The 57151-nt window shown below is 46.5% G+C and carries 58 protein-coding genes, 2 tRNA genes and 1 riboswitch (1 of these 61 cut by a window edge); of the genes, 26 read left to right on the top strand and 34 right to left on the bottom strand.

The genetic code is table 11. The annotated features are described in order from the left end of the window. Nucleotides 1–406: the 5' portion of a 2-C-methyl-D-erythritol 4-phosphate cytidylyltransferase gene (ispD, locus tag A2X74_RS07260; protein WP_293625251.1), read on the bottom strand. Its footprint begins 353 nt before the window's first position; the window shows 406 of its 759 coding nt (coding positions 1–406); its start codon is at nucleotides 404–406; its stop codon lies off the left edge, out of view. A 23-nt stretch (nucleotides 407–429) separates the two neighbouring features. Here ispD and mfd point away from each other — a divergent pair, with 23 nt between their 5' ends. Beyond that, nucleotides 430–3984, top strand: coding sequence for a transcription-repair coupling factor (mfd, locus tag A2X74_RS07255; protein ID WP_293625253.1), 3555 nt, complete (start codon nucleotides 430–432; stop codon nucleotides 3982–3984). Nucleotides 3985–4004: 20 nt separating this feature from the next. Continuing rightward, nucleotides 4005–4895 carry a phosphoserine phosphatase SerB gene (gene serB, locus A2X74_RS07250; protein ID WP_293625255.1) on the top strand — a complete coding sequence of 297 codons (891 nt, stop codon included), beginning with the start codon at nucleotides 4005–4007 and terminating at the stop codon, nucleotides 4893–4895. A gap of 39 nt (nucleotides 4896–4934) precedes the next feature. Here the strand turns inward: serB and A2X74_RS07245 are convergent, their stop codons facing one another. The 7 genes from A2X74_RS07245 to A2X74_RS07215 all read right to left on the bottom strand — a co-directional run bounded on the left by A2X74_RS07245 (nucleotide 4935) and on the right by A2X74_RS07215 (nucleotide 12533). Continuing rightward, entirely contained in the window at nucleotides 4935–6119 is a 1185-nt protein-coding gene (locus tag A2X74_RS07245; RefSeq protein ID WP_293625257.1) for an acetyl-CoA C-acyltransferase family protein, read from the bottom strand. Between the two features lie 79 nt (nucleotides 6120–6198). After that, entirely contained in the window at nucleotides 6199–7557 is a 1359-nt protein-coding gene (rimO, locus tag A2X74_RS07240) for a 30S ribosomal protein S12 methylthiotransferase RimO (RefSeq protein WP_293625259.1), read from the bottom strand. Nucleotides 7558–7559: 2 nt separating this feature from the next. Continuing rightward, nucleotides 7560–8120, bottom strand: a complete 561-nt coding sequence (gene phaR / locus A2X74_RS07235) for a polyhydroxyalkanoate synthesis repressor PhaR (protein WP_293625261.1) — start codon at nucleotides 8118–8120, stop codon at nucleotides 7560–7562. A gap of 114 nt (nucleotides 8121–8234) precedes the next feature. Next, nucleotides 8235–8975, bottom strand: coding sequence for a 3-ketoacyl-ACP reductase (locus tag A2X74_RS07230; RefSeq protein WP_015421093.1), 741 nt, complete (start codon nucleotides 8973–8975; stop codon nucleotides 8235–8237). A 21-nt stretch (nucleotides 8976–8996) separates the two neighbouring features. Next, the gene (gene phaC / locus A2X74_RS07225; RefSeq protein WP_293625265.1) at nucleotides 8997–10628 is read right to left on the bottom strand and encodes a class I poly(R)-hydroxyalkanoic acid synthase; all 1632 of its coding nucleotides are present in this window, start codon (nucleotides 10626–10628) and stop codon (nucleotides 8997–8999) included. Between the two features lie 101 nt (nucleotides 10629–10729). Next, complete coding sequence (pgeF, locus tag A2X74_RS07220; RefSeq protein WP_293625267.1) at nucleotides 10730–11509, bottom strand: peptidoglycan editing factor PgeF; 780 nt, start codon at nucleotides 11507–11509, stop codon at nucleotides 10730–10732. After that, nucleotides 11484–12533, bottom strand: a complete 1050-nt coding sequence (locus A2X74_RS07215; protein WP_293625269.1) for an RluA family pseudouridine synthase — start codon at nucleotides 12531–12533, stop codon at nucleotides 11484–11486. Before A2X74_RS07215 ends, pgeF begins: the two co-directional genes overlap by 26 nt. Before the next feature lie 20 nt (nucleotides 12534–12553). On the opposite strand from A2X74_RS07215, the gene A2X74_RS07210 reads away from it, so the two are divergent. Continuing rightward, nucleotides 12554–13426 (top strand): outer membrane protein assembly factor BamD, encoded by an 873-nt coding sequence (locus A2X74_RS07210; RefSeq protein ID WP_293625356.1) that lies wholly within the window; start codon nucleotides 12554–12556, stop codon nucleotides 13424–13426. 34 nt (nucleotides 13427–13460) lie between these two features. On the opposite strand, the gene alr is transcribed toward A2X74_RS07210, so the two are convergent. Then, entirely contained in the window at nucleotides 13461–14561 is a 1101-nt protein-coding gene (alr, locus tag A2X74_RS07205) for an alanine racemase (RefSeq protein WP_293625358.1), read from the bottom strand. Between the two features lie 74 nt (nucleotides 14562–14635). Here alr and lplT point away from each other — a divergent pair, with 74 nt between their 5' ends. Then, nucleotides 14636–15955 carry a lysophospholipid transporter LplT gene (gene lplT / locus A2X74_RS07200; protein ID WP_293625271.1) on the top strand — a complete coding sequence of 440 codons (1320 nt, stop codon included), beginning with the start codon at nucleotides 14636–14638 and terminating at the stop codon, nucleotides 15953–15955. Nucleotides 15956–15978: 23 nt separating this feature from the next. Here the strand turns inward: lplT and A2X74_RS07195 are convergent, their stop codons facing one another. From A2X74_RS07195 to scpA, 8 genes are read right to left on the bottom strand one after another with little or no spacing between them, the layout of a single operon-like run. Further along, nucleotides 15979–16500 carry a hypothetical protein gene (locus tag A2X74_RS07195; protein WP_293625273.1) on the bottom strand — a complete coding sequence of 174 codons (522 nt, stop codon included), beginning with the start codon at nucleotides 16498–16500 and terminating at the stop codon, nucleotides 15979–15981. Next, nucleotides 16497–17042 carry a ribosomal protein S18-alanine N-acetyltransferase gene (rimI, locus tag A2X74_RS07190; RefSeq protein WP_293625275.1) on the bottom strand — a complete coding sequence of 182 codons (546 nt, stop codon included), beginning with the start codon at nucleotides 17040–17042 and terminating at the stop codon, nucleotides 16497–16499. Before rimI ends, A2X74_RS07195 begins: the two co-directional genes overlap by 4 nt. After that, complete coding sequence (gene tsaB, locus A2X74_RS07185; RefSeq protein WP_293625277.1) at nucleotides 17035–17757, bottom strand: tRNA (adenosine(37)-N6)-threonylcarbamoyltransferase complex dimerization subunit type 1 TsaB; 723 nt, start codon at nucleotides 17755–17757, stop codon at nucleotides 17035–17037. Before tsaB ends, rimI begins: the two co-directional genes overlap by 8 nt. Before the next feature lie 19 nt (nucleotides 17758–17776). Beyond that, entirely contained in the window at nucleotides 17777–18241 is a 465-nt protein-coding gene (locus tag A2X74_RS07180) for a VOC family protein (RefSeq protein WP_293625279.1), read from the bottom strand. 7 nt (nucleotides 18242–18248) lie between these two features. Further along, entirely contained in the window at nucleotides 18249–20285 is a 2037-nt protein-coding gene (accC, locus tag A2X74_RS07175) for an acetyl-CoA carboxylase biotin carboxylase subunit (RefSeq protein ID WP_293625281.1), read from the bottom strand. 14 nt (nucleotides 20286–20299) lie between these two features. Further along, nucleotides 20300–21832 (bottom strand): acyl-CoA carboxylase subunit beta, encoded by a 1533-nt coding sequence (locus A2X74_RS07170; protein ID WP_293625283.1) that lies wholly within the window; start codon nucleotides 21830–21832, stop codon nucleotides 20300–20302. 10 nt (nucleotides 21833–21842) lie between these two features. Continuing rightward, a complete protein-coding gene (meaB, locus tag A2X74_RS07165; RefSeq protein WP_293625284.1) occupies nucleotides 21843–22868 on the bottom strand; it encodes a methylmalonyl Co-A mutase-associated GTPase MeaB in 1026 nt (341 codons plus the stop codon). 22 nt (nucleotides 22869–22890) lie between these two features. Continuing rightward, nucleotides 22891–25086, bottom strand: coding sequence for a methylmalonyl-CoA mutase (scpA, locus tag A2X74_RS07160; RefSeq protein ID WP_293625285.1), 2196 nt, complete (start codon nucleotides 25084–25086; stop codon nucleotides 22891–22893). 96 nt (nucleotides 25087–25182) lie between these two features. Between scpA and A2X74_RS07155 the strand changes: the two genes are divergently transcribed. Next, nucleotides 25183–25821, top strand: a complete 639-nt coding sequence (locus A2X74_RS07155) for a GntR family transcriptional regulator (protein WP_293625286.1) — start codon at nucleotides 25183–25185, stop codon at nucleotides 25819–25821. An 85-nt stretch (nucleotides 25822–25906) separates the two neighbouring features. Here A2X74_RS07155 and A2X74_RS07150 read toward each other — a convergent pair whose 3' ends face one another. Both A2X74_RS07150 and A2X74_RS07145 read right to left on the bottom strand, forming a co-directional pair. After that, nucleotides 25907–26251: a cytochrome c gene (locus tag A2X74_RS07150; RefSeq protein ID WP_293625287.1), complete on the bottom strand. Its 345-nt coding sequence runs from the start codon at nucleotides 26249–26251 to the stop codon at nucleotides 25907–25909. Nucleotides 26252–26268: 17 nt separating this feature from the next. Continuing rightward, entirely contained in the window at nucleotides 26269–26634 is a 366-nt protein-coding gene (locus tag A2X74_RS07145) for a cytochrome c (protein WP_293625289.1), read from the bottom strand. Between the two features lie 164 nt (nucleotides 26635–26798). On the opposite strand from A2X74_RS07145, the gene A2X74_RS07140 reads away from it, so the two are divergent. The 3 genes from A2X74_RS07140 to A2X74_RS07130 all read left to right on the top strand — a co-directional run bounded on the left by A2X74_RS07140 (nucleotide 26799) and on the right by A2X74_RS07130 (nucleotide 29397). Continuing rightward, nucleotides 26799–27656 (top strand): MoxR family ATPase, encoded by an 858-nt coding sequence (locus A2X74_RS07140; protein WP_293625291.1) that lies wholly within the window; start codon nucleotides 26799–26801, stop codon nucleotides 27654–27656. A gap of 33 nt (nucleotides 27657–27689) precedes the next feature. After that, entirely contained in the window at nucleotides 27690–28865 is a 1176-nt protein-coding gene (locus A2X74_RS07135) for a VWA domain-containing protein (protein WP_293625293.1), read from the top strand. A 73-nt stretch (nucleotides 28866–28938) separates the two neighbouring features. Beyond that, the gene (locus A2X74_RS07130; RefSeq protein WP_293625295.1) at nucleotides 28939–29397 is read left to right on the top strand and encodes a RidA family protein; all 459 of its coding nucleotides are present in this window, start codon (nucleotides 28939–28941) and stop codon (nucleotides 29395–29397) included. On the opposite strand, the gene A2X74_RS07125 is transcribed toward A2X74_RS07130, so the two are convergent. Next, a complete protein-coding gene (locus A2X74_RS07125; protein ID WP_293625297.1) occupies nucleotides 29394–30050 on the bottom strand; it encodes a nucleotidyltransferase family protein in 657 nt (218 codons plus the stop codon). The two genes, A2X74_RS07130 and A2X74_RS07125, sit on opposite strands and share 4 nt — an antisense overlap. A 77-nt stretch (nucleotides 30051–30127) precedes the next feature. Between A2X74_RS07125 and A2X74_RS07120 the strand changes: the two genes are divergently transcribed. Then, a complete protein-coding gene (locus tag A2X74_RS07120) occupies nucleotides 30128–31087 on the top strand; it encodes an XdhC family protein (protein WP_293625299.1) in 960 nt (319 codons plus the stop codon). A 66-nt stretch (nucleotides 31088–31153) separates the two neighbouring features. On the opposite strand, the gene parC is transcribed toward A2X74_RS07120, so the two are convergent. After that, entirely contained in the window at nucleotides 31154–33526 is a 2373-nt protein-coding gene (parC, locus tag A2X74_RS07115; RefSeq protein WP_293625360.1) for a DNA topoisomerase IV subunit A, read from the bottom strand. A 74-nt stretch (nucleotides 33527–33600) separates the two neighbouring features. After that, nucleotides 33601–35589, bottom strand: a complete 1989-nt coding sequence (locus A2X74_RS07110; RefSeq protein ID WP_293625301.1) for a DNA topoisomerase IV subunit B — start codon at nucleotides 35587–35589, stop codon at nucleotides 33601–33603. A 78-nt stretch (nucleotides 35590–35667) separates the two neighbouring features. Here A2X74_RS07110 and A2X74_RS07105 point away from each other — a divergent pair, with 78 nt between their 5' ends. The 10 genes from A2X74_RS07105 to A2X74_RS07060 all read left to right on the top strand — a co-directional run bounded on the left by A2X74_RS07105 (nucleotide 35668) and on the right by A2X74_RS07060 (nucleotide 44763). Then, the gene (locus A2X74_RS07105; protein WP_293625303.1) at nucleotides 35668–36888 is read left to right on the top strand and encodes a CaiB/BaiF CoA-transferase family protein; all 1221 of its coding nucleotides are present in this window, start codon (nucleotides 35668–35670) and stop codon (nucleotides 36886–36888) included. 5 nt (nucleotides 36889–36893) lie between these two features. Continuing rightward, nucleotides 36894–38126, top strand: coding sequence for an MFS transporter (locus A2X74_RS07100; protein WP_293625305.1), 1233 nt, complete (start codon nucleotides 36894–36896; stop codon nucleotides 38124–38126). 6 nt (nucleotides 38127–38132) lie between these two features. Next, a complete protein-coding gene (locus A2X74_RS07095; RefSeq protein WP_293625307.1) occupies nucleotides 38133–38273 on the top strand; it encodes a hypothetical protein in 141 nt (46 codons plus the stop codon). 59 nt (nucleotides 38274–38332) lie between these two features. Then, nucleotides 38333–38407: transfer RNA gene (locus tag A2X74_RS07090), tRNA-Arg, on the top strand. A gap of 213 nt (nucleotides 38408–38620) precedes the next feature. Continuing rightward, nucleotides 38621–39472 (top strand): NUDIX domain-containing protein, encoded by an 852-nt coding sequence (locus A2X74_RS07085; protein ID WP_299765068.1) that lies wholly within the window; start codon nucleotides 38621–38623, stop codon nucleotides 39470–39472. A gap of 84 nt (nucleotides 39473–39556) precedes the next feature. After that, a riboswitch (TPP riboswitch) is annotated at nucleotides 39557–39664 on the top strand. 40 nt (nucleotides 39665–39704) lie between these two features. Then, the gene (gene thiC / locus A2X74_RS07080; protein WP_363925340.1) at nucleotides 39705–41642 is read left to right on the top strand and encodes a phosphomethylpyrimidine synthase ThiC; all 1938 of its coding nucleotides are present in this window, start codon (nucleotides 39705–39707) and stop codon (nucleotides 41640–41642) included. Further along, nucleotides 41643–42773 carry an FAD-dependent oxidoreductase gene (locus A2X74_RS07075; protein WP_293625313.1) on the top strand — a complete coding sequence of 377 codons (1131 nt, stop codon included), beginning with the start codon at nucleotides 41643–41645 and terminating at the stop codon, nucleotides 42771–42773. Next, entirely contained in the window at nucleotides 42764–42961 is a 198-nt protein-coding gene (gene thiS, locus A2X74_RS07070; RefSeq protein ID WP_293625315.1) for a sulfur carrier protein ThiS, read from the top strand. The genes A2X74_RS07075 and thiS overlap by 10 nt, the downstream gene beginning before the upstream one ends. A gap of 44 nt (nucleotides 42962–43005) precedes the next feature. After that, entirely contained in the window at nucleotides 43006–43824 is an 819-nt protein-coding gene (locus tag A2X74_RS07065; RefSeq protein WP_293625362.1) for a thiazole synthase, read from the top strand. A gap of 12 nt (nucleotides 43825–43836) precedes the next feature. Further along, entirely contained in the window at nucleotides 43837–44763 is a 927-nt protein-coding gene (locus A2X74_RS07060) for a thiamine phosphate synthase (RefSeq protein WP_293625317.1), read from the top strand. Nucleotides 44764–44783: 20 nt separating this feature from the next. Here A2X74_RS07060 and thiD read toward each other — a convergent pair whose 3' ends face one another. Then, complete coding sequence (gene thiD, locus A2X74_RS07055) at nucleotides 44784–45668, bottom strand: bifunctional hydroxymethylpyrimidine kinase/phosphomethylpyrimidine kinase (RefSeq protein WP_293625319.1); 885 nt, start codon at nucleotides 45666–45668, stop codon at nucleotides 44784–44786. Nucleotides 45669–45689: 21 nt separating this feature from the next. On the opposite strand from thiD, the gene A2X74_RS07050 reads away from it, so the two are divergent. Beyond that, a tRNA-Asn gene (locus tag A2X74_RS07050) sits at nucleotides 45690–45765 on the top strand. 63 nt (nucleotides 45766–45828) lie between these two features. Here A2X74_RS07050 and A2X74_RS07045 read toward each other — a convergent pair. Continuing rightward, nucleotides 45829–46413 (bottom strand): hypothetical protein, encoded by a 585-nt coding sequence (locus A2X74_RS07045; RefSeq protein WP_293625321.1) that lies wholly within the window; start codon nucleotides 46411–46413, stop codon nucleotides 45829–45831. Nucleotides 46414–46637: 224 nt separating this feature from the next. Here A2X74_RS07045 and A2X74_RS07040 point away from each other — a divergent pair, with 224 nt between their 5' ends. From A2X74_RS07040 to A2X74_RS07030, 3 genes are read left to right on the top strand one after another with little or no spacing between them, the layout of a single operon-like run. Beyond that, nucleotides 46638–47939, top strand: a complete 1302-nt coding sequence (locus tag A2X74_RS07040) for a U32 family peptidase (RefSeq protein WP_293625323.1) — start codon at nucleotides 46638–46640, stop codon at nucleotides 47937–47939. Between the two features lie 22 nt (nucleotides 47940–47961). Next, nucleotides 47962–48489: a hypothetical protein gene (locus tag A2X74_RS07035; protein ID WP_293625325.1), complete on the top strand. Its 528-nt coding sequence runs from the start codon at nucleotides 47962–47964 to the stop codon at nucleotides 48487–48489. 20 nt (nucleotides 48490–48509) lie between these two features. Continuing rightward, nucleotides 48510–49418, top strand: a complete 909-nt coding sequence (locus A2X74_RS07030) for a transporter (protein ID WP_293625327.1) — start codon at nucleotides 48510–48512, stop codon at nucleotides 49416–49418. A 2-nt stretch (nucleotides 49419–49420) separates the two neighbouring features. Here A2X74_RS07030 and A2X74_RS07025 read toward each other — a convergent pair whose 3' ends face one another. Beyond that, complete coding sequence (locus A2X74_RS07025) at nucleotides 49421–51088, bottom strand: AMP-binding protein (RefSeq protein WP_293625329.1); 1668 nt, start codon at nucleotides 51086–51088, stop codon at nucleotides 49421–49423. A 27-nt stretch (nucleotides 51089–51115) separates the two neighbouring features. Then, complete coding sequence (locus A2X74_RS07020; protein WP_293625331.1) at nucleotides 51116–51679, bottom strand: 5'-methylthioadenosine nucleosidase; 564 nt, start codon at nucleotides 51677–51679, stop codon at nucleotides 51116–51118. Between the two features lie 11 nt (nucleotides 51680–51690). Between A2X74_RS07020 and A2X74_RS07015 the strand changes: the two genes are divergently transcribed. Beyond that, nucleotides 51691–52209, top strand: coding sequence for an adenine phosphoribosyltransferase (locus A2X74_RS07015; protein WP_293625333.1), 519 nt, complete (start codon nucleotides 51691–51693; stop codon nucleotides 52207–52209). A 5-nt stretch (nucleotides 52210–52214) separates the two neighbouring features. Here the strand turns inward: A2X74_RS07015 and A2X74_RS07010 are convergent, their stop codons facing one another. From A2X74_RS07010 to A2X74_RS06985, 6 genes are all read right to left on the bottom strand, one after another. After that, the gene (locus A2X74_RS07010) at nucleotides 52215–52496 is read right to left on the bottom strand and encodes a YqjK-like family protein (protein WP_293625335.1); all 282 of its coding nucleotides are present in this window, start codon (nucleotides 52494–52496) and stop codon (nucleotides 52215–52217) included. After that, complete coding sequence (locus tag A2X74_RS07005) at nucleotides 52493–52864, bottom strand: phage holin family protein (RefSeq protein WP_293625337.1); 372 nt, start codon at nucleotides 52862–52864, stop codon at nucleotides 52493–52495. The genes A2X74_RS07010 and A2X74_RS07005 overlap by 4 nt, the downstream gene beginning before the upstream one ends. A gap of 6 nt (nucleotides 52865–52870) precedes the next feature. Next, nucleotides 52871–53206: a DUF883 family protein gene (locus A2X74_RS07000; RefSeq protein ID WP_293625339.1), complete on the bottom strand. Its 336-nt coding sequence runs from the start codon at nucleotides 53204–53206 to the stop codon at nucleotides 52871–52873. Nucleotides 53207–53271: 65 nt separating this feature from the next. Beyond that, a complete protein-coding gene (locus A2X74_RS06995) occupies nucleotides 53272–53712 on the bottom strand; it encodes a Smr/MutS family protein (protein WP_293625341.1) in 441 nt (146 codons plus the stop codon). A 43-nt stretch (nucleotides 53713–53755) separates the two neighbouring features. Then, a complete protein-coding gene (locus A2X74_RS06990; RefSeq protein ID WP_293625343.1) occupies nucleotides 53756–54052 on the bottom strand; it encodes a hypothetical protein in 297 nt (98 codons plus the stop codon). Between the two features lies 1 nt (nucleotide 54053). After that, nucleotides 54054–54233 (bottom strand): hypothetical protein, encoded by a 180-nt coding sequence (locus A2X74_RS06985; RefSeq protein ID WP_046330120.1) that lies wholly within the window; start codon nucleotides 54231–54233, stop codon nucleotides 54054–54056. A 165-nt stretch (nucleotides 54234–54398) separates the two neighbouring features. Here A2X74_RS06985 and A2X74_RS06980 point away from each other — a divergent pair, with 165 nt between their 5' ends. Both A2X74_RS06980 and A2X74_RS06975 read left to right on the top strand, forming a co-directional pair. Next, a complete protein-coding gene (locus A2X74_RS06980) occupies nucleotides 54399–55706 on the top strand; it encodes an amidase (protein ID WP_293625348.1) in 1308 nt (435 codons plus the stop codon). Nucleotides 55707–55746: 40 nt separating this feature from the next. Beyond that, a complete protein-coding gene (locus A2X74_RS06975) occupies nucleotides 55747–56286 on the top strand; it encodes a hypothetical protein (RefSeq protein ID WP_293625350.1) in 540 nt (179 codons plus the stop codon). Nucleotides 56287–56657: 371 nt separating this feature from the next. On the opposite strand, the gene A2X74_RS06970 is transcribed toward A2X74_RS06975, so the two are convergent. Beyond that, a complete protein-coding gene (locus A2X74_RS06970; RefSeq protein ID WP_293625352.1) occupies nucleotides 56658–56837 on the bottom strand; it encodes a hypothetical protein in 180 nt (59 codons plus the stop codon). Between the two features lie 18 nt (nucleotides 56838–56855). Continuing rightward, a partial coding sequence (locus A2X74_RS06965) for a CoA transferase (protein ID WP_299765049.1) occupies nucleotides 56856–57151 on the bottom strand: 296 nt, incomplete at its 5' end.

Here is a 57151-nt window from a genome sequence, read left to right as displayed (position 1 = left end):
GAATCAACTTCTGAATGAGTTCAGGAGAAATTCCAGGTCTTGCAGCATCATGGACTAAGACCCAGTCATTTTCGGGAACGCCTGCCTTGAGCATAGCTGCTAGAGTATTTCTGACGGTTTCTTGACGAGTTGGGCCACCGCTTGGAAGAAATTGAATAGATGCAGATTTGCTGGAAAGTGAACTCAGGATGGGATTATCAATAAAGCCTGGGCTGACCCCCACCCAAATAGAGGCAATCTCTGGGGTAGCAGCAAAGGCATTTAAGGCATAGGCCAGCATAGGTTGACCTGCCAACTCCTGAAACTGTTTTGGTAGAGCCCCACCAAGCCTTGATCCAGTGCCAGCCGTTGGTAATACAGCGTGGCATTGCGGTAAAGATTGAGGGGATGGGTTTCCAGCGTGCATACCTGATTCTATAATGAGCTTCGATGTCTGATGCATTAAAACTAGCACCCCCCATACCTGCACCGCGGGCTGGGCAGCGCTTTACCTTTTCAGGCCTAGTAGGCTCTTCAGATGCAGCCTTAATTGCCCAATCAGCCCTACGTTATCGATCTGAATTCTCAGTCATGGTGATCTTCTGTGCACAGGCACAGGAAGCGCAGCGTCTCTTGGAAGAAATCCCGGCTTTTGCGCCGCAACTCAAAACACGCCTTCTCCCCGACTGGGAAATCCTGCCTTATGACCACTTCTCACCACATCAGGATTTGGTCTCAGAACGTTTAGCCACGCTTTATGAATTACTCAACGGCAGTTGCGACATTGTCTTAGTACCCATCACCACTGCGCTACAAAGATTAGGACCACCGAATTTCTTATCGGGCCACACCTTCTTTTTTAGGCAAGGTGACAAGCTCAATGAGGCTGCCCTGAAACTTCAGTTACAACAAGCTGGTTATGACCCCGTTAGCTCAGTCATGCGTCCCGGTGAATACAGCATTCGCGGTGGCTTGATTGATTTATTTCCGATGGGCTCAAGCCTGCCTTATCGCCTAGATCTCTTTGGTGATGAGATCGAGCAAATTCGAGCTTTTGATCCCGACACCCAGCGCAGCCTCTATCCCGTCAAAGGGGTTCGGCTATTACCGGGGCATGAGTTTCCATTTGATGATGCTTCACGTACCGCCTTCCGTGGTAGATGGCGCGAAGTGTTTGAGGGCGATCCAACACGTTGTTCAATTTATAAAGATGCCAACCTCGGAATCCCTAGCGCTGGCATCGAATCCTACCTACCCCTCTTCTTCGAAGAGTCTTCTACCGTCTTTGATTACTTCCCTCGCTCTGGGGATCCAGTCTGGCTAGTCAGTATTGGCGACGTTGAAGAATCCATCAAGAGCTTTTGGAAAGACACACTTTCTAGATATGAGTTCTTAAAACATGATCTTGATCGCCCCATTCTTCCGCCGGCAGACTTATTCCTAGATGTCGATCAATTCTTTACGGCGCTCAAGCCTAATGCGCGTTTGGCATTAGAGAAAGAGGTGGATAAAGAAGCAAAAGAATCACCACAATTTTTAGCCGTACCGGATTTAGCGGTACATCGCCGTGATGCTGACCCAATTAATCGACTACGCGCTTTAGTTGCTCAAGAAAAAGTTCGCGTACTTATTTGTAGTGATAGCAATGGCCGCAAAGAATCGATTCGCCAACTCTTTGAAGAAAGTAATTCAGTTGCTGGGCAGAATGGCAAACCACTCTACCCATTAAAGCCAGAAGGCTTTGAAGGTATTGCTGATTTCATTAAGAGCGATTCACTTTTTGGATTGGTCACGGCCCAACTCTTTAATGGATTTACTTGGCCAGCTGAAAACCTCATCGTTGTTACTGAAGCAGAGCTCTTTACCACCACGGCCCGTCAACGACGCAAAGGCAAAGAAAGTGAGAGCGCCGATCCGGATATGCTCTTTAAGGATTTATCCGAGCTCAAGATTGGTGATCCTGTAGTGCATTCTGATCATGGTATTGGTCGCTACCAAGGTTTAGTTCTCCTCAATTTAGCGCCACCAAAAGAAGAGCCTATTTTTGAAGAGTTCTTGCATTTGGTTTACGCCAAAGATGCGACTCTATATGTACCAGTACAACAGCTACAAATGGTCACCCGTTATGCAGGCTCCGATCCTGACTCAGCACCATTACATCAACTGGGTTCTGGTCAGTGGGACAAAGCAAGGCGTAAAGCTGCGCAACAAATTCGAGATACCGCCGCAGAACTATTGAGCCTTTATGCAGCAAGAGCGATTCGCAAAGGTCATGCCTTTGAATTCTCAGCCCATGATTACGCTGCTTTTGCCGAAAGCTTTGGTTTCGAAGAAACACCGGATCAGGCCAACGCCATTGCTGCAGTCATTGGCGATATGACTAGCGGCACACCGATGGATAGACTGGTATGTGGTGATGTGGGCTTTGGCAAGACCGAGGTTGCTCTACGCGCCAGCTTTGTTGCAGTGATGGGTGGCAAGCAAGTAGCCATCTTGGCTCCAACCACTCTTCTTGCTGAGCAGCACGTCGCCACCTGGAAAGATCGCTTTGCCGATTGGCCGGTGCGCATTGTTGAGCTCTCGCGCTTTAAAACCACTAAAGAAATTAATGCTGCATTAGAAGCAATTGCTAAGGGTGAAGCCGACATCATCATTGGTACACATAAGCTGCTATCAAAAGAAACCCAGTTTGCTAATTTAGGTTTAGTAATCGCGGATGAAGAGCATCGCTTTGGTGTACGTCAGAAGGATGCGCTAAAGGCATTGCGCGCTGAAGTGGATATCCTGACTCTGACTGCCACACCTATTCCAAGAACTCTAGGCATGGCGATGGAAGGTTTGCGAGAGTTTTCTATTATCGCTACCGCACCTCAGAAGCGCTTAGCTATCAAAACCTTTGTGCGTCGTGAGGGTGATGGCGTTATTCGTGAGGCTGTGCTTCGTGAGATTAAGCGTGGTGGACAGGTCTATTTCTTGCATAACGAAGTTGAAACTATTCAGAACCGTAAGCATGCTTTACAAGAACTCATTCCGGAAGCACGCATTAGCGTAGCGCACGGCCAAATGCATGAGCGTGAATTGGAATCCGTCATGCGTGAGTTTGTGACTCAGCGAACCAACATCCTATTATGCACCACCATTATTGAAACCGGTATTGACGTTCCCACTGCCAATACCATCATCATGCATCGCGCGGATAAGTTTGGCTTGGCGCAATTACACCAATTACGTGGTCGCGTTGGACGATCTCATCACCAGGCATATGCATACCTCCTAGTGCCAGATCCTGAGGCACTGAGCAAGCAAGCCCAATTGCGTTTAAATGCAATTCAGGCAATGGAAGAATTGGGCTCAGGCTTCTATTTAGCAATGCATGATTTAGAGATTCGGGGAGCTGGCGAAGTATTAGGCGATAAGCAGTCTGGTGAAATTCATGAAATTGGATTCCAGTTGTATACCGAAATGCTTAATCGAGCTGTTAAGTCTCTACGTAGCGGCAAAGAACCCGATCTCCTCTCGCCGCTTCAAGCAACAACTGATGTCAACCTTGGTGTGCCCGCCCTATTCCCAAATGACTACTGCCCCGATGTCCATGAGCGCCTCTCCATGTACAAGCGTTTCGCTGGCACCCATGATTTCTCCGAACTCATGGGATTGCGTGAAGAGCTGGTAGATCGCTATGGCGATTTGCCTGACCAAGCTAAATCCCTCTATGAAACCCATCGCTTGCGTTTAGAGATGGCAGGATTTGGCATTAAAAAGATTGATGCCAGCCCAAGCTCAATTCAGATTCAATTTATTCCCAATCCCCCAATTGACCCGATGAAGATCATTCATCTGATTCAGTCATCTAAGTACATACAACTCAACGGGCAAGATAAGCTAAAAATTCTCCCCCAAAAAGAGAAGGATTTTGAGAAACTAGAGCAACGTCTAGACCAAATCCGGAAAATTCTCAGAAGTCTCAATGAATCCGCTGTGCTCAATACTGCTCAAGTTAACTAATTGCCGATTACTTATCACCCATGTCTAGCCACCTCACTCTTGTAGCACTTGCTAATACTCCAATCCCACTAGATTTGAATGCTGCATTAAGTGCGCATGCAAAAGTTCTGGGGCTAGAGCTTTCTCAGCTCGCATTACACTCATCACCATCGAAATATTTCACTGCCCGTTGGACTTGCTCTCAAAACTTATTGCCTGAGGCAAGAGTTGCAATGCGCGATATCGCTGCTAAGTACGACACGGATTTAGCTTTTCTTTCCCCGGGATTTAAAGCTGATGCGGTAAAAGTGCTGGCCATGGATATGGACTCAACACTCATTAATATTGAGTGCATTGATGAGATTGCGGATTTCACCGGTAAAAAAGCTGCGGTCTCAGAAATCACTGAAGCCACTATGCGCGGAGAAATTAAGGACTTTCAAGAAAGTTTGCGCAGACGCGTAGCCCTTCTAGAGGGTGTATCTGCTGATGTACTGGAGTCGGTCTACCGGGAACGTTTGCGTCCTAACCCTGGAGCCGCTGAATTACTAGCCGGAGCTAACGCTAGAGGTTTGTATACCCTACTAGTTTCTGGAGGTTTCACTTTTTTTACCCAAAAGCTCCAACAGGAATTGGGCTTTAAACAAACTCAAGCCAACACTTTGGAAATTGTTGACGGCAAGCTCACCGGTAAAGTGATTGGCGATATTGTTGATGGTGCAGCAAAGAATACTTATCTTGAGCAAGCCTGCGCAATGATGAATTGTCATAAGCAGAACTCCATCACCATGGGTGATGGATCAAACGATCTACCCATGATGCATGGCTCAGGCATCAGTATTGCCTATCGAGCAAAACCCATTGTCAAAGAAAAAGCCGACGCGGCTTTTGACCGAGTCGGCTTGGATGCTGCTTTACTGCTGATCGCCTAAGTCACTTGAATTTAGGCTTGAGCAGTGAATGAACGTTGATTAGAGACGCTCAAAAATAGTTGCGATGCCTTGACCACCACCAATACACATTGTGACCAAAGCATATTTGCCTTGAACACGATGTAATTCATGGATAGCTTTAGTAGCAATTGCTGCACCAGAACAACCGATTGGGTGGCCTAATGCAATTGCTCCACCATTGACGTTGGTCTTAGCTGGGTCTAGGCCCAAACCTTTAGTAACAGCCAAAGCTTGTGCAGCAAAAGCCTCATTAGATTCGATCACATCGATTTGATCTAATTTCAGGCCGGCGCGCTCAAGAGCAATCTTGGTTGCTGGAATAGGACCTTCGCCCATGATGTGGTTCGGCACGCCAGCAACAGCATAAGAAACTAAACGAGCGATTGGCTTATGACCAGCCTTCTTAGCCGTTTCAGCGTCAGCCAATACAAAGAATGCAGCGCCATCATTAATGCCTGATGCATTACCTGCAGTAACGCTACCGCCCTCTTTTTTGAAGACTGCTTTCATCTTCGCCAAAGTTTCCATAGTGGTATCTGGCTTCACATGCTCATCGGTATCAAATACCACATCACCCTTACGGGTCTTGATGGTAATAGGGACGATTTGAGATTTAAAGCGACCTTCTTTAATTGCATTAGCTGCGCGACGATGTGACTCAACAGCAAGCGCATCCTGCTCTTCACGAGTTAGCTTCCATTTCTCAACGAGGTTCTCTGCAGTAACACCCATATGTCCAACACCAAATGGATCGGTCAAAACAGAAACCATCAAGTCAATCATTTTGGTATCGCCCATGCGAGCACCGCTGCGCATTGCTGGTGAACCGTACATACCGCGTGACATTACCTCAACACCACCACCGATACCGTAATCGCAGTCACCCAACATAATTTGTTGAGCAGTTGTCACAATCGCTTGTAAACCTGAACTGCATAAACGATTCAAGGCCATCGCAACAGATTCCATTGGCAAGCCAGCCTGAATGGAAGCAACGCGTGCAACATAGGCATAACGGTTGTCCGTAGGGATGGTATTACCAACAGTAACGTAATTAATTAGGGATGGATCTACTCCAGATCGCGCTACCGCCTCTTTCATCACCATACCGCCGAGCTCTGATGGCTCAAGGCTACTCAGTGATCCATTAAAAGTACCAATTGCTGAACGTACAGCACTCAAAACGACGACATCACGACTCATATCAATCCCCTTTACGGTGCCTAAAAAGGCAAAATATTGACCCTAACAATAGGCCAAAACACTATTTTTATTCTAATAGTCAAGTTTCTGCTATTAGGTCATGCCCTTGGGGGCTAATAACCGTGACTTTGATGATTTCACCGGCACGATAGCGCTTAGAGGGCTTATTAGGAGGCAAAACCCTCACCAAACCATCAATTTCAGGGGCATCACCGATGGTTCGGCCAATTCCACCGGATTCATCTACGCGGTCAATAATGACTTGAATACGCTTGCCTACTTTTTTAGCAAGTCGTTTAGTGGAGATTTCTTCAGCTTTTGCCATAAAACGAGCGCGGCGATCTTCGCGCATAGCATCTGGAACTGGGTTATCCAAAGCATTGGCTGTTGCACCATCGACTGGTGAATAGGCAAAGCACCCGGCACGATCAATTTGAGCCTCATCCAAGAAATTCAGGAGATATTCAAACTCTTCTTCAGTCTCGCCCGGGAAGCCTGCAATAAAAGTACTGCGAATGACTAAATCTGGGCATGCAGCTCGCCATGCTTGTATACGCTCTAAATTCTTTTCTCCACTTGCAGGACGCTTCATGCGTTTGAGAACATCTGGGTGCGCGTGCTGCAAGGGAATATCTAGATAAGGCAGCACACCAAAGCCATGATCAGAAAACTCTGCCATTAAGGGCAGAACATCATCTACATGCGGATAGGGATAGACATAATGTAGGCGAACCCAAGCTTGATGCTCTCTGGCAATTTGATTTAAAGCATTTACTAAATCAAACATACGAGTCTTAACAGGTTTCCCATCCCAAAAACCAGTGCGATATTGAATATCAACACCATAGGCGCTTGTGTCCTGTGAAACAACTAATAGCTCTTTTACGCCGGATTCAAATAATTTTTTGGCCTCAAGCAGCACTTCACCAATGGGGCGTGACACAAGGTCACCACGCAAACTAGGAATGATGCAGAAGGTACAACGGTGATTGCATCCCTCAGAAATCTTCAGATACGCATAATGCTTTGGCGTGAGCTTCACACCAATCGGTGGCAGTAAATCAGTAAAGGGATCATGTGGTTTTGGCAGGTGCAAATGAATAGCCTGCATCACCTCTTGGGTGGCGTGAGGCCCGGTTACTGCAAGGACTTTAGGATGAATGCTCTGAATGAGGTCGCTACCATCTGCATTTTTACGAGCACCCAAGCAACCAGTAACAATAACTTTGCCATTTTCTGATAAAGCTTCGCCAATCGCGGCAAGGCTCTCCTCAACAGCAGAATCAATAAAGCCACAGGTATTCACGACAACGAGATCGGCGCCCGAATAATCCTTGGCAGTCTCGTAACCCTCAGCGCTTAATTGAGTGAGGATGAGTTCAGAATCAACCAATGCCTTGGGGCATCCCAAGGAAACAAAACCAACTTTACCCGCCACAACTATTCTTTTTCTGTCTTATTAGGCTGACCTGGAAATGGGAAGCCACTAAATATCGTTGGGGAGTTTTGCATTTGCTCTTGCATCTTCACAAATAGATCCTTGCTCTGCTCCATATAGTTACCCATTAAGCCTTGCATCATTGGGTTTTGCAAATTCATCATCTTGGCCCATGCTTCAGGTGTGCTACCTGCGCCTAAGCCCTGGGTTTGATCACCAAGCTTATTGTGAATGTCCACAAAAGACTGCATGGTTTTTTCAAGATAGCTACCCATCAAACCTTGCATGGAATTTCCATAGAAACGAATGATTTGAGAAAGCATTTGAGTAGAAAATACCGGCGCGCCGCCAGCCTCTTCTTCCAAAATAATTTGCAGCAAGATATTGCGTGTTAAATCATCTTCAGTTTTTGCATCAACAACGCTAAACGCATCGCCTGCCATGACTAAATTTTTGATATCTGCCAGCGTGACATAAGTGCTGGTTTGGGTGTCATATAAACGACGATTGGGGTACTTCTTGATCAAGCGGCTATCGCCGGGTTTTTTGGAACGTGTGGCCATGTATTTTTCCTAACTCTCATTACTGCAATGCAACATCGACATAGTTTATCCCTAGTTTGACCTAAAGGTAAATATGCCGATGAGCAGACCACTAAAACTGCATTTTTGACGGGTTTAACCTGTATGCAGGCCACCATTTAAGGAGAAGTCAGCGCCAGTTGCGTAGCCGCCATCATCAGAGGCAATCCAGCAGCAAATTGACGCAATCTCTTCTGGGGTACCCAAGCGCTTCACTGGAACGCCAGCAACAATCTTCTCTAGGACATCCTCACGAATAGCCTTCACCATGTCTGTGCCGATATAACCAGGAGAAACTGTATTTACAGTCACCCCTTTAGAGGCTAACTCTTGTGACAAGGCCATCGTAAATCCATGCAAGCCCGCTTTTGCAGTGGAGTAGTTTGATTGACCAAACTGACCCTTTTGACCATTAACAGAAGAAATATTAATGATGCGACCCCAGCCGTTATCAGCCATACCATCAACCACTTGCTTAGTTACATTGAACAAAGAATTGAGGTTGGTATCAATCACCGCTTTCCACTGCTCAGGAGTCATTTTGCGGAATACGCTGTCCTTAGTAATACCGGCGTTATTCACTAGAACGTCAACACGACCTACTTCAGCTTTAACCTTATCAAAGGCAGCAACAGTGCTATCCCAGTCTGAAACGTTACCTTCAGAAGCGATGAAGTCGTAACCCAAAGCCTTCTGTTCGCCAAGCCAGCGATCCTTACGTGGGGAATTAGGTCCGCAACCAGCGATGACCTTAAAGCCATCCTTAGCGAGTCGCTGACAAATAGCTGTACCAATGCCACCCATACCACCAGTGACGTATGCAATTTTTTGAGACATGATTACCCCCTTATGAAAATATTAATTAGCAGCGGATACTTTTTCTTTCACGTACTTACCAGGCGCCGCTTCTAGTTTTTTGTACTGTGCATTACCAAACGTTTTGCTGGCTTTAATTTTCTTGCCACCAAACTGTTCTAACCATTTAGCGTAGTTGGGCCACCAACTACCCTTGATATCTTTTGCTGCAGCCAACCACTCATCTGCTGTCTTAGCCAACTTATTGTTTTCAAAATAATGGCGCTTGTTTTTTGCTGGTGGATTAATTACGCCAGCAATATGTCCAGAGGCACCCAAAACAAAACGGTTCTTACCCTTCAAAATACGGGTAGATTCATAAGCAGATTTCCACGGAACAATATGGTCATCATGCGAAGCGTAGATATAGGCTGGGACAGCAATCTTACCTAGATCAACCTTTTCACCGCAAACGGTGAGCTTGCCTGGTTTAATTAATTCATTTTGTAAATAAGTGTGGCGCAGGTACCAGCAATACATTGGGCCAGGTAAATTGGTTGAATCACCATTCCAATAGAGCAAATCAAATGGTGGCGGTGAATTGCCCTTTAGGTAATTCTCGACAACATAGTTCCACACCAAATCATTTGGACGCAAGAATGAGAATGTATTCCCTAGATCCAAACCAGACATCATTCCAAAGTGACCGCCCTCTCCACCAATGGTGGTCTCGCGCAACTTGACCATGCCCTCGTCGATGAACACATCCAGAATTCCGGTGTCCGTGAAATCCAATAAGGTGGTGAGCAAGGTTAGGCTAGCAACATAATCTTTTTTGCGTGCAGCTAAGACGGCCAAAGCTGTTGAAGTTAAAGTTCCGCCAACACAAAAGCCGAGAACATTAATCTGATCCGTAGCGCCGATGTCCCTAACCACCTCAATCGCCTTGATAACGCCATCGCCAACATAGTCATCCCAAGTCACTTTCGACATAGATGCGTCGGGGTTTTTCCAGGAGACCAAGAAAACAGTGTGGCCCTGCTCCACCATATAACGAACCACGGAGTTATCTGGTTGCAAATCCAAAATATAGTATTTATTAATGCAAGGTGGCACCATTAAGTATGGGCGCTCATACACTGTTTCGGTCAATGGTGTGTACTGAATTAACTCAAAAAGATCATTACGGAATACCACCTGGCCTTCGCTAGTTGCAATATTTTTGCCAACCTCAAAGGCGCTTTCATCAGTCAGTGAAACCTTACCCTTTTTCAAATCACCCAACAAATTCACTATTCCATTTTGAATAGACTGGCCCTGAGAGCTAATAATATTTTCAAGAACTTCAGGATTGGTTGCAATAAAGTTTGACGGTGATAAAGCGTCAATCATTTGCTCTGTAGTGAACAAAATTTTAGTCTTCGTCTTTTCATCTGCATCAACAGCTTTTGCAAGTGCAAGCAAATGTTTTGAATTCAATAAGTAAGTTGCAGCAATCATCTTGCTCCAGGATGAATGCCAAGCCTTACCAGAGAAGCGACGATCTTTTACTTCAATTGCTTCGGGATTGGTTGCTAGATGGGCAAACTCAGTGAAGTATTCCTTTTGAATTTCCGCCAAGCGTTCCGGGGGAATTAAGGCCATATGGTGTGGAGCCAATGAAGGCGCAACACCTGTATTCATACCTGCAAACATATTGATCTCGTAAAGTTATTGAGATCATTCTCCATCTATCAGGCTGGAAGGGTTATACGCACTAACCCTAGCTCTAGAGCTAATCTAGTGATAACCCCAAGTTATGCATTGTCAGATATCCAAATCAGGGAGGCAAATCGCCCCGTCTGCTTATCTCGACGATAGGAAAAGAAATTTGCGGAATCCCTGAAAGTACAAAAGTCACCGCCATCAATCTGTTCAATACCAATTGAACGCAAGCGATCCTGAGCAAGGAGGTACAAATTGGCTAAATACTTTCCAGGGCTTCCGGCAATAGGCTTAAATGCCTCTGACAAGACATCTTGGCTGTGACTGGAAAATGCCTCTAATACATCTTCCCCAACTTCGAATGCAGTAGGTCCAATTGCAGGACCCATCCACACTGCAATATCTTTTGGCTGGAGGTTCGGGGATAAATGACGCATCTCTTGAATGGTATTTTCTAGAACCCCACTACTGAGGCCACGCCAACCAGCATGTGCTGCCCCGATGACATCAGCGCCCTTGCTCGCAAACAATACTGGCATGCAATCAGCCGTCAGAATAGCTAGAACCTCATTTGGAATATTGGTAACAGAGGCATCTGCCTCAAATGGTCCATTAAGCAAAGCATTTCTTGAAGCTGGAGTACTGACTGTGGCGCCATGAATCTGCTTAAGCCAAGCTGGCTCGGCAGGAAGGCGTGATCGTAAGGCTCTGCGGTTTTGCAGTACATCCCCCAAATCATCGCCTGCATTCAATCCGAGATTGAGACTACTAAATGGAGGTTTACTAACCCCACCCTCCCGTGTTGTGCAAAAAGCATGAACTTGCTTTGGCGCAAGCCAAGTTGGCTCAATCTGCTGAATTTCGCTGATCATTTTTAATGGATGCCATTAAGGCATCTTCTTTAGGCAGGTCCGCCTCACTCACTCCAACCAAAGGGAGCAAACCCATGAAATCCTGAGGAGGCAATCTAAACCAGGTCATCACATCCTGAGTCGATGGATGCTGCAAACTAAGAGCATAAGCATGTAGAGCTTGACGACTGAAAGGGAGTGTTTTGGCTGCACCAGGTGTTCTTTTGCGATAAACCGGATCGCCTAGGAGTGGAAAACCCAGGGATTCGAGGTGAACCCGTATTTGATGGGTGCGGCCAGTTTCAAGACGACACTCCAATAAAGCAACAGGGCTTTCTATAAATACCCCTTTGGCCAAACGTCGGAACAAGGTTGCGGCCGGCTTACCTTGGGCGGAGCCAGCAGCCATTTTGAGGCGGTCACGCTGATCACGACCTACGGTTGCCAGCACTTTGCCCTGGGAAGGCGCATCACCCCAAACTAGAGAAAAGTAGCGGCGTCCAACAGTTCTCTCTTGTAGCTGCCTTACTAATGAGGTTTGGGCGATATCCGTCCGTGCTACGACCATCAGTCCAGATGTATCTTTATCTAGGCGATGGACGATTCCTGCCCTTGGGAGGTTTTTTAGCTCAGGAAAACGATGCAAGAGGCCATTTAATAGGGTCCCGGTCCAATTTCCGGCGGCTGGATGAACAACCAGTCCAGCGGGCTTATTCAGGACGATGATGGAGTCATCTTCATAGACAATATCAAGGGAGATATCTTCTGGGGCGAAGGCAAATTGCTCGGGCATTTCTTGTGGAAACACCTTAATACTCTCACTTCCCCGCAGCAAATGGCGCACTTTGGTGACTTTTCCATCCACCGTAACCGCCCCAGCCTCAACCCACGCTTTGAGGCGATTGCGGGAATAATCAGGTAAAGCTCCTCCAAGAAACTTATCCAAACGCTCCCCGCTGACCTCAGCAGGAACTTCTAGGGCTATGAAATCCTCATCATCGATATAATCAATGGGATTCGAATCGGGAGTATGCGGCAATGCCACGCTTAAAGAGCCTTTTAGTTATGTCGGACGTTATTACAGACGCCAGTTTAAGGCTTGCTGCCACTATTAGGGCATCTTCCAGAAAATCCCTTATTTCTGTATTTATTGGAGCAAGTGCAGTCTGCCTGGTTCTTGGTGGATGCGCCGGTAGCGATGGTCAAAAGGATGACACTGATATTTGGTCTGAGACAAAGCTCTATTCCGAAGCAACCGACAAGCTCAAGGATGCTGACTATGCAAAATGCGGCAAGTACTTTGAAAAACTAGAAGGTCGCTTCCCGTTTGGCCCCTATTCTCAGCAAGCGCAAATCAATGCAGCCTATTGCTATTGGAAGGCCCAAGAACAAGTACAAGCTCAAGTTGCTATTGATCGCTTTATCAAACTGCATCAAGGTAGCCCGAATTTAGATTACGGCTACTACCTTAAGGGCTTGATTAGTTTTAATGATGATTTAGGTTGGCTCGGTAAATTTACTGGGCAAGACTTAAGTGAGCGCGATCCAAAAGCAGCTAAAGAAGCTTTTGAATCCTTCAAAGTGGTTGTTGAGCGTTTCCCTGATAGCAAATATGCGCCTGACTCTTTAGACCGCATGCGCTACATCGTAAATTCATTAGCTGAAGCAGATGTGATCGTCGCTCGCTTCTACTATCAGCGCGGCGCGTATCTTGCGTCAGCCAATAGAGCGCAGCTTGTGATTCGTGATTACGATCGTGCGCCGGCTGTTGAAGAAGCGCTCTATCTACTCACCAAGTCTTACGAAAAATTGGGTATGACCGATTTAAGTAATGATGCAGCGCGCGTATTCAAACTTAATTTTCCAGATAGCCAGATGATGATTACCGGCCAACGCGTTCAAAAAGAACGTCGCTGGTGGCAGATCTGGAATAAGTAAAAAATATAAATGGGTTTCATCAAGTAGTGCTGCATTACTTGATGACTACCGGCACTCTCTGCGCCAATGCGCAAATAAGTTCATAGCCAATGGTTCCGCTCATCTGAGCTACATCATCTACTGGAACTTCATTACCCCATAGCTCTACAACGCTACCAATCTTGGCATTGGGTGCTTCACGCAAATCAATGGTCAACATATCCATGGAAACTCGTCCAACGATAGGACAAATCACGCCGTCACCCTGCGCATCTGCACCATCAACCCAAACTGGCGTGCCATCTTCTGCATGACGCGGATAACCATCGGCATATCCACAAGCAATCACACCAATGCGCATATCTTCTGGGGCTTGATAGCGACCACCATAGCCAACGTGATCACCTTTCTTTAATTCCTGAATATCGATGATTTCGCTCCGCAGCTGCATGACTGCCTGGAGTTCAGTGCGGACAATATCTGCATGAACCCCGGTTGGTGAAACGCCGTACAGCATGATTCCAGGGCGAACCCAATCTCCTAACGCATTGCGGTGCCATAAAATTGCCGCCGAATTAGCCAAAGAAGTGGGCGCCTCCAGCCCCGCAATAGTTTGCTCGAAACACTCCATTTGCGCACCAACCGATGGCGCATGATCTACCTGATCGGCATTGGCAAAATGGGTCATGTGATGCAGGTGATAGCCGGCCGAATGGAGACGATGAAAAGCGGTACGGTACTGATCAGGCCTAAAACCAAGGCGGTTCATCCCAGAATTAAGCTTTAAAAATACGCTGATTGGGTGGCCTGAGTGATTCTTAAAGGCCTCAAGCCAGTTGACCTGCTTCTCACTATGAACAACCAAGTCACATTGAAGCTGGGCTACTAAATCCAGTTCCTGCTGACTAAAAATTCCCTCCAATAGGAGGATGCGCCCTTTCCAACCGTGATCCCTTAACCATTGGGCATCTGCAATATCGAGCAGAGCAAAACCATCTGTAGATTCAAGTCCTTTAAATGCGGCCTCCAGGGTGTGGCCATAGGCTTTAGCCTTTACAACCGACCAGATCTTAGACTCAGGGGCGAGCTCTCGAATACGACTTAAATTATGATGAAAGGCCTCAGTGTGTATAGTTGCCAAAATTGGTCTATTTATCAACCGACTAGCTGATGAGCACATATTCACCCCTCCTTTCATGTTTTAATTACATTAATGACTAGATTGTACGAATGAACCGTAGTTTTTACATCATTATGGCGGCGCAATTTTTTTCGTCGCTTGCTGATAATGCATTGCTGATTGCAGCAATTGCCCTCTTGGTCCAGCTGAGCGCTCCGGCCTGGATGACTCCTTTACTCAAATTATTCTTCGTTTTGTCCTATGTATTACTGGCAGCCTTTGTAGGTGCCTTTGCAGACTCCCGCCCCAAGGGCAATGTCATGTTTATTACCAATACGATTAAATTTGTCGGTTGCGTTGTGATGCTATTTGGTAGCCACCCTTTATTGGCTTATGCGATTGTTGGCTTGGGTGCTGCAGCCTACTCCCCAGCAAAATACGGCATTCTGACCGAGCTACTACCGCCCGAAAAGCTGGTTGCAGCCAATGGCTGGATTGAAGGGCTTACTGTAGGTTCAATCATTTTGGGTACGGTGCTTGGTGGTGTTCTGATCAGCAAATCGGTCTCACAGAGCCTCTTAGGGCTTAATATGCCGTTACTAGATACCAGTATTGACACCGCCGCAGAGTCCGCCATTCTCATCATCATGATGATTTACATATTGGCTGCTCTGATTAATTTACGCATTCCAGATACTGGGGCGCGTTATGAGTCCCAAAAAACCAATCCAATCGAGCTGGTAAAGGACTTTTCCATTTGCTTTAAAACCCTCTGGGCTGATCGCTTAGGACAGATCTCTCTAGCAGTAACCACCCTCTTTTGGGGTGCCGGCGCCACACTGCAATTCATTGTGATCAAGTGGGCTCAAGTTGCCCTGCATATGACCTTATCTCAAGGAGCCATCCTGCAGGCAATCTCCGCCGTAGGTGTTGCTGGAGGTGCTGTATGGGCTGCATGGCGCATACCACTGCGTAGTTCCCTTAAAGTCCTTCCTTATGGTATTGCCATGGGTCTAGTGGTTTGCATTATGGCAATCTATAACTCAGACATGCTTCCCAACACAACTATCCTGACTGTTGGAAAATTTGAAGTTTCACTCAACTTACTGCCGGCGTACTTCTTATTAATATTGGTGGGCTGGTTGGCGGGCTACTTTGTTGTGCCGATGAATGCACTACTTCAGCATCGCGGACATGTCCTGATGTCTGCAGGTCATTCCATTGCCGTTCAAAACTTTAATGAGAATATTTCTGTTCTGATGATGCTCTTAATCTATTCAGGATTAATTTGGCTGGATGCACCAATTCAAGTTGTGATTATTGGCTTTGGTGTCGCAGTCAGCACGATTATGTGGCTAGTTATTAAACGTCATAAAGCCAATCAGGCTGAATACGACTCAATGCATTTAATTGGCGAGCATAAGCACTAATCACTGAGTGCTCAGCAAAATAATTAGATATTTTGCAGGACGGATTTAGCAAGTAATAGGTCCTGCCAAAAAAGAGCCTTGTCCTTAGGTCTAGCAATCAACTGATTTAATTCAAAAGTAGCAATGAGTGGTAAATCCTCTGCACCATCTGCATTGATTGCCAAGACAGTTTCACGCAGCTCTGGCAATCCATCGCGTTCACCAGATAATTTTTGAGCAGCAGGCCCACCAAATGCAATTGCGACAATGGGGGTTCCATCTGATGGCAATAGCTCAGGATTGAACATTTCTGCAGGATTTTTCCAGGACCACTCTTGTGTGTTCAAGCCAAGTACACGAATGATATTGTGAAAAAGCACTTCAGCATCCCCTTGAGGTTTGCTGCCAAAAAACCACCAAATTCCTGATGATCTACGCTCCTGAGTTTCCTCAGCAATAGACGCTGTAGGGGCCGCGGTCTGGGTTTGGTCAGGAACAGCATCACGAGATGTCCATTCAGTAATACCCATCTCTTTAAGGAAGGCGGAATTAGTGCTTGAGTTCATACCTCAAGCTTAATCGATTTAGCCAAAACCAGAGCATCTTCGCGTAATCCACTGGCAGCATCCACCGGGTAATAATTTTTGCGCACACCAATTTGCTCGTACCCCAGTCTTTGATAGAGCTTCAGAGCTGATTCGTTACTTGGTCGGACCTCTAAAATAATTCGAGGTATGTTTTGCTGGGCTGCTACACCCTCGATCGCATGCATCATTTTTACGCCAATGCCCAAGCGACGCAATTTTGGTGAAACCGTAATATTGAGCAGATGCAACTCATCAACCGCAGGAAAAAGGATGCAGTAAGCCCACAGAATCTCTGGATCTAAATAACTGCCTTTAATGGCATCTGACAATTGCGGCCTGACACAGTAGGCCCAATGCCCAGCAGCAAGAGAATCTGAGAAATTACCTTTTGTCCAAGGATGAATGTGTGAAACAGATTCAATAGCAAGGACTGAATCTAGGTCTGCGACAGTCATTGGAAGAAACGAAAGCTCTGTTACACCCTCCGCGCTTGACTGCAAGGAGTTGTTACCATCAACCATGAAGCTGACTCCGCTCGGCAGAGGTCAAAGCAACTTTATTGCGAATATAAAGTGGTTCGAGTAAATGGATATCTTGTTGAAGGCCTTTGCTCCACATATCTTGAGCACAAGCTAAAACACCCAATGCGTTAACCCCAATGTTTGAATCAAGCTGACTACTAGAAAGGGGCTTAGAAATGCTAGCAAATATGCGGTCACCAAACTCTGCAATCGCACTACCCGCAAGAAAGCTGATATCCGTCAAATCGACACCCTCTGGGGCGCTTAGATGAATATCACCCTGGCGTTGAGGCAGATCATTTGCTGTCATTCGATAACGAGCCCAATAGACCTCTTCCATGCGAGCATCAACAGCAATCACAAATGACTGGGCTCCCGAAGCAATAAATGCTGGGGTGAGAACCAGTTGACTTGCAATTGCATCCAAACTTGACACAGGCAGAACTGGAAGTCTTGTTGCAATCGCCAGACCCTGGACGGCGGCAACACCCAAGCGAACTCCTGTGAAGGCACCCGGGCCAACGCCAATTGCAATAGCATCTAAAGAAGTCAGTTCGATCGAAGCTTCAGATAACAACTCATCAACCCAGGGCAATAAGAGCTGGCTAGCGCCGGCCGACACCTTTTGGTGGCGAACTAAAGGTACAGCATCACTTAAAGATAAAGCCACCGAACACCAAGCAGATGAGGTGTCGATGGCCAATATACGGGTCAAAATATGGACTTTCTAATACTTAAGAACTCAAGCCTGCAATGATATCTGGTGGAGCCTGGACAAGCTCAATCAATACACCCTCGCCACAGAACGGAAACTCTTCATTGCCTTTGGGATGAACAAAAGTAATGTCATACCCAGCCGCACCCTTCCGAATGCCTCCTGGAGCAAAGCGTAAGCCTTGTGCTGATAACCACTCCACCGCCTTTGATAGATCGTCTACCCATAGGCCAATGTGATTTAAAGGCGTCTGATGAACAGCCGGCTTCTTTTCGATATCAAAGGGTTGCATAAGATCCACTTCAACCTCATGAACTCCTTTGCCAATAGCGCAAATGTCTTCATCCACGTTCTCGCGCTCAGAGAAAAATGTACTTTTGTATTCAAAGCCCAATAAGTCAACCCAAAGCTTGCGGAGACGATCTTTATTTTCGCCTCCAATCGCAACTTGCTGAATGCCCAATATCTTGAATGGTTTAGTCATGGCTGCCTTACTCGAAGCGAATGATCAATTGATCAACCGCTAAGCTTTCGCCAACATTGGCACAGATTTCCGCAACCACACCATCTTGCGCAGCAACCAATGTATTTTCCATTTTCATTGCTTCAATAGCGGCTAATTTTTGACCTGCAGTGACTGCTTCGCCAACTTTTACAGAAATATTGGTTAATAAGCCAGGCATTGGAGACATCACGAGCTTAGAAGTATCTGGCGGAACCTTGACCAACATACGACGCTGAAGCTCAGCACCTAGTGGGCTTAGGACCATGCACTCGTAATGAGCACCATCCAAGACAAGAGCGTATTTAACACCCTTGCGCTCTACTTGAGCAGTAATCTTGTGCGTGCCATTGATGGTTGCACGTAAGCACAACTCACCTGGACGCCAGTTGCTGACAATGTTGTAACGACTGACATCGCCCTCTTCTTCAATGTAAACAGAGTAAACGCCATCTTTCAGATCCACGCGAACAGGGATCTCTTTGATGTCTTCACTCGATCCAACCCGTGAACCGGTGACCACTACAAACTTCTTGGCAATAGTCATCTCATGACCGGCCAACTGGCCATCAATCATTTGGATGTGCTCAAGATAGCGGTAGCGCATAAATGCCGATAGAGCAGCTAAACGCTTTGGATCTCCTGGCTGCACAGAATCCTTTTTGAATCCATCGGGATACTCTTCAGCAATAAAACCAGTAGTGAAGTCACCAGAGACAAAGCGTGGATGCTGCAAAAGTGCTGCCTGGAAAGGAATGTTTGAATGAATGCCGCGAATGACAAAGTCATTCAATGCTGCACGCATCTTTTCGATCGCCTCAGTACGATCTTTGCCATGCACAATCAACTTAGCAATCATGGAGTCGTAATACATTGGGATCTCGCCGCCCTCAAAGACACCAGTATCAACACGCACACCATCCAACTCTTCTGGTGGGCGGTATTTGACTAGGCGACCAGTCGATGGCAAGAAGTTGCGGAATGGATCATCTGCATTAATCCGGCACTCCATGGACCAACCGTCTAACTTAATATCCTCTTGCTTAAATGCCAACTTCTCGCCAGCAGCAACACGAATCATCTGCTCAACCAAATCGAGGCCAGTAATACCTTCAGTCACTGGATGTTCCACTTGTAAGCGAGTATTCATCTCCAGGAAGTAGAAAGACTTATCTTTACCAACTACGAACTCAACTGTACCGGCAGACTGATAGTTAACAGCCTTTGCTAATGCAACAGCTTGCTCACCCATGGCTTTACGAGTTGCAGGGTCGATAAATGGAGATGGCGCCTCCTCAATGACCTTTTGATGGCGACGCTGAATCGAGCAATCACGTTCACCCAAATACACTACGTTGCCGTGTGAATCACCCAGAACCTGGATCTCAATATGGCGCGGACCTTCGACAAACTTTTCAATGAAGATACGGTCATCGCCGAAGCTATTCATCGCCTCTGTTTTACAGGCGGCAAAACCTTCGGCCGCCTCTTTGTCATTAAATGCAACACGCAAGCCTTTTCCGCCGCCACCTGCAGATGCCTTGATCATGACTGGGTAACCAATGCCTTGGGCAATCTTGACCGCTTCCTCATTGGTGTCAATCGCTTCGTTGTAGCCAGGAATAGTATTGACCTTGGCTTCTAAAGCAAGCTTCTTGGATGCAATCTTATCGCCCATAGCAGCGATAGATTGATGCTTGGGTCCAATAAATACAATGCCCTCTTCTTCGCAGCGCTTTGCAAATTGCTCATTCTCAGAAAGAAAGCCGTAGCCTGGATGAACCGCTTCCGCACCTGTATCTTTACAGGCCTGAATAATGCGATCCATTACTAAATAGGATTCGCGCGAAGGTGCCGGCCCAATACAAACCGCCTCATCGGCCATCTGCACATGACGCGCCTCTTTATCGGCCTCGGAATAAACGGCAACCGTCTTGATGCCCATCTTCTTGGCAGTTTTCATTACACGGCAAGCAATCTCGCCGCGGTTAGCAATCAAAATTTTCTTAAACATTTTCGTAGTCATGATTTGTCGGCGCCTTAGAGGGGAATATTGCCGTGTTTACGCGGTGGGTTTGTCAGCTCTTTGTCCTTGAGCATGGCCAAAGAACGTGAGATACGCTTACGTGTCTCATGCGGCAAGATCACATCATCAATGTAGCCGCGTCGCCCTGCTACAAATGGATTTGCAAACTTAGCCTTGTACTCAGCTTCGCGAGCTGCAATTTTTGCTGGATCTGATTTTTCTTCGCGGAAGATAATTTCCACAGCACCCTTTGGACCCATTACTGCAATTTCAGCTGAAGGCCAGGCAAAGTTAACATCGCCACGCAAATGTTTGGAGGCCATCACGTCATAAGCGCCACCATAAGCTTTACGAGTGATTAGAGTGACCTTCGGTACAGTGCAGTCAGCATAGGCGTAAAGCAACTTCGCGCCATGCTTAATAATGCCGCCGTATTCTTGTGATGTGCCAGGCATAAATCCAGGCACATCAACTAAAGTCACAACAGGAATATTAAAAGCATCGCAGAAGCGAACAAAGCGAGCCGCCTTAATGGATGCTTTGATATCTAAGCAGCCTGCCAGTACTAATGGCTGGTTAGCCACGATACCGATGGAGCGACCCTCCATGCGGGCAAAACCGATCAAGATATTCTTTGCATAATCAGGCTGTAGTTCAAAAAACTCACCATCATCCACAATCTTCTCGATCAACTCTTTCATATCGTAAGGTTGATTTGGGTTGCTTGGTACCAATGTATCGAGAGAGAAATCAGGCTCTTCAGTGCGTTGTGCGCCATTGATGGTTGGTGGCTTTTCACGGTTCGATAAAGGGAGGTAATTAAAGAAGCGACGCAGCATCATGATGGCGTCAACATCATTATCAAAAGCTAAGTCGCAAACACCTGAAATAGTCGAGTGCGTGACTGCACCGCCCAACTCTTCAGCAGTGACATCCTCATGGGTCACAGTCTTAACGACTTCTGGACCAGTCACAAACATATAGGAACTGTCTTTCACCATAAAGATGAAATCCGTTAGCGCTGGTGAATACACGGCACCACCTGCGGATGGTCCCATGATTAAAGAGATCTGTGGAATAACGCCTGAAGCAGTCACATTGCGCTGGAAAATTTCAGCATAGCCACCCAAAGAGGCAACACCCTCCTGAATACGCGCACCACCAGAGTCGTTTAAGCCAATTACAGGCGCACCAACTTTGATTGCCTGGTCCATTACTTTACAAATCTTCTCTGCATGCGCCTCTGAGAGAGAGCCACCCAAGACGGTAAAGTCTTGTGAGAAGACAAAAACTAAACGGCCATTGATCATGCCGTAACCAGTAACAACACCATCACCTGGAACGGTTTGATCAGCCATACCAAAATCATGGCAACGATGTTCAACAAACATATCCCATTCTTCGAAGGTGCCGGCATCTAGCAAGAGCTCAATACGCTCACGTGCGGTCAATTTACCTTTGGAATGTTGAGCGGCAATACGCTTTTGCCCACCACCTAATCTGGCAAGTTCGCGCTTTGCTTCAAGCTGTTGAATGATTTCCTTCATAACTACTCCCTTAGAAAAATTCGTGTCCCATTGCTTCGAGTAAACGTCTCGCAGCAACAGAAGCGGCCATGGTTCCTTGATTTACCTCGGCACTCAGGCCAGGTAAAAGTGCTTGTACTGCTGGGTGATTCTGAAATGCATTCTTGAGGCCTGCATCAATTCGATCCCACATCCAGGCACCTGCCTGCTGCTTACGGCGTGACTGTAACTGGCCATTGGCGTTTTGCAGCTTCTGAAAATGTAGAATTTTTTCCCATAACTCAGGCACGCCATTGCCTTCTAAGGCGCTTAAGGTCATGACCTGTGGATGCCAATACTCTTGATTATGCGAAGCGTGATCAGGGTTGCCTTGGAAGCCTAAAAGACGCAAGGAGCTAGTAATAAATAATTGCGCGCGCATTGCTGCGTCAGGATCGATATCTACCTTATTGATCACAATCAAATCGGCAATTTCCATGACACCTTTTTTAATCGCCTGAAGATCATCACCTGCATTAGGCAGCTGCAGGAGCAAGAACATATCCGTCATACCAGCAACAGCAATTTCACTCTGACCTACACCCACGGTTTCAACAATCACAATGTCAAATCCCGCTGCCTCAGCAACTAGCATAGCCTCTCGTGTTTTCTCAGCTACGCCACCCAATGTGCAGGATGAGGGGCTCGGCCGAATAAATGCATTATCTAAAACTGACAATCTCTCCATGCGGGTCTTATCACCCAAAATGGAGCCTCCAGATAAGCTTGAAGAAGGATCAATAGCTAAAACGGCAACGCGATGACCCTTGTCAATCAGATACAAACCCAAAGTTTCAATTAATGTCGACTTACCAACACCCGGCACGCCTGAGATGCCTAAACGAAATGATTTGCCGGTCTTAGGCAATAAGGTATTGAGTACTTCATCAGCGCGTTTGCGATGATCCATGCGAGTGGACTCAAGCAAAGTGATGATCTTCGCCAAGGCGCGACGCTGCGCCGATGAAGGCGCACCGGTGAGATCATTCACCAAGGCTTGGTCAACTGCATTGAGCATGCTGATATCGACGATCTGTAAGTTAATCAGGCTTTACTGATTTACGAATCTGCTCAAGCACATCCTTTGCCGAAGCCGGAATCGGAGTGCCCGGACCATAAATACCTTTCACACCAGCCTCATGCAAGAAGTCGTAATCCTGTCTTGGAATAACGCCGCCAACGAAGACAATAATGTCCTCAGCGCCCTGCTTCTTGAGCTCAGCAATAATTGCTGGCACCAAAGTCTTATGTCCTGCTGCAAGAGTAGAAATACCTAAAGCATGAACGTCGTTTTCAATTGCCTGGCGAGCACACTCTTCTGGCGTTTGGAACAAGGGGCCAATATCAACGTCAAAACCTAAGTCAGCAAAAGCAGTTGCAACAACTTTGGCGCCGCGGTCATGACCATCTTGCCCAAGCTTGGCAATCATCACACGTGGGCGACGACCAAAGTCTTTTGCAAAATCAGCGATCTCAACCTTCAATTTTTCCCAGCCTTCTGCTGAGTCGTAAGCAGCTGCATACACACCAGTCACCTTTTGAGTATCGGCGCGATGGCGCCCGTAAACTTTTTCTAATGCATCAGAAACCTCACCAACCGTTGCTCGCAAACGAATTGCCTGTACCGCCAACTCTAATAAGTTACCGGTATTTTCTTCTGCAGCTTTGGTTAATGCCTCTAATGCGGCTTCAACTTTTTTGGAGTCACGCTTAGCTCTGATGTCTTTTAAGCGTGCAACCTGGCTTTCGCGAACCTTGTCGTTGTCAATCATTAAGACGTCAACCAAATCTTCTTTGCCGAGCTTGTATTTATTTACACCAACGATAACATCGGAGCCGGAATCGATCTTGGCTTGTTTCTCGGCGGCAGCAGCTTCAATCTTCAACTTAGCCCAACCGCTTTCCACGGCCTTGGTCATACCACCCATGGCATCAACTTCTTGAATAATTTCCCAGGCTTTATCGGCCATCTCTTGGGTGAGGTTCTCCATCATGTAAGAGCCAGCCCAGGGATCGATCACGCTAGTGATATGGGTTTCTTCTTGCAGAATTAACTGGGTATTACGTGCAATACGGCTTGAGAATTCAGATGGTAAGGCAATCGCTTCATCGAATGAATTCGTATGCAAAGATTGAGTGCCACCAAAAACTGCGGCCATAGCTTCAACTGTTGTGCGAACCACGTTGTTATATGGGTCCTGCTCCGTCAAAGACCAGCCTGAAGTTTGGCAATGCGTACGCAACATCAAGGACTTTGGGTTCTTTGGCTCGAAGGACTTCATGATGCGCCACCATAAGAGGCGTGCAGCGCGCAGCTTAGCAACTTCAAGGTAGAAGTTCATGCCGATAGCAAAGAAGAAGGAAAGACGACCCGCAAAGCCATCGACATCTAAGCCTTTAGCCAAAGCGGTTTTGACATACTCCTTGCCATCAGCCAATGTGAAAGCAAGTTCGAGAACTTGGTTTGCACCCGCCTCTTGCATGTGGTAACCCGAGATAGAGATCGAGTTAAATTTCGGCATGTGCTTCGCGGTGTATTCAATGATGTCACCGATGATGCGCATTGAAGGCTCTGGTGGGTAGATATAAGTGTTACGCACCATGAACTCTTTCAGAATGTCATTCTGAATCGTGCCTGATAACAATTCTTGCTTAACGCCTTGCTCTTCACCAGCAACAATGTAACCAGCCAGCACTGGCAACACGGCGCCATTCATCGTCATCGATACTGATACCTTGTCTAATGGAATGCCATCAAACAATATTTTCATGTCTTCTACAGAGTCAATCGCAACACCCGCCTTACCAACGTCGCCAGTCACACGTGGATGATCGGAATCATAGCCACGATGGGTTGCCAAATCGAAAGCAACGGAAACGCCTTGACCACCTGCATCCAACGCTTTGCGATAAAACGCATTGGATTCTTCTGCAGTTGAAAAGCCAGCGTATTGACGAATAGTCCAAGGACGCACTGAGTACATTGTTGCTTGAGGTCCACGAACAAATGGCTCGAAACCTGGTAATGAATGTGTGTACTGCAGACCTTCAGTATCTTCAGCGGTATACAAGGCCTTGAGATGTATCCCATCTGGAGTTTGCCAACCTAATTTATCGACATCACCATTCGGCGCTGACTTTTGGGCTGATTTTTTCCAAGCATCTAAATTGCTATCTGGCACATTTGGCCAAGTATTAGACGCATTCGTTGCTGACTTTTTTTCACTCGCACTCATAAAGCACTCCTGGTTGGCTTTATTACATTGTTACTAAATTTGTGGGGTTATTTTGCTTGACATTTTTCAATTTGTCTAGATACTGTATACATAATTATGAATACAAAACTAATTAATAGACCCTTATACGAAGACGTTGCTGAGCGACTGCGCGAGCAAATCTTTTCCCATGAACTAGCCCCAGGCAGTTGGCTAGATGAGCAAAGTCTTGCAATAGCCTTTGGAATCAGCAGAACTCCGATGCGCGAAGCAATCAAAGTTCTGGCCTCAGAGGGCTTAGTAACCACCAAAATGAACAAAGGCGCCTACGTCACCGAGGTAGATCGGCGCGATCTCGAGCAAATCTTCACAGTCCTATCCCTCTTAGAGGGTCAAGCAGCCAAAGAAACCGCTATTAAAGCCTCAGAGGCCCAACTTACCCAGCTGGATAACATCCATCACCGCTTAGAAAAGGCGGCTGCAGACCGAGATTTAGAGCAGTTCTTTGAAATTAACGTCAAATTTCATGAGTTAATCCAAGAAATTGCTGGTAATAAATGGATGAATGGGGTCATTGACGACCTACGCAAGGTTCTTAAACTACAAAGACGTGATTCTTTAAGTAGAAGCGGTCGTTTACTCAGCTCATTAATTGAACATCGTGAAATTCTGCAGGCGATCCTCAAAAGAGATCCTCTGGCTGCAGAGCAAGCGATGCGCAAGCACCTGGCTAGAGGTCTTGAGGCAACTAAATAGCGCTATAAAACAAAGATACTTATAAAGAACAAAGGCTTAGGTGATTAACCTAAGCCTTTTAGTTTGAACCGCTCAAATCCCTGGATTACTTCTTAATGACGAAATTTCCAGGTAATTTAGAGATGTATGCAGCCATATCTTGAAGGTCTGCATCTGAAAATGACTGTACTTGTGAAGACATTACAGCGTTATTGCGACCAAATTGGGCATTAGAACCACCAACTTGATAAGCACGCAAAGCGTAGTAAAGGTAATCAGGGTACTGACCAGCTAACTTTGGGTAAGCAGGCAAGATTGGAGCGTTCAGGCCAGCACCATGGCAAGAGGCACAGTTGGCCTTCTCTACTAGGGCTTTGCCTTTATCGGCGCTAGCTGCTTGAGCAACACCAATACTGGATAACAGAATGGCGGTAATTAGTGCGAATTTCATAAACGTGCCTCTAAATATCACTTCAATGGGTTATTTGGTGAGCTGGCAGTCTGCGCAGCATAGTATTCGCCAAGGTCGGCCATGTCTTGATCAGACAAGCTGGCAGCAATAGAACGCATCGTTGGATGCTTTCTTTCACCTTTTTTGTAGGCAGCTAAGGAGCTAGCAATGTACGCGGCATTTTGACCGCCTAACATTGGAACTCTATAGACCAAGGGATAGTCAGCACGATAGTCCGGGATGGAGTGGCAACCAATGCAAAGCCAAACCTTGCCTTGTCCAGCCTGAGCTGAACCTTTTACGTCTTGAGCTTGTGCGGCAAATCCAGCAAAAGCCAAGGCAGCACACAGAGTCAATTGGGAAAGAATGAGGTGTTTTTTCATAGAAATCATCATTAACAAGTTTGATTTAAATCAATTTGGGAAGAGTATAGCGGAGACAGAGCGCATTGCCGTGATTCAGGTCCTGAAATCAGTAAAAACACTGAAAATAAGCACCCTTTTACCTATACTTGAATGCTGTTTCAGACAAATTTATTGCCCCAACCATGACAAAGACCAAATCCCGTTTTGATGGCTCCAAAAGCTATGTTGCTACTGATGACTTGAAATTGGCGGTAAATGCCGCTTTTCAGCTTCAGCGGCCCCTATTGATTAAAGGCGAACCGGGGACGGGGAAAACCATGTTGGCCGAGGAAGTCGCTGCAGCCCTGAATATGCCGCTCATGCAATGGCATATTAAATCCACCACAAAAGCTCAACAAGGTCTGTATGAATACGATGCGGTTAGCAGGCTAAGAGACTCTCAGCTTGGTGATGAAAAAGTAAACGACATTCGTAACTACATTGTGAAAGGTGTCCTTTGGCAAGCATTTGAGGCCGACGAACCCGTTGTGCTTTTAATTGATGAGATTGATAAAGCAGATATTGAGTTTCCTAATGATCTCTTGAGAGAAATTGATCGCATGGAGTTTTATGTATACGAAACCCGTGAGCTCATAAAAGCAAAGCACCGCCCTCTTGTCATCATCACCTCAAATAATGAAAAAGAATTGCCCGATGCATTTTTGCGTCGCTGCTTCTTTCACTACATCTCATTTCCGGATGCTGGAACCATGCAAAGCATCGTTGATGTGCATCATCCCGATATCAAACAAGAATTGCTTGAAGCAGCCCTTAAATCTTTTTACCAGATCCGATCATTGCCAGGCTTGAAGAAGAAACCTTCAACCTCAGAGCTCATTGACTGGTTAAAACTTTTGCTGGCAGAAGATATTCCAGCAGATGCACTCTATAGCAGTGAAGAGAAAATTACGATTCCACCGCTGCATGGCGCGCTACTCAAGAATGAACAAGATATTCATCTCTTCGAGCGTCTTGTGATGATGAACCGAAATCACCGCTGATCTCACCTACCTTCATATCGCGATAGCTGAATCATGTTGATTCAATTTTTTCTCAAGCTCAAAGAGGCTAAGGTGCCTGTTTCAGTTCGAGAGTTTTTAACGCTTCTTGAGGCTTTAAAAGAAGGCGTCATCAATCCTTCAATTGATGAGTTTTATCAACTAGCGCGAATGACCCTAGTAAAGGATGAGCAGCACTTTGATCACTTTGATCAAGTCTTTGGCGCTTACTTTAATGGCGTAGAGCAAATCATTGCATTGGCACCGAATATTCCGCTGGACTGGCTTGAGAAAAAATTACAACGCGTATTGAGCGAAGAAGAAAAAGCAGCACTCAAGAAATTAGGCGGTCCTGAGGCCTTACAAAAGCGCCTTCAAGAACTCCTGAAGGAGCAGAAGGAATGGCATGGCGGCGGTAATAAGTGGATTGGTGCTGGAGGTTCATCGCCTTTTGGCCATAGCGGCTATCACCCTGAAGGTATTCGAATTGGGGGCGAAAGTGCTGGTAATCGGACGGCTATTAAAGTTTGGGAAGCGCGCGAATTTAAGGATTACGATAGCGACCTCAGTTTAGGTACGCGCAATATCAAAATGGCATTACGCCGCTTGCGCCGTTTTGCTCGAGAAGGCTCCAGTCTTGAGTTAGATCTGGATAAGACTATCCACTCGACGGCGGCAAATGCCGGGATGCTCGACATTCAAATGCGACCCGAGCGTCATAACCAAGTCAAAGTAATGCTGTTAATGGATGTTGGCGGATCTATGGATGATCATATTCAACGCATCTCTGAATTATTCACCGCCGTCAAAACTGAATTCAAACACTTGGAGTATTACTACTTCCATAACTGCGTGTATGAACATCTCTGGCAGAGCAATCGCCGTAGACGCGATCAAGTCACTGCTACACAAGACATCATTAATAAATATGGTCCAGACTACAAGCTCATTTTTATTGGGGATGCCACGATGTCCCCTTATGAGATTCTGAGTCCTAATGGGTCAGTGGAATACAACAACCGAGAAACTGGTGCAACGTGGATTAATCGTCTCATTGATCACTTCCCTCACTTTGCATGGCTTAATCCGGAACCCGAATCAGTTTGGCAATATCGCCAATCAATCGACATCATGAAGAACTTGATGAAAGACCGCATGTACCCCGTTACATTAAATGGCCTTGAAAATGCCATGCGTCAACTATCCAAGTAATCTAGTAAGATTTACTCAAACATCACTGTTTATCAATTTCTTTTTTTCATCTCTTACTCCTTTCTAAAACCATATGACAAATCACATTAGCGATCGCCTCAAAACCCTGGGTATCGATTTACCGCCACCTGGACCCCCTGCTGCCGCTTATGTCATGGCAGCCACTACCGGTAATACTGTATTTTTATCCGGTCATATCGCCAAAAAAGATGGCAAGCCCTGGGTTGGTAAGCTTGGTTTAGACGTGGATACGGAGACTGGTAAAGCTGCAGCAAGATCAATTGCAATTGATTTAATTTCGACTCTACAAAATCATCTGGGCTCACTCGACAAGGTAAAGCGAATTGTGAAAGTCATGGGTCTCGTGAACTCCACCTCTGAATTTACTGAGCAGCACTTAGTTGTTAATGGCTGCTCAGAATTACTCTTTAAGGTCTTTGGGGAGGCCGGCAAGCATGCCCGTAGCGCATTTGGCGTTGCTCAAATTCCTTTGGGTGCCTGCGTTGAAATCGAGTTGATTGCTGAGATTTAAGAACTAAACAGGTTTAATTTGTGCTTTTGGATGTCTTCTGGCGTGTCGACATCCATGACATATGCCTGATTGCTCGTGTGCATTTTTCTGACATAGCTGGGATGGGCATCCATATAGACTCGACAAACCATATCGGGGGTATTCAGCACATCTAAGATCGCTGCGTAAGAAAACAGCACTGGATTACCGCGCTTACCCTCCACCATTGGCAGAATAATTTCCTCGCCAGCCTCTCGCTTGGCGAACTCACCAAGTAAATCTTGGACCTCTGCCGCTCCAATTAGAGGTTGATCCGACAGTGCAACTAATAAGACATCAAATTTTTCCCGGAGGGATTCAAGTCCTAGGCGAACAGATGAAGCCTGGCCTCTCTCTGGGTGGGGATTTTGAACAACCCTCATTTGGCAAGCAAGTGAGGTGTTCAGCTTAGCAATCTCCGCCTCAATTACCTGAGCATGGAAGCCAGTAACTACGATGTATTCAACAGGATTAAACCCTTTGATAGAAGTTGAAAATCGCTGTAAAAGGGTTTGGCCATCTCGATGAAGCAAGGCTTTGGGATGCGTGCCCATCCTACTGCCCTCACCTGCTGCGAGTAAAAGCACAGCAAGCCGTATTTGCTTGGCTGGAACGGATGAGCTGGAACTTGTCATTAGAGAGATAATAATTACATTGCCTACAAAAAATAATAAAGACAAAAAAATTAAATATAAGAAACTAAAGACAAGAAATGAACAGCACTGATTTAAGCGTATTAAAGGCCGCAGTGGATTGGCTCAAATCTGGTCATCCCGTTGCAATCGCCACGGTTGTTGAGACATGGGGCTCTGCTCCGAGACCGATCGGCTCTTGGTTAGCCATTCGGGGTGACGGACAAGTCACTGGATCAGTCTCTGGTGGATGCGTCGAAGATGACTTGATTCGGCGTGTTCAAACTGAAATCTTGACGAGAGACCTGCCAGAAATGGTGGTCTATGGCGTTAGCCAGCAAGAGGCGGCCCGCTTTGGCTTACCTTGTGGCGGAACGCTACGTCTACTGGTAGAACCAAAACCAGAATTGGCGATTCTGGAGAATATTCTAGCGTCCATTAGCAATCACCAAATTACCTCCCGCACAGTTGATCTAATCACCGGCAAATCTACTCTGGAGGCTGGCAATCGTCATGAGGCGTTTATTTGTGATGAACGTTTAATGAAAACCACTTATGGCCCTCGATGGCGAATGGTCATTATTGGCGCAGGACAACTGTCTCTGTACACCGCTGACTTTGCCCTTGCATCAGACTTTGAAGTGATTGTGATTGACCCACGCGAAGAATACGCGGAGGGCATTAATCGGGAGCACATTCAATTTATTAAGGGAATGCCAGATGACGTGCTTTTAGAAATTGGTGTGGACTCCCATACTGCTGTGGTTGCCCTAACGCATGATCCCAAGCTTGATGATATGGCCTTAATGGAGGCATTAAAGTCCCCCGCCTTCTATGTTGGGGCGCTGGGTAGCAGAATCAATACTCAAAAGCGAAAAGCCCGCTTACTGGAGTTTGATGTGACACAGGAACAAGTTGAGCGCCTTCATGGACCTGTTGGCCTATTTATCGGCGCTTTAACCCCACCAGAAATCGCGGTATCGATTTTGGCCGAAGTGATTGCCGTGAAATACGGTGTACCGATCCCCAAGAAGGTCTAATTGGCAAATAAAAAACCCGATCAAATGATGGTCGGGTTTTTTATTCCGCAAAACTAAAATAGGCTCTTAATTTGCTTTCAGCTTTCCATCTTTGAGTCTTGGCTCCACAAAGTGACCTTTACGAGCACGATTTCCCGCAAACGACTTCAAGGTTTTTGCATCTAGACTTAATTCTGTTGGCTTGCCTGCACGTCCCGCACCAGAATACGTAGCACCATCGGGTCCAACAGCAATTGCAGAAGCTAACTTCTCTTTATCATCCAAGCCCATCAAAATCACGCCTTTACCACCAGTAGGTAAACGCTTGAGCTCATCGAGTGGGAAAACTAGCAATTTAGAACTCTCAGATAAGCAGGCAACCTGCTTCATTCCGGCAGTTACTTTAGCGGCTCCGAGCGGTGCATCACCGCCTGGGAACTTGCTATCGATGCCAACGAATGACTTACCAGCCTTGTTACGGGTAGTCATGTCTGCAACGTTTGCTAGGAAACCATTACCAGATCGAGTTGAGATAAGTACAAGATCATCAGATTGGCCGGCATAGTAGGCCACCATCTGCGATCCAGCTGCCAAATTCACAAAGCTCGTTAATGGCGAACCATCGCCACGAGCACCTGGTAATTCGCTGACGGGAACCGTATAGACGCGGCCATCACTACCAAAGCCTTGCATCACATCGACTGTGCGGCACTCAAATGTTCCATAAAGTGCATCGCCTGCCTTGAAGCCAAACTGAGTTGCATCATGTTCATGACCTTGACGTACACGCACCCAACCTTTTTGGGACACGATCACTGTTACTGGCTCATCCAATACCTTAGTCTCGGCAACAGCGCGCTTATCTTCCTGAATCAAGGTACGACGATCATCACCAAAATCCTTCATATCGGATTCGATTTCTTTGATGATGCGCTTACGCAATACGGTGTCGCTCTGTAATAAACCTTCAAGATCATCGCGCTCAGACTTGAGCTCTTTTAACTCTTGCTCAATCTTGATGCCTTCCAGTCTAGCCAACTGACGCAAACGGATATCCAAGATATCTTCCGCCTGACGATCGCTCAGCTTAAATTCTTTAATGAGGTCAGCCTTAGGCTCATCGCTATTGCGAATGATCTTGATGACCTTATCAATATTCAGAAGAACAATGAGGCGCCCTTCCAAAATATGCATCCGGTCATTAACTTTACCCAAGCGATGCTGAGTACGCCTTGTAACAGTTCCCACCCTGAAAGAAATCCACTCAGCAATAATCTCTTTGAGGCCTTTTTGACGTGGACGGCCATCAGTACCAATCATCACCAAGTTCATTGGCGCATTGGATTCCAAAGAAGTGTGGGCCAGTAGCAAGTTCACGAACTCATTGACGTCAATATTTTTACTCTTAGGCTCAAATACCAAACGCACAGCCGCATCTTTACTGGACTCGTCACGCACACCATCAAGCACATTCAAGATGGTGGACTTGAGATTGTTTTGCTCAGGAGTCAATGTCTTTTTGCCAACCTTGACCTTCGGGTTGGTAATTTCTTCGATCTCTTGTAATACGCGCTGTGATGATGTGGATGGTGGCAACTCATTGACCACAATTTGCCACTGACCACGAGCCAACTCTTCAATAGACCAGCGAGCGCGCACTTTGAGACTCCCTCGCCCTGCTTCATAAATCTGTGCAATCTCTGCTGGAGAAGAAATGATTTGACCGCCACCTGGATAGTCTGGACCAGGCATGATCTCTAATAGCTCTGAAGTACTCATCTTCGGAGACTTCATCAAAGCAATCGCTGCGCTAGCAACTTCACGTAAATTATGCGAAGGAATCTCTGTTGCCATACCCACAGCAATACCGGATGCGCCATTCAAGAGAACAAAGGGTAAACGCGCTGGTAATAACTTAGGCTCTTGGAAAGATCCGTCATAGTTCGGCGCAAAGTCCACGGTGCCTTCATCAATCTCACTGAGTAAGAGACCGGCAATCTTAGTTAAACGAGCCTCGGTGTAACGCATAGCCGCTGCACCATCGCCATCACGTGAGCCGAAATTACCTTGACCATCAATCAATGGGTAACGTAGTGAGAAGCTCTGTGCAAGACGCACCAATGCGTCATAAGCAGATTGGTCGCCATGGGGATGAAATTTACCCAAGACGTCACCAACTACACGAGCACTTTTGACTGGCTTAGCATCAGCTCGTAAACCCATCTCACTCATTGAGAACAGAATACGGCGCTGTACTGGCTTTTGACCATCCGAAACATCTGGCAAGGCACGGCCTTTAACCACGCTAATGGCGTAGTCAAGATAGGCGCGCTCTGCGTATACCGCCAGCGTTAGGCTATCTTTGTCATCTTCATTGAGCTCGATCTTTTTTGGATCATGAGGATCAGCTGGCCCACCTGCTTGAGGAGCAATCAGCTCATCCACTTCAACGATGTTCATTTCAATCGGTTCGCCTGCGAACAAGTCTGCTTGATCGTCAGAACCAGTGCCGCCTGGAGTTTTTTTAGTTGCCATTAGATATCCGCCTCTACTTCGTTACCGCGCTCTTCCAACCAATCACGACGCGCCCCGGACTCGGATTTACCCATCAACATATCCATTGTTTTAATCGTTTCATCTTCTGTCCAAGTACCCAATGTCACCGGTAATAGGCGGCGGGTGTCTGGATTCAAAGTGGTATCCCATAATTGCTCAGCACTCATCTCACCCAAGCCTTTGAAGCGAGAGATTTGCCAAGCAGATTCCTTAACGCCATCCTTGCGCAATTTATCTTCAATGGCTTGAAGTTCATTTGCATCAAGCGCATAAATTTTTTGTGCAGGCTTTTTGCCACGTGCTGGCGCATCCACCCTAAACAAAGGTGGTCTTGAAATATGTACATGACCCAATTCGATTAGTTTTGGAAAGTGTTTATAGAACAAAGTCAGCAGCAATACCTGAATATGAGCACCATCGACGTCCGCATCTGACAAGATACAGACCTTGCCATAGCGCAGGTTTGATAAATCAGGGCTGTCATTAGCGCCATGGGGATCTACGCCAATGGCAACGGCAATGTCGTGCACTTCGTTGTTTGCAAATAAGCGATCACGCTCCGCTTCCCAGGTATTAAGAACCTTACCGCGTAAAGGCAGAATCGCTTGATACTCTTTGTTTCGACCCATCTTGGCGGAGCCACCCGCTGAATCACCCTCAACGAGGAAGATTTCATTCAGGCCAATGTCTTGGCTCTCACAGTCGGTGAGTTTTCCAGGTAGAACGGCAACACCAGAAGATTTTTTCTTTTCGACTTTTTGACCGGCACGGGTTCGTGCCTGCGCCTGCTTGATTACTAAGTCCGCTAATTTACGACCGTAGTCCACATGCTCGTTTAACCAAAGCTCGAGTGCAGATTTAGCGTAACCAGAAACTAAACGCACTGCATCTCTGGAGTTCAAGCGCTCTTTAATTTGCCCTTGAAACTGTGGATCCAATACCTTGGCAGACAAAATAAATGAGGCACGGGCAAATACATCCTCTGGCATGAGCTTCACGCCTTTTGGTTGCAATGCATGCATCTCAATAAAGCCTTTAACGGCATTAAAGAGACCTTCACGCAATCCGCTCTCATGGGTTCCGCCTGCTGGGGTCGGAATTAAGTTCACATAACTCTCACGTACTGGAGGACCATCTTCAGTCCAAGTTACAACCCAAGCCGCGCCCTCTCCTTCAGCAAAGGAATCATCGTCACCATTTCCGGTGGCATATTGCTCACCTTCAAATGGCGGAATCACTTCAGCGCCATGGCCAGCTTGGGCCATCGCTTCATTTAAGTAGCCGCGTAAGCCTTGGGCATATTGCCAAGTTTGGCTCTCACCAGACTTTTCTTGAATCAGGGTGACTTTGACACCTGGCAGCAATACTGCTTTAGAGCGCAAGAGGCGAATGAGTTCTGGCATTGGGATGGCAGCGCTATCAAAGTACTTGCCATCGGGCCATGCACGCACACGGGTTCCGTGTGATTTATCTTCTTTACCGGCAGCACTAGTTTTAAGCTTTTCGATGACCTTGCCATCAGCAAAGGTCAATGTAGAGACTTGGCCTTCACGCCAGACCGTGACCTCTAAACGCTTCGATAAGGCATTGGTAACGGACACACCAACACCATGCAAACCACCAGAGAAAGCATAGGCACCACCAGTGCCTTTTTCAAACTTACCGCCAGCATGAAGTTGGGTAAAAACGATTTCTACGACCGGCAACTTCTCAGTTGGATGAATACCAACGGGGATGCCACGCCCATCATCTTCCACGCTCACACTGCTATCAGTATGCAATGTGACGATGATTTGTTTGCCAAATCCGCCCAAAGCCTCATCAGAAGCGTTATCGAGCACCTCCTGGATGATGTGCAAAGGATTGTCGGTGCGGGTGTACATTCCCGGCCGCTGACGGACGGGTTCAAGTCCTTTTAGAACCTGAATCGATGATTCGCTGTATTCGGAAGTTTTACGTGTAGCCATGCGCAGAAATTGTAGTCATGTCTGAAACAAAACCTGAATTTTCATCAATTACCCCTATATTCATGCCAAAATTGACGGATGGGAGCCTTAAGTCATATTCGCGTTTTAGACCTCAGCCGTGTGCTTGCCGGCCCGTGGTGCGCACAAAACCTCGCCGATCTTGGCGCAGATGTTATTAAAGTGGAACGTCCAGGCGTAGGAGACGATACCCGGCACTGGGGGCCTCCATTTGTGAAAGATGCCCAGGGCAATGACACCTTAGAAACAGCCTATTTCATCTGTATTAACCGCAATAAACGCTCCATTACGGTCGATATCAGCAAGCCTGAAGGTCAAGAAATCATTCGCCAACTGGCCAAAGAGTCTGATGTTGTCATTGAAAACTACAAAGTTGGCGATTTAGCCAAATACGGTCTGGACTATGAAAGCCTCAAAAAGGTCAAATCTGACCTGATTTACTGCTCTATTACTGGTTTTGGCCAAAATGGTCCGTATGCACATCGCCCTGGTTACGACTTCATCATCCAAGGAATGGGTGGTTTTATGAGTGTTACCGGTGAAGCAGATGACTTTCCGGGGGCAAGTCCGCAAAAAGCTGGGGTCGCTATTGCCGATATCTTTACCGGAATGTATGCCAGCACCGCCATCTTGGCTGCAGTCGTCCACCGAGATAAAACGGGACAGGGTCAATATATTGATATGGCTTTGCTAGATACGCAGATTGCCGTGATGGCCAATGTCTCTAGCGCCTATTTATGCTCAGACAAGGTACCTCGTCGCTGGGGCAATGCCTCACCTATCATCGTTCCCTACCAAACCTTCCCAACCTCAGATGGCTGGATGATTGTGGCAGTCGGTAACGATGGGCAGTTCAAGCACTTTGTGACAGCCGGTGGCGAGGCCCACTTAGCTGAAAATGCACTCTACTGCAATAATCCATTGCGAGTTGAGAATCGTAAGTCATTGATTCCATTGCTAGAAGTCATGACCCGCCGTAAAACAAAGGCTGAGTGGATTAGTCTTTTAGAAGCGGCAAACGTGCCTTGTGGACCGATAAATAACTTTGAAGAAGTGTTTGATAACGAGCAAGTGAAGGCCCGTGGCGTCCAAATTGATGTTCCACACCCCACAGCAGGCAATATGAAGCTGGTTGGCAGCCCAATGCGTCTATCGGAGACCCCAGTAGAAGTCCGCATGGCCCCACCCACCTTGGGTCAGCATACCGATGAAATCCTTCGGGAGCGTCTTGGCCTTGATACTCAGGCTATTACCGCCCTGAAAGAACAGGGTATTACTTAAAACCAATGTCCCAGAGCACTGCTAGCCAAAAACTATCACTTAAACAAGTGCTGATTTTTGGCGGCCTCATGGTGACTTTTTCCATGGGAATCCGCCATGGATTTGGCCTCTTTAATCTACCCATCACTATGGAAAATGGCTGGGGCCGTGAAACCTTCGCCCTAACAATTGCGTTACAGAATTTGATTTGGGGTGCATTTCAACCGATTACTGGCGCATTAGCTGATCGTTATGGCGCTCTCAAAATTATGGTGGCCGGTGGTGCGCTGTATGCACTCGGTTTAGCTGGCATGGCTATCTCCACAGATGCTTTGAATTTTTCATTAGCCGGTGGTTTGCTGATTGGTCTTGCACAAACTGCAACGACCTATAGCGTCGTTTATGGAATCTTAGGTCGCAACGTTGCCGCAGAAAAAAGAGTGTGGGCGATGGGCATTGCTGCAGCCGCAGGATCATTTGGACAGTTCCTCATGATTCCGGTGGAGCAAGGATTACTCAGCAGCTTTGGCGCTAATGATGCACTACTCATATTGGCACTAATGGCCAGCCTCATGATTCCCATTGCATTTATGTTGCGTGAACCCAAAGTCATTAATCAACATCAAGGCAATGATCAAACTATCAAGCAAGCCTTAAAGGAAGCAATTCGTAACCCGAGTTTCAAGTTGCTGACTTTAGGATATTTTGTGTGCGGATTTCAGGTGGTATTTATCGCCGTTCATTTAGCGCCCTACCTCAAAGATTTATCTAAGATTTATCCCGATGTTGGTGCACCTGCAGTTGCAACGACTGCGCTAGCTTTAATTGGGCTATTTAATATCTTTGGCACGTATAGCGCCGGAATACTAGGACAACGCTTTCCGAAGCGCTACCTCCTATCAGGCATCTACATCAGCCGATCCCTTGCGATTATGGCTTTTATTTGGCTACCCCTTAGCCCTACCTCCACCTACATCTTTGCAGCAATCATGGGCTTTCTGTGGCTATCTACCATCCCCTTAACCAATGCCATTGTGGCGCAGATATTTGGTGTTAAATATCTGTCAATGCTTTCGGGTCTGGTGTTCTTCTCCCATCAATTAGGCAGTTTTTGTGGGGCATTTCTGGGTGGGTACTTATTTGATCGCACCGGCTCATATCTCATTGTTTGGAACATCGCGATTGCATTGGGTGTGTTTGCGTTCTTAGTCAACCTTCCGGTAAAAGAACGTGCGCTAGAACGCACGTCTCTCGCGTAAGAGTTCATGCAGAAAAAATTTCACCTCCCGCAATGGCTCTTATATTTTTTTGCAGTCATTACTTTGGGCATGATTTTTGTCGCCTACTTTGCTCCCGACATGATGGTTGCAATCACGAACTCAGTATGGGCGATGTGTGGCTGGTAATCAGTGGATAATGTTTCACGCATAACATCTTTTTCAAAAAATAGTTTTTTATTTTTAATCTCGCCGTAGCACAATGGATAGTGCACATGCCTCCTAAGCGTGGGATACAGGTTCGATTCCTGTCGGCGGGACCACTGCAAAATAAAAAACTTATCCACAGGCTTTGTGGATAAATACCGAAAAGTTTTCGTAAGTCATAGATTTGTATAGAGTGACCTAGCTTGCCTAAATTATGAGCATTCATTTCTGACAAAAAAATAAATAAAGATCTGTTGACAATTCAAATTCATTTATAGATTTTTAGACTACTTTTTTCAGTATTTTTAATTTCTCTTACACTGAGGGCTATGCACAAGCCCACCCATATGCTCGCCACTAGCACTATCGCCGCCTTGGAGGAGATGCTCCAAAATGCGGCCAGATCTGCTCCACCAGATTTCTTGCCTATCCATTTTTTAGGGGGCAGCTCGGCAGGACAGCTAATTGGGCATCTCAACCCTGAGTTCATTCCCTATTTACAAGAATCTTTGGCTAAAAACCCCATCCCTCATATCGAATTGGGTCATGATCGCCTCACGATTCGTCATGAAAGACCTTTGGCGCTCTCCCAGAGCCTAGCGAAATTGGCTGATCGGATGCACCAAGGCGGGTTTATTCCTGGTTGGCGACATGAGGATTTCGCCTGGATTGACCAAAATGGACATGAATACTTCCGTTTAGAGCGCTCTGTTTTCCGTACTTTTGGCTTTCGAAGTATGGCAACGCACATTAATGGCTACACCAAGGCGGGCAATCTTTGGCTTGGCCGCCGTAGCGAAACAAAGCCTACTGACCCAGGTCGCCTGGATAACTTGGCCGCAGGCGGCATTGGCGCTGATGAAACCCCCTGGGTTAATGCCCGCAGGGAGCTATGGGAAGAAGCGGGTGTTCCACCCCAGATTTCTGATCAGATAGAGCCAGTTGGCAGGATTCATATGCGTCGCCCCATTCCAGGGCGTGGTTTTCATGATGAGCAGCTCTATGTCTATGACTTGGAGCTTGCGGATAACTTTGTACCCACCAATCATGACGGCGAAGTCAGTGGTTTTATTGAAATCTCGCTTTCAGAGGCTGCCGCACGCATTTTGGCCGATGAATTCACTAGCGATGCCGCATTTGTGACAGCAGACTTCATTTTGCGCAACACCAAACCAGCTTAGATTCCCAGTCCTGGACTAATCTTCTGTTCACCACTTGATTTTGGTCACCCAGCTTGGCGTGATTTCGTGGTTAAATAAGTCCTAAGGATGAAACAGGGGTGCCCTCTGAGTGATTTTTACTACGAGGCGCTGAGAAAGACCCTATAACCCGATCCAGGTAATGCTGGCGTGGGGAGTTTTCCATCAGACCGTCACCCGGTTTCGTCCATCTAATTACAGTCAGGAGATGGACATGAGTGATACCAAAAATAAAACCAAACAAGAAATTCCAAGCTTAAAAAGCTTAGAGCGTGACTTCGGCCAAAAGTTTGCCTATCCCGCTTCCACCAAAACCTATTTAGAGGGCTCACGTCCAGATATCAAAGCACCGATTCGCATGATTGAGCAGTTATCAACACGCGTAGGTGAAGAGATGGTTCCCAATCCACCTGTTCCTGTTTACGACACATCAGGCCCTTATAGCGATCCCGATATTGTGATCAATCTTGAAAAAGGCTTGCCGCTATTACGCAAGAACTGGATTGAAGAACGTGGTGACACAGTGCAATTGGCTGGACCAAGTTCTGAGTACGGCGTTGCGCGCTCACAAGATGCTGCGACACAGAATTTGCGTTTTGCTCATATCAATCCTCCGCGCGTTGCTAAAGCCGGCAGCAATGTCAGCCAAATGTATTACGCCCGCAAAGGCATCGTGACCCCTGAAATGGAATACGTTGCTTTGCGCGAGTCTATGGGTCTAGAGCAATTACGCAAGAACCCTGAATACAAACAACTTCTCAAGCAACATCCTGGTAAGAGCTATGGCGCCAATTTGCCTGACATTGTTACTGGTGAGTTTGTGCGCTCCGAGATCGCTGCTGGTCGCGCAATTATTCCAGCCAATATCAATCATCCAGAGCTAGAGCCCATGATTATTGGTCGTAACTTCCGCGTGAAGATTAACGGCAACCTCGGCAACTCTGCTGTGACCTCCTCCATTAATGAGGAAGTAGAAAAAATGGTGTGGTCTATCCGTTGGGGCGCAGATACCATCATGGATCTGTCTACTGGTAAACATATTCATGAAACCCGTGAGTGGATTATTCGTAACTCACCCGTTCCGATTGGCACAGTTCCAATCTACCAAGCACTCGATAAGACCGGTGGTATTGCGGAAGACCTCACTTGGGAAATGTTCCGCGATACCTTAGTTGAGCAAGCTGAACAGGGTGTGGATTACTTCACTATTCATGCTGGCGTATTGCTGCGTTATGTTCCACTCACAGCTGATCGTATTACTGGCATTGTTTCTCGCGGTGGCTCGATTATGGCGAAGTGGTGTTTAGCTCACCATAAAGAAAACTTCCTCTATACGAAGTTTGATGAGATCTGCGAAATCATGAAAGCCTATGACGTGTCATTTAGCTTAGGCGATGGTTTGCGTCCAGGCTGTATTGCTGACTCGAATGATGCTGCGCAGTTTGGCGAACTCCATACTCTTGGCGAATTGACTGCCAAAGCCTGGAAGCATGATGTGCAAGTCATGATTGAAGGCCCTGGTCACGTGCCAATGCAGCGCATTGAAGAGAACATGACTGAGGAGCTCAAGCACTGCTTAGAAGCACCTTTCTATACCCTGGGACCATTGATTACTGATATCGCTCCTGGCTATGATCACATCACCAGCGGTATTGGTGCTGCGCAAATTGGTTGGTACGGTACAGCCATGCTGTGCTATGTCACACCAAAAGAGCATTTAGGTTTGCCAGATAAAGAAGATGTCCGCACCGGCATCATCACTTATAAGATTGCTGCTCATGGTGCAGACTTGGCTAAAGGTTTGCCAGGCGCTCAAGTTCGTGACAACGCTTTATCCAAAGCGCGTTTTGAGTTCCGCTGGGAAGATCAATTTAATCTCGGCCTAGATCCTGAGCGTGCCCGTGAATACCACGATGCAACCCTGCCTGCTGAAGGTGCCAAGATTGCCCACTTCTGCTCCATGTGTGGCCCGAAGTTCTGCTCGATGAAGATCACTCAAGAAGTGCGTGATTACGCAGCAACTTTGGATGCGAATGGCAACCCGAAAGCGAAGGTCATTCCGATCACTGCAGAAGCCTCTACCGATCCCCAAAAAGGCATGGAAGAGATGTCAGCAGAGTTCCGTAAGCGCGGTAGCGAGATTTATCAGTAAGTGAACAGCGCGTTCTCAAACGGCAAATATGCCATCATTGGCGCCGGCCTTATGGGTCGGTTGCTAGCGGTCGCACTTGCTAAGCGTGGTGCTCGTGTAGAGCTGTTTGAGAAAGGCACTTCAGATGCTGCGAATTCAGCGGCACGTATTGCTGCTGCTATGTTGGCTCCACTCGCAGAATCTGCCATCACAGAAGATAATGTCGTGCGTATGGGCATTCATAGCCTGCCGCGGTGGAAGCAAATTATTGATGAGCTTGCTAAACCTGTTTTTTTTCAACAAGATGGCACTTTAATCTTGTGGCATCGCCAAGATGCTAGTGATGCGGAACGCTTTATTTCCCATTTGGAGCACAATTGCGCTCACAATCAGGCGCTTGCTAAGCCAATTCAGCTGGATAGCCAATCTCTTGCAGAAATTGAGCCTGGTGTTGCTGAGCGCTTTACTCAAGGCCTCTATCTACCTAATGAAGGACAGCTAGATAACCGTCAGCTTCTAGAAGCTTTATTGGTTGAACTCACTCTCATGAAGGTGCCTTGTCATTGGAATCAATCTACTGACCCAGAGCAACTTCGTAAACCAGAAAATGGTTTTGATTGGGTAATTGATTGTCGCGGTCTTGGTGCCAAAGATGCCGCCAAGAATTTGCGTGGCGTACGTGGTGAAGTTATTCGCTTACATGCACCTGAAGTCAAGCTGCGTCGCCCTACTCGTCTAATCCATCCGCGTTACCCGATTTATATTGCCCCAAAAGAAGATGACGTCTATGTTGTTGGAGCAACAGAAATTGAATCTGAGGATTTATCCCCCATGAGTGTGCGCTCAGCCATGGAATTACTCAGTGCAGTCTACACAGTTCACAGTGGATTTGCCGAAGCCCGTATTTTGGAAATGGCAACGCAGTGTCGCCCTACGCTGAAAGATAATTTGCCGGAGATATCTCTTGATCACAAACCAGATCAATCTAATCTCATGATGATCAATGGACTCTATCGACATGGCTTCATGATCTCACCAGCGATTTTGGATTGCGCATTAGAAGTGTTGGGCTCAGGATCAAGCCCTACCGCTATGAAGCTCGGCTTAGGGCTAACCGGCTCGATCCCTCAGGAGTTCAGCGCATGCGCATAATGGTCAATCAAGTCGCCAAAGAGGTTCCGGATAACAGCACAATTGATGATGTACTGGTCATGATTGATGCGCAACCCCCATTTGCTGTTGCAATCAATTATGAATTCGTTCCTAAGACTAGACATGCCGAAGAAGTATTGCGTGAAGGCGATGAAATGGAAGTGATTTCCCCTGTGACTGGTGGCTAAGTCCGCGATGAATATAGAAAAACAGATAAAAGTACTTGATTAAGATGACAGCCCCTTTACCGAATCCTTTAAATACTGCAGACCCATTGGTGCTTTATGGGGAGACCTTTGCTAGCCGTTTATTGCTGGGGACATCACGCTACCCTTCTCCACAAGTTTTAGAGAATGCCGTGAAGCAATCTAATCCTGGAATGATTACAGTAAGTCTACGCAGACAAGGCACCTCGACAACTGAAGCACATTCTGGATTTTGGGATCTCCTTAAGAAAATGGCTGTGCCAGTTTTACCGAATACCGCAGGTTGCCATAGCCCTAAAGAAGTCATCGCTACTGCTCAAATGGCGCGCGAAGTATTTGAAACCAACTGGATTAAGTTGGAACTCATCGGTGATGACTACACGTTGCAGCCAGATACCTTGCGCCTAGTCTCTACTGCAGAAACCTTAATTAAGGATGGCTTTAAGGTCTTACCTTATTGCACCGAAGATCTCATTCTGTGCCAGCGTTTAGTCGATGTCGGATGCCAAGCAGTCATGCCTTGGGCTGCTCCGATCGGGACAGGTCAAGGCCCTTTAAATCCTTACGCATTAAAACTCTTACGTGATCGTTTGAAAGTGCCACTCTTGGTGGATGCTGGCTTGGGCCTTCCCTCACATGCCTGCACTGTAATGGAGTGGGGTTTTGACGGGGTCTTGCTCAATACTGCGGTTGCGCTAGCTGATGATCCCGTAGCCATGGCTAAAGCGTTTGCAATGTCAGTGGATGCTGGTCGCACCGCCCACCTCTCGGGCGCTATGAAAGCCCAGCAGTCAGCACAAGCCAGCACGCCTTTGGTTGGCACACCCTTCTGGCATCAAAGTTAAAGATCAATACTCATGAGCTTAGTTCGCGACCTTGCGGATCAAATTGTTGCAGCCCATAGCAAAGAGGATTTATGTCTACCTATTCCGAGCTTTAGCCTAAACGCGCCTCCACCACAAATTGATAACGAGCATGCGTCAGACCATTATGAGTTGGCTGGCACAGTTGCTGCGATTGCAATGGGTTTTATTGAATGTGATGCCAAGGTTTTAGGTAAAGCCTGGTCGCGCATGGTTCATCAAGATGGTGGTTTTAATCCATTTAAGTGGCCATCAAGACCAGAGCATTTTGATCTCTTGCCCTGGACCCGGAATATGAATCCCAATGCTTTTGCAGAGTGTCCAAAGCGTTTAGGTTTATATGCTGTGATGCCCGATGCCGATTGGGTGAAGCGCATGGTGGATGCGGAGATTCCAACAGTTCAACTGCGTCTTAAATCCGAAGACAAAAAACTGATTAAAAAACAAATTAATGAATCCGTTAAAGCAGTTGAAGGCAGCAGAACTTTACTGTTTATAAACGACTACTGGCAAGAGGCGATTGAGGCTGGTGCTTATGGTATTCATCTGGGGCAAGAGGATTTAGAAACGGCTGATTTGGATACCATTCGAGCCGAAGGTCTGAGGCTGGGTTTAAGTACTCACGGCTATGCCGAGATGGTGCATGCCGATCGTTTCTGCCCTAGCTATATCGCGATGGGTGCAGTCTTCCCAACCAATCTTAAAAAGATGGCCACTGCGCCACAAGGTTTAGGTCGTTTATATAAATACGCTCAATTAATGAACCACTATCCCCTAGTCGCTATTGGTGGTATTGATGAGGGAAGTATTCATGCCGTGGCACAAAGTGGCGTGGGATCAGTTGCTGTTGTCAGAGCAATTAGCGGCGCAAGTGACCCCAAGGCTGCAGTAAAACGCTTACAAGAGCTAATGAAAACCTAAGGTATTAAACCTAGGCTTAATTAATACTTACCCTCTTCATCCGGCAATGCAGTTTTGTAAAAATCATGCATGTGCCACAAGGGACCAGGCCCCTCACCAATGCTTAAGAAACGCCCTGCTTCTAAGCCAGCCTCCACATAAGAAATTGCCTTTGCTACAGAGTGTGGCAAATCATGACCATCTGCTAAGTAAGTTGCAATAGCTGAAGCCAAGGAGCAGCCAGTACCGTGGGTATTAGCCGTATTAACTCGGTAGTGTTTGAATTCTTTTGACTGAACCACTTCAAGGCCATCTTCAATCGTTCGCCACATGAGGAAATCGGTCAGTTGAGTATGGGATTTATCGAGGTGCCCACCCTTAATCAAGACTGCTTGGGGACCCATCTCGAGCAACTCTTCTGCTGCCAATTGAAAATCTGCCGCACCAGCAAGCTCTCGACCCAAAAGTAGGCCGGCCTCTTCAAGATTGGGGGTGATTAATGTTGCCATTGGGAATAAATCTGCAATCATGGCCTGGGCAGTATCGTCACCCCCAAGACTAGCGCCCGATGTTGCCCTTAATACGGGATCCAAGACGATTCTTTTGGCTCCATGACGCTTGAGGGCTGATGCCACAGTGTGAACGATTTCTGGGCTAGCCAACATGCCGATTTTGACGATGTCTACCCCAATATCCATAAATACCGCATCGATCTGAGCTTCCACTACATCGAGGTCTATGTCCTGAATACGACTTACCCCAAGAGTGTTCTGGGCCGTAATGGCAGTGATGACCGACATCCCGTATCCGCCAAGGGCTGTAATGACTTTGAGGTCCGCCTGGATGCCTGCGCCACCGCCACTATCGGACCCGGCTATGGTCAATACTTTAGGGATCTGTATAGAAGTTGGAGTGAGTGATTTCATCTTGCTATAATATCGGCTTATTCCTCGATAGCTCAGTTGGTAGAGCGCCGGACTGTTAATCCGTAGGTCCCTGGTTCGAGCCCAGGTCGAGGAGCCAAATATAAGAAAACCACCTTTTTAGGTGGTTTTTTCTTTTTTGCTTCTAATGAAGTGATTAAGCTTAGATCAACCCCTTCTTTTTTAGATTGGCTAGCCGGTTATTAAGGGTTTTAATGGTGAGGAGATTGAGCTTGTCTCCCTCGGACCAATTGCTGCCCTTCCACTCAATTCCTTCTACTGTCACATTGGCAAATGGTTCTTTACCTTCTTTTGCGTAGCCCTCTAATATGGCAATGAGTTGGGGACGATCATCAGACCCACCGGCATCTTTTATAGCATCCAAGATGGGTTTAGTGATGGTGTCGCTGTAAGTAACTTTGGAGGCTGGATGTTTTACTGCTGCAGGTTCTTCAAAGATATATTCATGCGGCCACTCAAATACATTTCTGGCGGAATTTTTTACTGACTCTGGACTTACTGCAGTACTTGCAGGAATTTTTGGGTCGGTTGGTAAATTGAGTTCCGTAATCCAGGCTTCGAATTCTGCAATACGAGCATAGCGCTTTTCTTCACTATCGCGTTTTTGCTCCTCCTGGGATAACAATAAGGTGACCCAGGCCCAGGCGATGTCTTTAGGTATGGCAAACTCTTGCGCCAAAATGCCGCTCGCTTTTTTCAGGATTGGCTTGGATGTGAGTTTTGTCATTGCGTTCTTTCTGATTCTTTAATAAATGCCTTCAATTTCGGGTGGATAGCTCAAGGGAAGGCTCCCTGTTCTTTTTTGACAATACTAGCCACAGACCCCGTAGGATACTCTTCATAGCTGGTAATTAGCCTCGAATGGTGGGATAAAGACATGCCTGATGGCTGCCAGAGCTCGGTGTTGCTGCAAATCTACCAAGAATGTCTGTATTCACTAAAATAGCCTCCATGACCAAGATCCCAGAACTTTTAGCCCCTGCCGGTAGCCTTTCCATGCTGCGTACCGCCTTTGACTTTGGTGCTGACGCCATTTATGCCGGACAGCCTCGTTATTCACTCCGAGTTCGCAATAACGACTTCGGAAAAATGGAAACGCTCAAAGAAGGTATTGATACCGCGCATGCTTTAGGTAAAAAGTTTTATCTAGTCTCTAACTTGTTGCCACATGGCGGCAAGACGCGCACCTACATTCAAGACATGGATCCTGTAGTTGCATTGAAGCCTGATGCCATGATCATGTCAGATCCTGGCCTAATCATGATGGCTAGAGAGGCTTGGCCTGATATGCCGATTCATTTATCAGTTCAGGCTAATACAGTGAATGGCGCCTCTGCGAAGTTCTGGCGCTCTGTTGGTATTAGTCGCGTGATTCTGTCGCGTGAGCTTTCTTTTGATGAAATCGAAGAAGTTCGTCAAGACTGTCCAGAAATGGAATTGGAGGTATTTGTTCATGGCGCTTTATGCATTGCCTACTCAGGTCGCTGCTTGCTATCTGGCTATATGTCACACCGTGACTCCAACCAGGGCGCTTGCACTAACGCCTGTCGCTGGGACTACAAAGTCAAGCCTGGCCAACAAAATACCAGCGGTGATGTAGTTCTTCTTCAAGAGGCACGTCGTCCAGATGATTTGATGCCCATGGAAGAGGATGAGCATGGCACCTACATCATGAACTCAAAAGATTTGCGTGCGATTGAGCATATTGAACGCTTGACCAAAATGGGTGTGGACTCCTTCAAGATTGAGGGTCGTACTAAATCGCCCTATTACGTTTCTCGTACCTGCCAAGCCTATCGTACTGCGATTGATGATGCAGTAGCTGGTCGCCCCATGAATATGTCCCTCATTGGCAATCTAGAGGGCCTTGCAAATCGTGGCTATACAGATGGTTTTTATGAGCGTCACCACGATAAGGAATATCAACTCTATATGCGCGGTCACTCCCTCTCCGGCAGAAGTCTGTATGTTGGTGAAACTTTAGAAATTGATGAGGCCTCTGGTCGCGTCAAGGTGGATGTAAAGAACCGCTTCTCCCTAGGCGACAAATTAGAAATCATTGAGCCCGAGGGTAACCAAGATATGGTGCTAGATGCCATGTGGAATCTCAAAGGTGAGCCTATTGATGTTGCCCCTGGCTCCGGTCACTTTGTTTGGATTCAATTGCCGCTCAAGAGTAAACATGCATTTATTGCTCGCTATACCCAAGAGCCCGCCCCTGTTGAAGCTGGCGGCTCTTGCAGTAACTGCTAATCCAATTTTTTAGAAAGTTTTCATGAACGCAGCTTCTCCTAATTCAGCCCCTACGCATACGCTTAAAGAAAAGGTGAAGGAGGAGTTCATCAAAGCATTCCAGCTGACGGTTTACTTTTCCATTTGGTTTTGTGCTTTAACGCTTTTATCTGTAACCACACTGCATACTCAGTCACTTTCTTTCACCCTTTTTGGCTTTGCGATCATTAAAGCCGCTTTATGCGCCAAGTTTATGCTGATCGCACAAGTGCTATACCCCATCAAAATTAATCAAAGGAGTGGCATCGTCAACTCTCTGTTTCTTGAATCACTCTTTTATATTTTGGTTGTCATCGCATTGAACTATCTTGAAGCAGGAGTTGATGGCGTCATTCATGGCAAAGACTTTATTACCTCCTTAGCGGATTTTGGGCAATCTGACCCCTTGCATGTTTTGGCAATGTCGATTGTCTACTGGTTAATAGTGTGGCCATACTTGATCTTTACCGGCTTTAAACTGGCACTTGGCAGCACAGCAACACATGAACTTTTATTGGGTAAGAAGTCCTAATTCTTTTAGCAAAAAATTTTGTGAACTACACAATACGCTTCCAAACGAGAAGTTCTGTTGCTATTTTTTTTACCGCCTTTCTATTATGGTTAGCACTGCTGCCAAATCTAGTAAGCGCCCAAGAAATCGAAGCGCGCACTTATTCCAATGCGCCCATTGGAATTAATTTCATCAGCGCCGGTGTTGCACAAGCCAAGGCCGGAAATTACACCCTCACCAGTGAGGTGATGGGTCTCACCCATATTTTTGACGCCGGCGGTCAATCCGGAAAAATCACTCTAGTGCTTCCTTATGGCCAACTGAGTGGATCAAGCAGTATTGGTGGGCGCACAGTCAATGCCAGCACTGAAGGGCTATCTGACCCGCTTATCAAGGCTGCAATTAATCTTTACGGCGCTCCAGCATTAACGCTTGATCAATTTAAGGGCTATCAGCAGGATCTTATTGTGGGTGTGAGTCTTGCGGCATCCGTACCATGGGGTAAGTACAACGACAGTCAGCTAATCAATGTAGGCGCCAATCGCTGGTTTATTCAGCCGGGTCTAGGCGTGTCTAAGGCGCTTGGCCCATGGAGATTGGAGTTGGCAGGTGCGGGTATTTTTTATACCAGCAACACTGACTTTATGGGCGGTAACTCACTCTCTCAAAACCCAGTCTACTCAACTCAGACCCATGCAATTTATTACTTTCAGAATACGGCCTGGATCTCTGTAGATGCCACCTACTTCACTGGTGGGCAATCCTATTTGAATGGAAATCCGATTAGCGGAAACCAAGAAAACTGGCGCTTTGGTACTACGATGTCCTATCCAGTTAATAGACATAACTCTATCCGGCTATCAGCGAGTACTGGCGCGTACTCAAGGACAAATAATAGTTATGACCTGTATGGTATTTCTTGGCAATACCGCTTTGGTGGCGGCTTGTAGTTTTACAAGTCTCGCAAGTGGCGACGTAGGATCTTGCCAACATTGGACTTTGGCATTTCATCAATAAAGGCAATTTTTCTAGGGCGTTTATAACTCGTCATTTGCTCTTTGCAATACTGAATGACTTGAGCCTCGGTGAGTTCAGGCTTATCTTTGACGATATAGGCCTTAACAATCTCACCAAGCTTGCGGTGCGGGAATCCAATGACTGCGCACTCTCTTACGCCTGGCATTAAGGAAATCACCTCTTCAACTTCATTCGGAAATACCTTAAAGCCAGCAACGACGATCATGTCTTTCTTGCGATCTACAATTTGCACATAACCCTCTGGGCTCATGATGCCAATATCGCCGGACTTAAAATAACCCTCAGGGGTAATAAATTGCTCAGTCTCTTCAGGCCTATTCCAATAACCTGCCATCACTTGTGGACCCTTGATACAGATCTCTCCAGGCATGCCAAAAGGAACTTCTTTTCCATCGTCATCCAATATCAACACATCTGTGCTTGGCACTGGCATGCCGATGGATCCAGTAAATTCTTTCACGAAAGGCGTATTGACACATACCACTGGTGATGTTTCCGATAGGCCATAACCCTGAGCAATCGGCACCCCCATCATTTTTTGCCAGAGTTCGGCAGTCTTTCTTTGAACTGCCATACCGCCGCCAATAGTGACTAAGAGATTGGGCAATTTCACTTTGCTAAATTCAGGGCGGTGGATCAGCGCATGAAATAAGGTATTAACACCCGGGAAAATATTAATGTCTGGGTGTTTCATCAGCAACTTAATAAAGCCAGTGATGTCACGCGGATTTGCCACTAACAATAATTTGGCGCCCTTGCGCATGCCAAGCAGGCCGCAGGCAGTCAGAGCGAATATGTGGGTCATTGGTAGCGCGCATAAAAAAACGAGCTGTTGCTGTCGATCCTTCAAGGCAGGCTCAAGCCAAGACTCAATCTGAATGATATTGGCTAGGATATTTCGGTGTAACAAAACAGCGCCTTTAGAAACTCCTGTGGTGCCACCGGTGTATTGCAAAAATGCAATACTGTCTTGCGTTAGATGTGGCTTGGTAAAGCCATGACCGGCGCCTATCTTGAGGGCATGATTAAACTTAACGCAAGGAAAATTCCAATGCGGAATTAGTTTCTTAACATGCCGAGCAATCAAATTAATGATGACGCCCTTGGGTCCTAAGGTTTCACCGAGGCTACTCACAATGACCTTCTTTACAAGTCCTTGATTAGAAATCTCCTGATAAACATGGGCAAAGTTCTCTAACATTACCAAGATGGCTGCACCGCTATCTTGCAATTGATGCTCCAGTTCTCTGGCGGCATAGAGCGGATTAATGTTGACCACCACAAATCCAGCACGCAATGCGCCCAACATTGCAAGTAAATATTGCGGAACATTAGGAAACATAATGCCGATTCGCGATCCTGGTTCTAGACTTAAGGTCTGCAAATAGGCAGCAAAATCTTTTGACAGAATATCTAGCTGACGGTAGCTGATTTTGTGACCCATCGACTCTATTGCAATTCGATCGGGGTAGCTACTAAAAGACTCTTCTAAGAAATCAACGATTGATGCATGACCAGCCAAATCAATCTCATGAGGAACGCCCTCGAGATAATTTTTGAGCCAAGGAAACTTTGGATTCATCAGAAACTATTGGGATTATCTTAATTCTTATGCAATTAATAGATCTTGGAGCTTACTTAAATACAGCTCTTGACCGTGATTGACCTTGTGCTTCCACTCATTTCCTGAGTCTGAATTCGCATCATCAGTCACATACTTAAAGGATTGCCATGGGATATTAAATTGATAGGCAATGCTAGCAATCGCAAATAGCTCCATATCAACAACATCTATACCCTGCTCTTTCAGCCAAGGGTCATGGGCCGTTACAAAACTATCACCCGTGCCACATACATGATCACCATTCAATGAAAGATACTCGACTGGCTTGGGGCAAAAAGGGGTTTGGCCCCTGGGCGCTAGTGGCACAGTCATCATGTCGCGTTGTATCACCCTCCCTATCTCAAGCAAACCAGCAAGAGAGGGATTAATCTTCCCAACAGTGCCAAAGTTAACTATTTGTTTTGGCTCAAATTGATGTATGGCTTGCAGGGTAGCAGCGGTGGCATTAATCTTGCCAACCCCTGAATACACAATACCTACTCCTGGCGGCAAGGCAGCTCGATTGAGTTCGGACTCTAATGCGGTAATAATGAGCAATTGTGTTTTCATGTCAGCCAATAATGAATTTACTAGATTATCTACCCGGAGTGCCTGACTTCCCAAAGCCTGGGATTCTATTTCGGGATATTTCACCCCTACTAGCAAATCCCGCCGCCTTTAAGGAGGCCGTTCTGCAGTTAGAGGCGCTAGCCAAGCAGTTTGACTATAGCCATATTCTGGGCATTGAGTCTCGTGGCTTTATTTTTGGCTCTGCCCTAGCCCATCATGTCCATAAAGGATTTGCACTGGCTAGAAAGCCCAATAAACTGCCATTAGCGAGCCATCGTGAATCCTACGGCCTTGAATATGGATCAGACTCCTTGGAGCTTCAACAGTCAAGCCTACCCGCAGATTCTCGAGTATTAATTGTGGACGATGTTTTGGCCACTGGAGGCACCGTGATTGCCGCTAGTAAGTTACTCAAAAAGGCGGGATTTGAAGTGGCTGGCGCCTTGACCTTTTTAGAGATTGATGTCCTCAAAGGGGGTGACACTCTTACTGCAAATGGTATTTCGAATAAGGCAGTATTAATTGCCTAAAAACTTTACATCAGACTCTTGGCGCTCTTAAGCAATTTCATTGCACCCCAACCAACAGCCAGTACTTTGCTTGCTAGCTTAGGTCGATAGTGAGCGAGTACGGCAAATGCGCTGGTCCAAAGGACTGGGCTACTCTTTAGGAAATGAAAAGCATCTATACCCTTATCAGCCCAAGATAGCGGCTTTTCAATCGGCTTGAAATGTTGGGCGAAATCCACCCGCTCTTGCGCTGCTCGCTCTTGCAGCACTCTTTGCCTAGCTTCCAGTTCTGCCAATTTTTGACTCATCGCTTGGCAAGCTCCTGCTGATCCTTGGCCAACTCCGTAATGGTTGCTTCGAACAACCTAGGCATCGTTTTAAGCGAACGCAAAACTACCAGCGCCAAAATGACGCCTACCGCCAAAAATCCAGTCGTAAGCAAGCTTAATGCGAGCATGCGATCTGCCTCCCAGCTATAAATCACAATCAGTAAGGCCAGCATCACCAAACCAAAAAACAGGAAAAACAAAGTGAAGATGATCATGACTAGCAGACTCAGAAACTTAGCACGTGCAATCTGAACATCTGTAGAAATTAACTCCAAACGGGTTTGGGCAATAGATGCCCCGGTAGAGACGAGATGCTTAAGCGAAGATAAAAGATTTTCTTGTGACATGAGGGCCTAGCGACGACGCAAAAAGAGTCCAATTAAAAGGCCGAGACCAGCAGCAACACCTACAGCCTCCCATGGATTGCGATGAACAAACTCATCAGCACGCTCCGCAACAACTTTAGCCTTTTCAGTTACCGTACCCTCAACAGACGAAAGGCTTTCTTTAGCATTGTTAAGGGTATCCAAAGCTTTTGAACGGATTGCACTCAGCGGACCATCTTCATGGCTTGCGGTTGCCATAATTAGCTCTTCAGCATCAGCCATGAGTGCTTTAAAGTCACCAATCAAATTCTCGGAATTAATTTGAACTTCTTCATGTGTAGCGCTTGGTTTTTTAGCTGTCATTACCGCTCCTAGCCGATGGCAAATGTATAGATGATGGATCTATTCTAAGCAATTCCACGCAGGGATTACAGCAATAGCACTGTCATTCCTGCATTACCTTCCTTGAAGTGCTTAAGATAGGCCTTTAATCCCGGCCTTCTTCTCAAAAGCGCGTGATAAGCCTCGCTGCCAAACGCAGTTTGCTCGCCAAAATGATATTCATCCACCCGATCCGAGAAATAGTTGTTATCCAGGGCATTATGAACAGCCCATTTGATCTTGCCGCCCTCGCCGCTGGCTCCGTATCCATGTATCAAGATCATGGCCTTAATGCCCACCTCAGAGGCTCGGCGTAGACCAATAGTTAATCGATCCAAAGCCTCTTCGGCGCTTGGGCTATCGAACTTTAAATTCATCACTATCGTATCGCTATGCGGGATGGGAAGATCCTCGCTTCCGCATTGACGACATTCCCCGAGCATCCCCCTAGGGTTGCCACACTCTGGGCACTCAAATGAATGGGTCATCAAACTCCCTTATGGGTGACCGAAACAACCCATTCAGAAATCATTAAGAGCAATACTTTGCTTCCAAAGCAGATGCTGAACTTACTTGATCATCCACCATTTGGTTTAAGGTGATTTTGGCCGCATCCTTATTTTCTTGAACCCGCAGATTCACATTGATGAGGCTGGATACATCCTTACGAATAGATGTATTTCCATAGCGCAACTCTTTCAATGTGGAAACGGCTTCAGCAGATATTTTGCATTGCTGACTCACTAATTCAGAAGAGTCAGATGAAGTATTTGCATATGCGAATGCAGCTACGGAGATTGAAACAACGGCTAATAGAGTTTTTTTCATCTTACTTCCTTAATTTATGACCGCATGTTGGACAACAACCTAAATCTTTTGCTTTTGTTTTTCTTAAGGCGGCGTAGACGCTAGATTCTGAAATCTCCATCTTCCTAGCTGCTTGAGCCGCAGTCATCCCCTTCCCTATCCAATCTAAAGCCTGATGTGTTTTTGGTATCGCTCTTCGCATTTCACCTCCTTTATCAATACTATACCACAGAAGTTGTGAAGTTGTGAACTTTATTAACTTGTTGGATTTTAGATACACGGGGTGGAAAATGAAGCCGGGGAAACAGAGTTGCTGGGCTAGTGATACAGTGGCAATCAATCACAATTCATTGAACGAGACATCACCATGAAACCAGCCCTAGGACTAATAGAAGCTTGCAACTTGATCGCAAGTAAGCAGCTATCTGCAAATGATTACCTTGAAGAGTGTGTAGCGCGTGCTGATGAACTGGAGCCCTCTATCAACGCTTTTACTACTAGAGCGCCCTTAGCCAAACTCATTCAAGAGGTTCATCCGGGTCCCCTCATGGGAATTCCGGTGGTTGTGAAAGACTTGATCGATACCAAAGACTTTGTCACTAGCTATGGATCACCTATTTATAAAAACCATATTCCCGCTGAAGATGCCCAAATCGTTGCTCAAGTGCGTAAGCTCGGTGGCGTCATCCTAGGAAAAACAGTCACCACAGAATTTGCTTGGCGCACTCCAGGCAAAACGAGTAACCCCTGGAATCTAGCCCATACCCCTGGCGGATCCTCTAGCGGCTCCGCTGCAGCAGTAGCCAGCGGTATTGCACCATTAGGACTGGGCTCCCAAACTGCCGGCTCCATCATTAGGCCGGCTACTTACTGTGGTGTGGTCGGCTATAAGGCCAGCTTCGGTACCGTACCGCGCCTTGGGGTGCACCCAGTATCCGGCTCCTTAGACCATGTTGGCTTTTTTACAAGATCTGTCGTAGATGCAGCCTATGCATTTAATCTTCTGAAAAATACCAGCGTCATAGAGGATGATGATCGCGTGATTGATGATGTAGTCATTAAACCAATCGGCGAGATACTTCATCAGCGCATGCCTCATATCGCAGTACTGAAAACCCCATTTGATGATTTATTAAGTGATGAGCAAGTCGCCGCAATGAAAGCAGCCCGCGCATCACTGGAGCAGTCAGGCGCTACTACTGAAGTACTTGAACTCCCCGCCTATTACTGGGATGGCATTGAAGCTCTCGCGGTACTCATGTCGTGTGAAGCCGCCATAGTCCACGAGAAGCATCTTGCGCAGCACTCCGAACTCATTAGTGCCGACATTAGGGAATTGGTTCAGAAAGGCAATGCGTATAGCGCCCCTGATTACATTAAGGCAAAGAATCTACAGCAGCGCCTCAGAAAATCTATTGGGGAAGTCTTTAATCGTTTTGATGCTATTTTGGCCCCAGCTGCTACCGGCGAAGCACCAAAAGGCCTGGAATTTACCGGGAATCCTATTTTCTGCTCTTTGTGGAGTTTGATAGGCACCCCAGCCATTGCCCTGCCCTTTACCAAATCTCAGAATGGCCTACCTCTTGGGGTGCAGCTCATCGGAGATGTATTAAATGATCAAAAATTAATCAATATTGCCGCTTTTGCGGAAGACAGTTTTAAAAAGCAGTCCTAGGATTAGGCGACAATAGGATCAGAAATCACAAAGGATAACTATGTACCGAATTATTTTTGTATTGGCAATGAGCTTAGGAATCGTTGCATGCAGCAACAACGATAAAAAGATTAGCGGCTGGGAAGTGAATGATGTCTACCACTCCACCATCGTTACCCCAAACCCGTCAAACAATACCAAGTCATACCAGGGCCCTCCGATCAACTCCATGGATGAGGCAAATACATATCAAATGTTTAGCATTCGGGGTGAGCGTAATAGCCAAGGTACCAAGACCTTTGAAATACTGGCGCAACTGACCTATTTCTCACAGTGGCGTTATTACGATGCCGCATCCCTCAAGGGCAAGCCTCTAACTACATTCAAGGTCGTTGGTAGAGAGGCTGGTGCCTGTGGCGACCGCGGTTGCATCTTTAGAGAGCTGTTATCGATTTCGATTACCGAGTCTTTTCTGAAAGAGCATTTGGATAAAGGTTTCCAAATTAGCTTGAACTCAAAAACGGGTAATGAAACTATTTTGTATATTCCCCCTCAGTACATCAAGGGCTATCTGATGGCGGTAGATGGATCAGCAAGATAGAGAATGTCGAAGGATTGGAAATAAATAAAGGGGCTTTTGAGCCCCTTTATTTATATAAGCATTGGCGGAGACGAGATCTAAATCTAGACCCTCCTAGCAAGTCCACCAATACCCATCAACCCCTTTATTTATATAGGCTTAAGAGCAACCCTACTCCAATCTAACCCATTCTGATTCACTAAAATCTTGGTTTAACTGGTGGGTATGATGGTGGGTAGAGAAAGTTCTAAAACTTGAGAAAAGGGTTTATGAGGCAGATTCGACTATAGCAACCGCCCTAACCCGCTAAAGACCATTATTGGGTGGTCGCGAACTGTATAACAATTGTGGGCACAAGAAATCGTGAGTGAAGCCAAAAAACAAGACTGGCATTATTTACTCCCTACAATAATTTCATTACCGCCACTCAATTGGTATGAATAAATTGAGCTTTGCAAATAATTTTTTCGAACTTTTCTCATTGCCTCTGCTTTAGTTTCGCCATATACATATACCTCACGAATTTTATTTTCACTATTAGAGCTTTCGATAATTTTAAAAATCCATTTCATCTCATTTCTCGCAAAAAATTAGATCACCTTATCGTGTCGGAGACTAATCAACTCATCAGTTGAGTAACCCAATTCACTCAGGATCTCATCAGTATGCTCACCTAACAATGGTGAACGAGTTACATCGGTTGGGCTATCAGACATCTTGATTGGATTACCTACCGTGAGGTATTTGCCTCGAATTGGGTGATCCACTTCGACAACAGTTCCAGTAGCGCGTAATGCTGGCTCTTCTGCGATCTCTTTCATCGACAAAATTGGGCCACAAGGAATATCGTATTTATTCAAGATATCCATAACCTCGAACTTCGTCT

It is taken from the genome of Polynucleobacter sp. GWA2_45_21, assembly GCF_001830325.1.
GTDB lineage: Bacteria > Pseudomonadota > Gammaproteobacteria > Burkholderiales > Burkholderiaceae > Polynucleobacter.
The sequence above is the reverse complement of the archived record's forward strand: the minus strand, read 5'-3'. Positions and strand labels throughout refer to the sequence as shown.

Coding starts and splice junctions, on each gene's coding strand:
- mfd (WP_293625253.1), top strand. CDS start 430: ATGTCTGATGCATTAAAACTAGCACCCCCCATACCTGCACCGCGGGCT.
- serB (WP_293625255.1), top strand. CDS start 4,005: ATGTCTAGCCACCTCACTCTTGTAGCACTTGCTAATACTCCAATCCCA.
- A2X74_RS07245 (WP_293625257.1), bottom strand. CDS start 6,119: ATGAGTCGTGATGTCGTCGTTTTGAGTGCTGTACGTTCAGCAATTGGT.
- phaR (WP_293625261.1), bottom strand. CDS start 8,120: ATGGCCACACGTTCCAAAAAACCCGGCGATAGCCGCTTGATCAAGAAG.
- A2X74_RS07230 (WP_015421093.1), bottom strand. CDS start 8,975: ATGTCTCAAAAAATTGCATACGTCACTGGTGGTATGGGTGGCATTGGT.
- phaC (WP_293625265.1), bottom strand. CDS start 10,628: ATGTTTGCAGGTATGAATACAGGTGTTGCGCCTTCATTGGCTCCACAC.
- pgeF (WP_293625267.1), bottom strand. CDS start 11,509: ATGATCAGCGAAATTCAGCAGATTGAGCCAACTTGGCTTGCGCCAAAG.
- A2X74_RS07210 (WP_293625356.1), top strand. CDS start 12,554: ATGTCGGACGTTATTACAGACGCCAGTTTAAGGCTTGCTGCCACTATT.
- lplT (WP_293625271.1), top strand. CDS start 14,636: ATGAACCGTAGTTTTTACATCATTATGGCGGCGCAATTTTTTTCGTCG.
- A2X74_RS07195 (WP_293625273.1), bottom strand. CDS start 16,500: ATGAACTCAAGCACTAATTCCGCCTTCCTTAAAGAGATGGGTATTACT.
- rimI (WP_293625275.1), bottom strand. CDS start 17,042: ATGGTTGATGGTAACAACTCCTTGCAGTCAAGCGCGGAGGGTGTAACA.
- A2X74_RS07180 (WP_293625279.1), bottom strand. CDS start 18,241: ATGACTAAACCATTCAAGATATTGGGCATTCAGCAAGTTGCGATTGGA.
- accC (WP_293625281.1), bottom strand. CDS start 20,285: ATGACTACGAAAATGTTTAAGAAAATTTTGATTGCTAACCGCGGCGAG.
- A2X74_RS07170 (WP_293625283.1), bottom strand. CDS start 21,832: ATGAAGGAAATCATTCAACAGCTTGAAGCAAAGCGCGAACTTGCCAGA.
- meaB (WP_293625284.1), bottom strand. CDS start 22,868: ATGCTCAATGCAGTTGACCAAGCCTTGGTGAATGATCTCACCGGTGCG.
- scpA (WP_293625285.1), bottom strand. CDS start 25,086: ATGAGTGCGAGTGAAAAAAAGTCAGCAACGAATGCGTCTAATACTTGG.
- A2X74_RS07155 (WP_293625286.1), top strand. CDS start 25,183: ATGAATACAAAACTAATTAATAGACCCTTATACGAAGACGTTGCTGAG.
- A2X74_RS07150 (WP_293625287.1), bottom strand. CDS start 26,251: ATGAAATTCGCACTAATTACCGCCATTCTGTTATCCAGTATTGGTGTT.
- A2X74_RS07145 (WP_293625289.1), bottom strand. CDS start 26,634: ATGAAAAAACACCTCATTCTTTCCCAATTGACTCTGTGTGCTGCCTTG.
- A2X74_RS07140 (WP_293625291.1), top strand. CDS start 26,799: ATGACAAAGACCAAATCCCGTTTTGATGGCTCCAAAAGCTATGTTGCT.
- A2X74_RS07135 (WP_293625293.1), top strand. CDS start 27,690: ATGTTGATTCAATTTTTTCTCAAGCTCAAAGAGGCTAAGGTGCCTGTT.
- A2X74_RS07130 (WP_293625295.1), top strand. CDS start 28,939: ATGACAAATCACATTAGCGATCGCCTCAAAACCCTGGGTATCGATTTA.
- A2X74_RS07125 (WP_293625297.1), bottom strand. CDS start 30,050: ATGACAAGTTCCAGCTCATCCGTTCCAGCCAAGCAAATACGGCTTGCT.
- A2X74_RS07120 (WP_293625299.1), top strand. CDS start 30,128: ATGAACAGCACTGATTTAAGCGTATTAAAGGCCGCAGTGGATTGGCTC.
- parC (WP_293625360.1), bottom strand. CDS start 33,526: ATGAACATCGTTGAAGTGGATGAGCTGATTGCTCCTCAAGCAGGTGGG.
- A2X74_RS07110 (WP_293625301.1), bottom strand. CDS start 35,589: ATGGCTACACGTAAAACTTCCGAATACAGCGAATCATCGATTCAGGTT.
- A2X74_RS07105 (WP_293625303.1), top strand. CDS start 35,668: ATGGGAGCCTTAAGTCATATTCGCGTTTTAGACCTCAGCCGTGTGCTT.
- A2X74_RS07100 (WP_293625305.1), top strand. CDS start 36,894: ATGTCCCAGAGCACTGCTAGCCAAAAACTATCACTTAAACAAGTGCTG.
- A2X74_RS07095 (WP_293625307.1), top strand. CDS start 38,133: ATGCAGAAAAAATTTCACCTCCCGCAATGGCTCTTATATTTTTTTGCA.
- A2X74_RS07085 (WP_299765068.1), top strand. CDS start 38,621: ATGCACAAGCCCACCCATATGCTCGCCACTAGCACTATCGCCGCCTTG.
- thiC (WP_363925340.1), top strand. CDS start 39,705: ATGAGTGATACCAAAAATAAAACCAAACAAGAAATTCCAAGCTTAAAA.
- thiS (WP_293625315.1), top strand. CDS start 42,764: ATGCGCATAATGGTCAATCAAGTCGCCAAAGAGGTTCCGGATAACAGC.
- A2X74_RS07065 (WP_293625362.1), top strand. CDS start 43,006: ATGACAGCCCCTTTACCGAATCCTTTAAATACTGCAGACCCATTGGTG.
- A2X74_RS07060 (WP_293625317.1), top strand. CDS start 43,837: ATGAGCTTAGTTCGCGACCTTGCGGATCAAATTGTTGCAGCCCATAGC.
- thiD (WP_293625319.1), bottom strand. CDS start 45,668: ATGAAATCACTCACTCCAACTTCTATACAGATCCCTAAAGTATTGACC.
- A2X74_RS07045 (WP_293625321.1), bottom strand. CDS start 46,413: ATGACAAAACTCACATCCAAGCCAATCCTGAAAAAAGCGAGCGGCATT.
- A2X74_RS07040 (WP_293625323.1), top strand. CDS start 46,638: ATGACCAAGATCCCAGAACTTTTAGCCCCTGCCGGTAGCCTTTCCATG.
- A2X74_RS07035 (WP_293625325.1), top strand. CDS start 47,962: ATGAACGCAGCTTCTCCTAATTCAGCCCCTACGCATACGCTTAAAGAA.
- A2X74_RS07025 (WP_293625329.1), bottom strand. CDS start 51,088: ATGAATCCAAAGTTTCCTTGGCTCAAAAATTATCTCGAGGGCGTTCCT.
- A2X74_RS07020 (WP_293625331.1), bottom strand. CDS start 51,679: ATGAAAACACAATTGCTCATTATTACCGCATTAGAGTCCGAACTCAAT.
- A2X74_RS07015 (WP_293625333.1), top strand. CDS start 51,691: ATGAATTTACTAGATTATCTACCCGGAGTGCCTGACTTCCCAAAGCCT.
- A2X74_RS07010 (WP_293625335.1), bottom strand. CDS start 52,496: ATGAGTCAAAAATTGGCAGAACTGGAAGCTAGGCAAAGAGTGCTGCAA.
- A2X74_RS07005 (WP_293625337.1), bottom strand. CDS start 52,864: ATGTCACAAGAAAATCTTTTATCTTCGCTTAAGCATCTCGTCTCTACC.
- A2X74_RS07000 (WP_293625339.1), bottom strand. CDS start 53,206: ATGACAGCTAAAAAACCAAGCGCTACACATGAAGAAGTTCAAATTAAT.
- A2X74_RS06995 (WP_293625341.1), bottom strand. CDS start 53,712: ATGACCCATTCATTTGAGTGCCCAGAGTGTGGCAACCCTAGGGGGATG.
- A2X74_RS06990 (WP_293625343.1), bottom strand. CDS start 54,052: ATGAAAAAAACTCTATTAGCCGTTGTTTCAATCTCCGTAGCTGCATTC.
- A2X74_RS06985 (WP_046330120.1), bottom strand. CDS start 54,233: ATGCGAAGAGCGATACCAAAAACACATCAGGCTTTAGATTGGATAGGG.
- A2X74_RS06980 (WP_293625348.1), top strand. CDS start 54,399: ATGAAACCAGCCCTAGGACTAATAGAAGCTTGCAACTTGATCGCAAGT.
- A2X74_RS06975 (WP_293625350.1), top strand. CDS start 55,747: ATGTACCGAATTATTTTTGTATTGGCAATGAGCTTAGGAATCGTTGCA.
- A2X74_RS06970 (WP_293625352.1), bottom strand. CDS start 56,837: ATGAAATGGATTTTTAAAATTATCGAAAGCTCTAATAGTGAAAATAAA.